37 protein-coding genes, 5 tRNA genes, 1 other RNA gene and 1 pseudogene are annotated in these 44,527 nt (G+C 43.4%); 39 read left to right on the top strand and 5 right to left on the bottom strand.

Going from position 1 to position 44,527, the window contains the following annotated elements:
* Positions 1-541 (bottom strand): LacI family DNA-binding transcriptional regulator (locus RYO92_RS07130; protein WP_315369934.1); only part of this gene is annotated, 541 nt, incomplete at its 3' end.
* 208 nt (positions 542-749) lie between these two features.
* Between RYO92_RS07130 and RYO92_RS07125 the strand changes: the two genes are divergently transcribed.
* The 5 genes from RYO92_RS07125 (at position 750) to RYO92_RS07105 (ending at position 6,689) form a co-directional block, all read left to right on the top strand.
* Entirely contained in the window at positions 750-2,198 is a 1,449-nt protein-coding gene (locus RYO92_RS07125) for a glycoside hydrolase family 32 protein (RefSeq protein WP_183684126.1), read from the top strand.
* Positions 2,199-2,210: 12 nt separating this feature from the next.
* Entirely contained in the window at positions 2,211-3,512 is a 1,302-nt protein-coding gene (locus RYO92_RS07120; protein ID WP_315369932.1) for an ABC transporter substrate-binding protein, read from the top strand.
* Positions 3,513-3,577: 65 nt separating this feature from the next.
* Positions 3,578-4,447 (top strand): carbohydrate ABC transporter permease, encoded by an 870-nt coding sequence (locus RYO92_RS07115; RefSeq protein WP_007156486.1) that lies wholly within the window; start codon positions 3,578-3,580, stop codon positions 4,445-4,447.
* A gap of 8 nt (positions 4,448-4,455) precedes the next feature.
* Entirely contained in the window at positions 4,456-5,283 is an 828-nt protein-coding gene (locus RYO92_RS07110) for a carbohydrate ABC transporter permease (protein WP_007156485.1), read from the top strand.
* Positions 5,280-6,689: a glycoside hydrolase family 32 protein gene (locus RYO92_RS07105; protein ID WP_315369931.1), complete on the top strand. Its 1,410-nt coding sequence runs from the start codon at positions 5,280-5,282 to the stop codon at positions 6,687-6,689. Before RYO92_RS07110 ends, RYO92_RS07105 begins: the two co-directional genes overlap by 4 nt.
* A 272-nt stretch (positions 6,690-6,961) precedes the next feature.
* Here RYO92_RS07105 and deoC read toward each other — a convergent pair whose 3' ends face one another.
* Together deoC and RYO92_RS07095 are read right to left on the bottom strand one after the other, a co-directional pair.
* Positions 6,962-7,597, bottom strand: coding sequence for a deoxyribose-phosphate aldolase (gene deoC / locus RYO92_RS07100; RefSeq protein ID WP_315369930.1), 636 nt, complete (start codon positions 7,595-7,597; stop codon positions 6,962-6,964).
* 301 nt (positions 7,598-7,898) lie between these two features.
* Positions 7,899-12,287 carry an acyl-CoA dehydratase activase-related protein gene (locus RYO92_RS07095; RefSeq protein WP_315369937.1) on the bottom strand — a complete coding sequence of 1,463 codons (4,389 nt, stop codon included), beginning with the start codon at positions 12,285-12,287 and terminating at the stop codon, positions 7,899-7,901.
* A gap of 313 nt (positions 12,288-12,600) precedes the next feature.
* Here RYO92_RS07095 and RYO92_RS07090 point away from each other — a divergent pair, with 313 nt between their 5' ends.
* From RYO92_RS07090 to RYO92_RS06930, 34 genes are all read left to right on the top strand, one after another.
* The gene (locus tag RYO92_RS07090) at positions 12,601-13,257 is read left to right on the top strand and encodes a hypothetical protein (protein WP_183684122.1); all 657 of its coding nucleotides are present in this window, start codon (positions 12,601-12,603) and stop codon (positions 13,255-13,257) included.
* Positions 13,258-13,343: 86 nt separating this feature from the next.
* Entirely contained in the window at positions 13,344-14,780 is a 1,437-nt protein-coding gene (pyk, locus tag RYO92_RS07085; RefSeq protein WP_315369928.1) for a pyruvate kinase, read from the top strand.
* Positions 14,781-15,009: 229 nt separating this feature from the next.
* Positions 15,010-16,287 (top strand): diaminopimelate decarboxylase, encoded by a 1,278-nt coding sequence (locus RYO92_RS07080; RefSeq protein WP_315369927.1) that lies wholly within the window; start codon positions 15,010-15,012, stop codon positions 16,285-16,287.
* Between the two features lie 5 nt (positions 16,288-16,292).
* Positions 16,293-17,555: a histidine--tRNA ligase gene (hisS, locus tag RYO92_RS07075; protein ID WP_314670236.1), complete on the top strand. Its 1,263-nt coding sequence runs from the start codon at positions 16,293-16,295 to the stop codon at positions 17,553-17,555.
* Positions 17,556-17,661: 106 nt separating this feature from the next.
* Entirely contained in the window at positions 17,662-19,455 is a 1,794-nt protein-coding gene (gene aspS, locus RYO92_RS07070) for an aspartate--tRNA ligase (RefSeq protein ID WP_315369926.1), read from the top strand.
* A gap of 119 nt (positions 19,456-19,574) precedes the next feature.
* The gene (locus RYO92_RS07065; protein ID WP_314833211.1) at positions 19,575-20,159 is read left to right on the top strand and encodes an HAAS signaling domain-containing protein; all 585 of its coding nucleotides are present in this window, start codon (positions 19,575-19,577) and stop codon (positions 20,157-20,159) included.
* 8 nt (positions 20,160-20,167) lie between these two features.
* Complete coding sequence (locus RYO92_RS07060; protein WP_007156473.1) at positions 20,168-21,331, top strand: THUMP domain-containing class I SAM-dependent RNA methyltransferase; 1,164 nt, start codon at positions 20,168-20,170, stop codon at positions 21,329-21,331.
* The gene (gene rdgB, locus RYO92_RS07055; RefSeq protein ID WP_315369925.1) at positions 21,331-22,641 is read left to right on the top strand and encodes an RdgB/HAM1 family non-canonical purine NTP pyrophosphatase; all 1,311 of its coding nucleotides are present in this window, start codon (positions 21,331-21,333) and stop codon (positions 22,639-22,641) included. The genes RYO92_RS07060 and rdgB overlap by 1 nt, the downstream gene beginning before the upstream one ends.
* A 12-nt stretch (positions 22,642-22,653) precedes the next feature.
* Positions 22,654-23,286, top strand: coding sequence for a bifunctional 4-hydroxy-2-oxoglutarate aldolase/2-dehydro-3-deoxy-phosphogluconate aldolase (locus RYO92_RS07050; RefSeq protein WP_007156471.1), 633 nt, complete (start codon positions 22,654-22,656; stop codon positions 23,284-23,286).
* A gap of 154 nt (positions 23,287-23,440) precedes the next feature.
* Positions 23,441-23,514, top strand: a tRNA-Arg gene (locus RYO92_RS07045).
* Between the two features lie 28 nt (positions 23,515-23,542).
* Positions 23,543-23,616: transfer RNA gene (locus RYO92_RS07040), tRNA-His, on the top strand.
* A 31-nt stretch (positions 23,617-23,647) separates the two neighbouring features.
* Positions 23,648-23,719: transfer RNA gene (locus tag RYO92_RS07035), tRNA-Gln, on the top strand.
* A 5-nt stretch (positions 23,720-23,724) separates the two neighbouring features.
* Positions 23,725-23,797: transfer RNA gene (locus RYO92_RS07030), tRNA-Lys, on the top strand.
* 18 nt (positions 23,798-23,815) lie between these two features.
* Positions 23,816-23,895 (top strand) — tRNA-Leu (locus RYO92_RS07025).
* A 142-nt stretch (positions 23,896-24,037) separates the two neighbouring features.
* Positions 24,038-24,496, top strand: a complete 459-nt coding sequence (locus tag RYO92_RS07020) for a cytidine deaminase (protein WP_315369936.1) — start codon at positions 24,038-24,040, stop codon at positions 24,494-24,496.
* Between the two features lie 155 nt (positions 24,497-24,651).
* Positions 24,652-25,353 (top strand): purine-nucleoside phosphorylase, encoded by a 702-nt coding sequence (deoD, locus tag RYO92_RS07015; RefSeq protein WP_315369924.1) that lies wholly within the window; start codon positions 24,652-24,654, stop codon positions 25,351-25,353.
* A 108-nt stretch (positions 25,354-25,461) separates the two neighbouring features.
* Positions 25,462-26,241 (top strand): uridine phosphorylase, encoded by a 780-nt coding sequence (udp, locus tag RYO92_RS07010; protein ID WP_315369923.1) that lies wholly within the window; start codon positions 25,462-25,464, stop codon positions 26,239-26,241.
* Positions 26,242-26,246: 5 nt separating this feature from the next.
* Positions 26,247-27,437 (top strand): phosphopentomutase, encoded by a 1,191-nt coding sequence (locus RYO92_RS07005; RefSeq protein WP_315369922.1) that lies wholly within the window; start codon positions 26,247-26,249, stop codon positions 27,435-27,437.
* A 6-nt stretch (positions 27,438-27,443) separates the two neighbouring features.
* The gene (locus RYO92_RS07000; RefSeq protein WP_314343802.1) at positions 27,444-27,968 is read left to right on the top strand and encodes a nucleoside deaminase; all 525 of its coding nucleotides are present in this window, start codon (positions 27,444-27,446) and stop codon (positions 27,966-27,968) included.
* Positions 27,969-28,070: 102 nt separating this feature from the next.
* On the top strand, positions 28,071-28,793 hold the full coding sequence (locus RYO92_RS06995; protein WP_315369921.1) for a thiamine diphosphokinase: 723 nt from the start codon (positions 28,071-28,073) through the stop codon (positions 28,791-28,793).
* Between the two features lie 49 nt (positions 28,794-28,842).
* Positions 28,843-29,027, top strand: a non-coding RNA gene (gene ssrS, locus RYO92_RS11230) — 6S RNA.
* A 145-nt stretch (positions 29,028-29,172) separates the two neighbouring features.
* Complete coding sequence (locus tag RYO92_RS06990) at positions 29,173-30,387, top strand: AI-2E family transporter (protein WP_315369920.1); 1,215 nt, start codon at positions 29,173-29,175, stop codon at positions 30,385-30,387.
* A 385-nt stretch (positions 30,388-30,772) separates the two neighbouring features.
* Positions 30,773-31,321 (top strand): SEC-C metal-binding domain-containing protein, encoded by a 549-nt coding sequence (locus tag RYO92_RS06985; RefSeq protein ID WP_315369919.1) that lies wholly within the window; start codon positions 30,773-30,775, stop codon positions 31,319-31,321.
* The gene (hslO, locus tag RYO92_RS06980) at positions 31,314-32,189 is read left to right on the top strand and encodes an Hsp33 family molecular chaperone HslO (RefSeq protein WP_315369918.1); all 876 of its coding nucleotides are present in this window, start codon (positions 31,314-31,316) and stop codon (positions 32,187-32,189) included. The genes RYO92_RS06985 and hslO overlap by 8 nt, the downstream gene beginning before the upstream one ends.
* Positions 32,190-32,366: 177 nt before the next feature.
* Complete coding sequence (locus tag RYO92_RS06975) at positions 32,367-32,564, top strand: cold-shock protein (protein WP_007156460.1); 198 nt, start codon at positions 32,367-32,369, stop codon at positions 32,562-32,564.
* Between the two features lie 224 nt (positions 32,565-32,788).
* Entirely contained in the window at positions 32,789-33,367 is a 579-nt protein-coding gene (locus tag RYO92_RS06970) for a Gx transporter family protein (protein WP_314670269.1), read from the top strand.
* A 257-nt stretch (positions 33,368-33,624) separates the two neighbouring features.
* Positions 33,625-34,455 (top strand): basic amino acid ABC transporter substrate-binding protein, encoded by an 831-nt coding sequence (locus tag RYO92_RS06965; RefSeq protein WP_315369917.1) that lies wholly within the window; start codon positions 33,625-33,627, stop codon positions 34,453-34,455.
* A 72-nt stretch (positions 34,456-34,527) separates the two neighbouring features.
* The gene (locus RYO92_RS06960) at positions 34,528-35,217 is read left to right on the top strand and encodes an amino acid ABC transporter permease (protein ID WP_315369916.1); all 690 of its coding nucleotides are present in this window, start codon (positions 34,528-34,530) and stop codon (positions 35,215-35,217) included.
* Between the two features lie 2 nt (positions 35,218-35,219).
* On the top strand, positions 35,220-35,951 hold the full coding sequence (locus RYO92_RS06955) for an amino acid ABC transporter ATP-binding protein (protein WP_315369915.1): 732 nt from the start codon (positions 35,220-35,222) through the stop codon (positions 35,949-35,951).
* A gap of 249 nt (positions 35,952-36,200) precedes the next feature.
* Positions 36,201-39,029: an excinuclease ABC subunit UvrA gene (gene uvrA / locus RYO92_RS06950; RefSeq protein ID WP_315369914.1), complete on the top strand. Its 2,829-nt coding sequence runs from the start codon at positions 36,201-36,203 to the stop codon at positions 39,027-39,029.
* 100 nt (positions 39,030-39,129) lie between these two features.
* On the top strand, positions 39,130-39,549 hold the full coding sequence (locus tag RYO92_RS06945) for an HIT family protein (protein WP_315369913.1): 420 nt from the start codon (positions 39,130-39,132) through the stop codon (positions 39,547-39,549).
* Positions 39,542-40,609 carry an undecaprenyldiphospho-muramoylpentapeptide beta-N-acetylglucosaminyltransferase gene (locus RYO92_RS06940; RefSeq protein WP_315369912.1) on the top strand — a complete coding sequence of 356 codons (1,068 nt, stop codon included), beginning with the start codon at positions 39,542-39,544 and terminating at the stop codon, positions 40,607-40,609. Before RYO92_RS06945 ends, RYO92_RS06940 begins: the two co-directional genes overlap by 8 nt.
* A gap of 96 nt (positions 40,610-40,705) precedes the next feature.
* Complete coding sequence (locus tag RYO92_RS06935; protein ID WP_315369911.1) at positions 40,706-41,389, top strand: 5'-methylthioadenosine/adenosylhomocysteine nucleosidase; 684 nt, start codon at positions 40,706-40,708, stop codon at positions 41,387-41,389.
* A 157-nt stretch (positions 41,390-41,546) separates the two neighbouring features.
* Complete coding sequence (locus RYO92_RS06930; RefSeq protein ID WP_314670284.1) at positions 41,547-42,884, top strand: glucose-6-phosphate isomerase; 1,338 nt, start codon at positions 41,547-41,549, stop codon at positions 42,882-42,884.
* 389 nt (positions 42,885-43,273) lie between these two features.
* Here the strand turns inward: RYO92_RS06930 and RYO92_RS06925 are convergent, their stop codons facing one another.
* A complete protein-coding gene (locus tag RYO92_RS06925) occupies positions 43,274-43,537 on the bottom strand; it encodes a hypothetical protein (protein WP_315001548.1) in 264 nt (87 codons plus the stop codon).
* A 318-nt stretch (positions 43,538-43,855) separates the two neighbouring features.
* Positions 43,856-44,224: pseudogene (locus tag RYO92_RS06920) on the bottom strand (transposase); the annotation flags it as partial.
* Positions 44,225-44,527: the final 303 nt, after the last annotated feature.

The raw sequence follows: 44,527 nt of genomic DNA, 5'->3' as shown, positions 1-44,527 counted from the left end.
TATGCCCCATATTGTAAAGAAAATGCACCATATCACAGATAGCCTGCTGATTATCCATATTTACAGAGCTTATTGGAATCTTTAAGCCAAAATCCGGGATATCCTGACAGACATAGATTACAGGCTTATTATTTCTATGTATCCAAAGCATATGTTCCTCAGGTATGTGGACATTTGCCATGATAATACCTTCTACTTGTTTGTTTTTTAAAACATCCAGAAAATGAATTTCTTTTTCAAGTTCTCCATTTGTTTCACATATAACCGTATTATATCCAAGAGGAGTTACAACACTGTTTACACCCTGCAAAATCCTGCCAAAAACATTATTTGATATATCAGGAAAGAGCACACCGATAAGTTTGTTTGATTTTTTATTATACTTTTTTGCGGAGATATTAGGAGTATATCCCAGTTCCCTTATTGCCTCCATAACCTTGTTTTTTGTAGCAAGTGATACGGAATTGCTTTGGTTTATAACTCTGGAGATGGTGGATATGGATACGCCTGCCGCTTTTGCCACTTCATTTATAGTAACCATATAAGCGCCTTTTATGAAAATAATAATGAAAATAAAAAATAATGCTTTGAAAATCTATGAAAACAATATCATATTTGCATGAAAAATGCAAGAAAATACATACTTGCATAATCATTTATAAAAACTTTGGAGCATTTGCGAATAGGATTTTTTATTAAATAGTATAGTATAAAAACATAATTCGATAGCGGATAGGAGATGAGCTTATATGAAAAATATTTTCTATAAACCCGGGGATGGCTGGGTAGGGGATACCATTCCTTTTGCGCATGACGGTAAGTTTTATATTTTCTACCTTCATGATGAGAGAAAGGGAAATACAGAGGATGAGTATGGATATCGTACAAGCTGGAATCTTTTAATCACAGAGGACGGAGTAAATATAAAGGACTGTAAAGTAGTGCTTCCGGTAGGAGGGTACGATGATGCTGATTATGCTTGCTATACAGGTTCGGTGATAGAGGGAAATGACTCTAAATTCCATATGTTTTATACAGCACAGAATAATTATAATCCTAAATATCACAGAAACGGAAGACCTCTACAATATGTTGCGCATGCAATAAGTGAGGACCTTATACATTGGGAAAAACTGTCGGAACTGACATTCGGAGCGGATGAGTTAATATATGAACCATTTGACTGGCGTGATCCATTTGTTTTTTACAATGAAGAAGAAGAATGCTTTGATATGCTTCTTGCCGCAAGATTACAAGGGGCAAGCGAGAAAAACGGAGGCTGTGTAGGACTTTGCAGATCATATGATTTGATTCATTGGAAGGCAATGCAGCCGTTTTACAATCCTCAATCATATATGACACATGAATGTCCGGATTTATTTAAAATGGGGGATAAATGGTATCTTATCTATTCCACCTTCTCTGAAAAATTTGTGACACATTACAGGATGGCGGATAAAATAAGCGGACCTTGGACAGCTCCTATAGAAGATACCTTTGATGCCAGAGCATTTTATGCGGCTAAAACAGCACAGGCAAAAGATGTAAGGATGGCATTTGCCTGGGTACCTACAAAGCGTGGTGACAGTGATTTCGGTCAATATGAATGGGGCGGAAATCTTATAGCACATGAAATAAAGCAGGACAAAGACGGCAAACTGAAGGTAAAACCTTCAAACGGTTTAATAAATATTTTTGAAAAAGAAATTACTGCAAATAATATTGAAGATGTTGAAATAAAAAATAATGAGGGAGAAAAGGTATATGTAATTGAAGGAATGAAAGAAACTTGTCTTATAGAGGCGACTATAGAGTTTTACGAAGGTAGCAGGGCATTTGGCATAGGCTTAAGGCAGGATAAGGACTTTGCAAACGGATATTATCTTAGATTTGAACCATTTTATAACAGAATAGTAGCTGATATGTGGCCAAGGCGTATAAGCGGAGTCAATCAATGGTATGTGGATGGGGATAAACCTTTTATGGTGGAACTTGAAAGACCTTTTGACTATAAAGCTTTGGAGGAAAATAAAGTAAATATAAAAGTTTTTGTGGAGGGCAGTATAATTTGTCTGTATGTAAATGATACCGTGGCATTGACAATGAGAGCTTATTCCACAGAAAGAAAATATTGGGGATTTTTTGTAAAAGACGGAAGTATCAGGGTTTGTAATATTCATATGTATGAAACAAAATAAAGGAGAGAGATTATGTATAAGAAAATAGTAACAGTATGCCTCATAGCAGGAATGGTATTGACAGGATGTGCAGGTAAATCAGGGAGTACAACAAATTCATCAGAGGCGAAAAGTAAGGATGGTAATGTAAGAGAGATACATTATTTTTCTTCAAGATCGGCATCGGATGATACCATGGTTACATTGCAGGAGATAACAGATAAGTATAATGAACAGGGTGGAAATATAAAGCTTGTTATCGACAGCAATGCCGACAGATCATCTTATGATCAAAAGCTTCGTACAATGATTGCAGGCGGTCAGATGCCGGATATGTTTGATTTGGATGCAACTCCTTATGCGAGTGAGCTTGGGGAGCAGAATATGCTTACAGATATGGATGCTTTTCTTGAGGAGATAGGTGAAAAAGACAGCTATATTCCACTGGCATTAAATTATGGAAGAACTGCCGAAGGAAAATTATATACTTTGCCTCTTGAATTTTCTACCGAGATGATTTGGTACAATGTTGATATGTTTAAGGATGCAGGTATTGAGGCACCAAAGACATTGGATGAACTTTTAGAGGCATGCAAGGTATTAAAGGAAAAAGGTTATACAGCATTTGGAATAGGTGGAGGAGACGGCTGGCCGCTACTTCGTCTGCTCGCAACATATCCCTTCAGACTGTCGGGAAATGAATATTTAAATCAGCTCTCATCAGGAGAGGCAAAGATGTCGGATGATGCGGGTATGAAGGCTGCAACATTTATGTCAGAGATAGGAAAATATTTTCAACCCGGATTTTCCACAACTGATGTAGCTACAGGATTAAATCTTTTCTTAAGCGGAAAGTGTGCAATGTATCCTACAGGTACATGGGAATTAAATTATTTCACAGATAAAAACAGACCTAAGGGCTTGAATGTAGACTATTTTTATATGCCTACAATAAAGGATGCAAAGACGGAGCCAAATGATTACTGGGCATTTGGCGGTATAGGTCTTTCGGTAAATCCTAAGGTTTTTGATGATGAGTATAAGGATTATCTGACATTTATAGTTAAAAACTACAGTCCTGCTTACTTTGCTCATGAGCATCTTGCACCGCAAAAGGTTGAAATGGGAGATAATAACAGCTTTGATCCTTTATTCTTAAAGGTAATGAAGGATACAAATAATATAGGTTCCACTGCCGCAAGACCTTGGGATGTGGTATTAAGTGAGGATGTAATAGCAACAATCAATGATAATCTTCCGGGGCTTTGCATGGGAGAGGAAACTCCTGATGAATTTGTAGAAGCTGTAGATGAATCTCTAAAAGCAAATAAATAAAAGTATATTTTAAGGGGCAAATATATTTTGCCCCAAATCGCATACATTGGAATATCGGTGATTTTATGAAGATTTTAAGAGATAAAAAAGCAATTGCCATATTTTTGCTACCTGCATTTATTGTTTATTCTATTATAGTTATGATACCTATACTGGTTTCGATTTACTATAGCGCTCTTGAATGGAACGGTATAGGCAAAAAAACTTTTGTAGGATTAAGTAATTATGTAAAGCTGCTTGGTGACGAAGTATTCAGGCAGGCATTTTGGAATAATATCATTTACATTATTATTGTAATGGTATTGCAGCTTGGCTTTGGTTTCATTATAGCTGTTTTGCTTACATATTTAAAAAAGGGAAGAGGGTTTATACAGACAGTATATTATATACCCTCCGTTATAACGGTTATTGCCATATCACAATTATTTACAGGATTTTATTCGTATGAGCCTCTTGGACTTTTTAATATATTCAGAAAATTATTGGGGATGGAACCTATTGCCTTTCTAAGCGAATATAAAACCGTTTTGCCTGCGGTTGCATCCGTAGAGGGATGGCAGTATATAGGTATTTATATGATTATTTTTTATTCCGCATTGGTTTCAGTATCTCCTGATATATTGGAGGCTGCAAGAATAGACGGGGCGAGTGAATTGCAGATTCTTGTAAAAATAAGAATACCTGCAATAGCAAATGTAATTATGCTCTCATGTATATTAAGCCTTGTAGGAGCTTTAAGAGGATTTGCTGCACCTATGAATATGACAAAGGGCGGACCGAATCACAGATCTGAAATACTTGCAACATATATGTATAAGAAGGCATTTACAAGCAGGGATTACGGATATGGCAGTGCAATTGCTGTGGTAATTGTAATACTGAGCATATTGGGAGTTTTATTAATCAGCAAATACATGGACAGTGAAAAAGAATAGGAGGATATATGAAAAGAAGTATTAGAAAAGTCATATATTGGTCCGTTATGATTTTATTTTTAATAATTCAGGGATATCCTATTATTTGGCTGATTATAGCGGGATTTAGACCTAATATTGAGCTTTTGACACAGCCTTTCGGTTTTCCAAAAAGCTTTACAATGGAAAACTTTATTAAAATATTTACCGAGAGCAATATTATTACCTATATGAAAAACAGTGCGATAATTTCTGTAATATCACTGGCATTTATAGTTTTAATAAGTTCAATGGCATCATTTGCCATTGCTAAAATGAACTTTATGGGAAGAAAAAATATATACAGATATTTTCTCATAGGTCTTACCATTCCTTATGCGGTTACATTGATTCCACTGTTTACAATGTTTGCAAGAGTGGGGCTTATAAACACAAGAATCAGCGTTATATTGCCACTTTTGGCATTTCAGCTTCCGGTATCAATAATGCTGTTTGTGAATTTTTATTCCTTTATTCCGGATGAGATTATAGAAGCGGCTGTTATAGACGGAGCAAATATTTACGGTATATATACAAAAATAATTATTCCACTGTCTTTAAATACTATAATGACAGTGCTTGCAATGAATTTTATTACAGTATGGAATGATTATACTTTCAGCCTTGTATTTATAAACAGTACGGAACTAAAAACAATATCAATAGGTCTTACAGATTTTATAGGACCGAGAGGTTTAAAAGACTGGGGCGCCACATATGCAGCCATATCAATGTCAGTATTCCCTACACTACTTATTTATTTTGGATTGAATAAAAAAATGACGGCAGGTATGACTTTGGGAGCGGTGAAATCATGAGTATAAAAGAATGTATTTTCAGACCTAAAAATCATTTTGCCCTAAAAAAAGGCTGGATAAACGATCCCAACGGTCTGGTATGGTTTCAGGGAAAATATCATTTATATTTTCAATGCAATCCATACAGTAATAATTGGGATAAAATGCATTGGGGGCATGCTACAAGCAATGATTTGATACATTGGGATGAATGTCCACCTGTTTTGATTCCTGATGAGGTATATGAAGATTATGATAAAGGAGGATGTTTTTCCGGTTCTGTAGTGGTTTCCGACAATAAAATATATGCTTTTTATACGGCTGTGGCATTGGTGGATGGTGTGGTTTTACAAAGGCAGTGCATGGCATATTCAAATGACGGCTATAATTTTACAAAGTATGAAAAAAATCCTGTTATTGAATCAATAGGTATTGATTTTCGTGATCCTAAGGTAATATTTTATGACGGATATTGGCAAATGGTTGTGGGAGGTTCGGACGGTGCGGCTTGTGATTTAAAAAGTCATGGAAGAATATATTTGTTTCATTCAAAAGACTTATTTAACTGGACATATAGCGGAATACTGTATGAGGCAAAAGACGGAGAGGGGACAATGTTTGAATGTCCGGATATTTTTGAAATAGACGGTAAATGGGTTATCACAGCTTCTCCTATGAATCGCACGGATTTTTTACCGACAATATATATGGTAGGAGATATAAATTTTAAAAACTGTATCTTTTATCATGATTGCACCAAAACACTGGATTTTGGGCCGCATTATTATGCATCACAGGTCTATAAAGATAAGTTTGACCGAGCAGTTTCAATGGCTTGGATAGGGGGATGGGAATGGATGCCCTGGATAAAGGATCACGGTCCTTCTGCGGAAAACGGATATCGTGGTATTATGTCGTACCCAAGGCTTATCAATATGGACGGTAATAATCTGAAAATGCAGCCATACAGGCAGGATTTAGAAGAGAAAAGCATTGAATACAGCCATAAAAGCAAAGTATCCGACAGAGTTATATGTAATCTTTTGGATGAAATGTGTGATTATATTTATATACAGGGAAATATAAAAAGAGATAAAAACAGCACGGAGCTTAATTTTATAATTTTTGACAGTGAAGAAAATAAAATCATTATAAAGCTTGATTTTTTATTTGGGAATATCATCACTGATTTCAGTGAGGCTGATGAGCATATAAAGAGCGGTATAAGAATATATAAGGCTGATATACAGGAAAATCTTGATATAAATTTTGATATTATTAAAGATGGAAATGTTTTGGAAGTTTATCTTTTTGAAGGGAAATATAATTTTACTTCTATGATATATCCCCGTGATGGAAAAATCGGCATAGGTATAAAAGCCAAGGATGCCCTTGTTACATATAAGTTTAATAATATTTCGGAGTAATAAAATCAGAGTGAACTATACAGTGATGTCCGGATACATAAGAAAATATAATGGTAAAAACGATACTCTGATCCTCTCTCTGATTCTTTTAAGAGAAGAATCAGAGTATCGTTTTTTGATTTTAGAAAATATTTTTTAAGGTTCTTTCTTAATTGTAATAAGTTCAAGCTGCGTTTCACTTGCTTTCACTAAGTACAAACGGGCTCAGATTGCCCTTATTTTAAGCCTACACTAATAAAGCTAAGCTTAAATTACTATGTTCCATTATTCGTTTAAAGAAGAATCATTCCGTTTCCGGCACCGATACGGTCTGCACCGGCTTCCAGTAATTCTTCCGCGAAGGCCTTGCTACGGATTCCGCCGCTGGCCTTAATTTGCATTTTGGAAGATACGGAGGCCTTCATCAACTGAATATCCTCCAAAGTGGCTCCTCCGGTGGAAAATCCCGTGGAGGTTTTCACAAAAGCTGCTCCTGCCTGCTCAGAAAGCTGGCAGGCTTTTTTGATTTCCTCTTTTGTCAATAAGCAGGTTTCAAGAATGACCTTTACAAGCGCAGGAGAGGAAGCCTCTACAACGGCACGGATATCCTCCTCTACTGCTTGAAAATCACCATCCTTTAAAGCTCCGATAGGAAGTACCATATCAATTTCATCTGCCCCGTCTTCTACAGCGCATTTAGCTTCAAAGGCTTTTGCTCTCTTGGACATGGCTCCAAGAGGAAATCCCACCACGGAGCAAACCTTAACATCACTTCCTTCTAAAGATTTTTTTACCAAAGGAACATAAACACTGTTCACGCAAACAGAGGCGAAGCCATGCTCTCTAGCCTCTTGACAATAGCGGACTACCACATCCTTCCCCGCCTCCGGCTTTAACACAGTATGATCAATCTTTTGTGCAATATCCATCGAATCCTCCTAAAACGAATTACTTACTTAGCTTCATAATAAACCATAACCATGATTATAACAAAAAATCAGGCAGAATAATCACTGCCTGATAAAAATATGTCTGTCTAAGAATATACACTATGCACTTTCCGCTCTAAGCAGTTTAAATGCAGGGGCAATCTGAGCCCGCGGGTACTTGCGAAAAACAAGAGAAACGCAGTTTTTCGCTTAGTATCCCCTGCCGGGCGAAGTTAGCGAGAGCGTGCCCCTAATTTAAACTGCTTAGAGAGGAAAGTAATATTATTATTGAAGGTAGGGATTATGCCTGCTCTCTGATTTTGTTCTGCGCCACCGTCAGCATCAGCTTGATTCTGTTCAGCTGATTTACCTCGGAAGCTCCTGCATCATAGTCCACCGCAATGATATTGGCACCGGGGTTATGACGCTTTAATTCCTTGATTACACCCTTACCTACGATGTGGTTGGGGAGGCAACCAAAGGGCTGGGTACAAACAATATTGTCCACACCCTCGTCAATCAGCTCCAGCATTTCTCCGGTTAAGAACCATCCTTCACCGGTCTGATTTCCTAAGGAAACATACTGTCTTGCCTTATCCGCCAGTTCTCGAATATCTCCGGGAGCAGTATAGTGCTTGGACTTTTCCAGTTCCTTTCTTGCTGTCTTTCGGAAGGATTCCAAAAGGCTAATCGCAATATTACAGAAGGTCTTTCCTTTCCAGGAAGCCCCCAGATTCTCATACTTAAAGTTCTGGTTATAGAAACAGTAGAGTAGGAAGTCCATAAGATCCGGCATTACCGCCTCAGCCCCTTCCTTTTCCAAAAGCTCTACAATATGGTTATTGGCAAGAGGAGAGAATTTTACCAGAATTTCTCCCACAATACCAACCTTTGGCTTCTTTGAATTTGTGTTCATGGGCAGGGAATCAAAATCTCTAATAATACCCTTTACGTTTTTTCCAAACTCCAGGAAAGGAATATTTTTCTTGGAAAGACTTTCTTGACAGATCTTCTTCCACTTTTGATGTAAAGCCTCTGCGGAACCCTCCTGCAACTCGTAGGGACGGGTGCTGTAAAGAAGACGCATAAAAAGGTCTCCGTAAACAATTCCTTGCATTGCCTTCGTGAGAAGAGGAATGGTCATGGTAAAGCCGGGGGTAGATTCCATTCCGTTGGCATTTAAGGAAATAACCGGAATCTGTCCCATGCCGGCCTTGTCCAAAGCTCTACGGATAAAGCCGATATAGTTGGAGGCACGACAGCCTCCTCCGGTCTGGGACATAATAACCGCTGTCTTTTCCAAATCGTACTTTCCGGAAAGTAGAGCCTCCATAACCTGTCCTACCACGATAATGGAGGGGTAGCAGGAGTCGTTGTTTACATACTGTAGTCCGGTATCGATGGCGGAACGGTTGTCATTGTCCAAAACCACCAGATTATAGCCCTCGGAACGAATGGCCGGCTCAATCAGCTCAAAGTGAAGAGGGGACATCTGAGGACAGAGGATGGTATAGCCCTCCTTCTTCATATCCTTGGTAAAGAGGGTTCTCTTATAGCTTTCGGAACGAAGGGTTCTCTTATAATTCTTTTCAGCTCTCACACGGATAGCCGCAAGGAGAGAACGAATACGGATTCTGGCTGCTCCCAGGTTATTTACCTCGTCAATCTTTAATACGGTGAAAATCTTATCGGAGCCGTTCAAAATATCCTTGGCCTGATCTACCGTCACCGCATCCAATCCGCAACCGAAGGAGTTTAACTGGATAAAGTCCAGATTTTCCTGGGTCTTGACAAAGGCTGCAGCCTTATAGAGACGGGAATGATACATCCACTGGTCCGTAACAATGATGGGACGCTTTACCTCGGCCAAATGGGAGATGGAGTCCTCCGTTAAAACCGCAAAGTTAAAGGAGGTAATCAGCTCAGGAATACCGTGATGAATTTCAGGATCGGCATGGTAGGGACGACCTGCCAGGACAATTCCTCGATTGCCGGTCTTTTCCATCCACATCAGGGTTTCTTCCCCTTTTTCCTCAATGTCCTTTCGGGACTGTAAAAGCTCTTCCCAAGCCAGATGAGCTGCTTCTCGGATTTCTTTCTCCGTAAAGTTCCATTCTTTAAACTTTTCTCCGATTTTTTCCAGAGTCCAGTCTCCGGCAGGCTTGATGGAGTCCTGAATATCCTTGGGATGAACAAAGACCTTGCAAAGCTGGTCTGTTAAAATCTTTTCATTGGTGAAAGCCAGGAAGGGCTTCATAAAGAGAATGCTCTTTTCTTCCAGATTTTCCACGTTGTTCTTGATATTTTCCGCATAGGAGGTGACCATGGGGCAGTTGTAATGATTTCCCGCATCCGGTGTTTCATTTCGCTCATAAGGAATGCAGGGATAGAAAATGAACTTCTGCTCCTTGGCGATTAACCATTCAATATGTCCGTGTACCAGCTTGGCAGGATAACATTCGGACTCGGAAGGAATGGATTCGATACCCATTTCGTAAAGCTTTTTGTTGGAAGAGGGAGAGAGTACGGTTCTAAATCCCAGTTCCTTAAAGAAAATAGCCCAGAAGGGGTAATTTTCATACATATTCAGGACACGGGGGATGCCCACTTCTCCACGCTTAGCTTCTTCGATACTTAATGGCTCATAACCGAAGATTCTCTTAATCTTGTACTTAAAGAGGTTTGGCACTTCGGACTTTGCCTTGGGCTTTCCCGCACCTCTTTCACAACGGTTTCCGGAGATAAAGCTTCTTCCCCCGCCGAAGTTGCTGATGGTCAGTACGCACTTATTGCTGCAAAGCTGGCAACGGCCCATGGTGGTTTCGTATTCCAGGTTCACAATCTTTTCCAGAGGAAGCATAGTGGTCTTTTTATAACCGCTGGCATCCAGAAACTCCTTATCCGCTTCTCCGGCCAGAATTTCATTTTCCAGCTTGTCGGTTTCAATGCTGTAACGCTCTCTGGCAATCAGGGCTGCACCGAAGGCACCCATGATACCGGCAATGTCCGGACGGGTTACATTTTGTCCCAGAATCTGCTCTAAGGCTCTGAGAACGGCATTATTATAGAAGGTTCCACCCTGTACTACGATATGCTTACCAAGCTCCTTGGGATTGGTAACCTTAATAACCTTGTATAAAGCATTCTTTACTACGGAGTAGGCAAGACCTGCGGAAATATCCGCTACGGTAGCGCCTTCCTTCTGGGCCTGCTTTACGTTGGAATTCATAAATACGGTACAACGGGATCCTAAATCTGTAGGCGTCTTCGCGAACAAAGCCTCCTGAGAGAAGTCAATGACGTTATAGCCTAAGGATTTTGCAAAGGTCTCCAGGAAAGAACCGCAACCGGAGGAGCAGGCTTCATTTAACTGCACATTATCCACGGTGCCGTCCTTAATATGAATACACTTCATATCCTGTCCGCCGATATCCAAGATACAGTCTACGTCAGGCTCAAAGAAGGATGCGGCATAGTAGTGGGCAATGGTTTCCACCTCTCCCTCGTCCAGCTGGAAGGCGGACTTTAAGAGAGCTTCTCCGTAACCGGTAGAGCAAGAGTAGCTGATTTCCGCACCCTCCGGAAGTTTTTCTTGAATTTCCTTCATGGCTCTGATGGCAGTGGCAATGGGAGAGCCTTCATTTCCGGAATAAAAAGTATAAAGCAGTTCACCCTCTTCGGAAATCAAGGCCACCTTGGTTGTAGTGGAACCTGCATCAATTCCCAAGAAGATTTTTCCCTTATAGGAAGATAAGTCTCCGGTAGGCACCTTGGCTTTATTGTGACGAGCAATGAAGCTTTGGTAATCCTCTTCTTTTTCGAAGAGACAGTCCATACGCTTGATTTCACTGTCCATTTCAATGCCGGCACGAAGACTCTTGACCAGGCTTGCCAAGGGAACTTCTTTTGCGTTTTCTTCTATACTTAAGGCAGAACCCATGGCGGCAAAGAGGTGAGAATTATCCGGATTGATAATGGCATCTCCCTCCAGCTTTAGAGTACGAATAAAACTGTTTCTTAATTCCGACATAAAGTGGAGTGGGCCTCCTAAGAAGGCAACATTTCCACGGATAGGTTTCCCCTGAGCCAAACCGGAAATAGTCTGATTACATACGGCCTGGAAAATGGAGGCAGCCAAATCTTCTCTGGCAGCGCCTTCATTGATTAGAGGCTGAATATCCGTCTTCGCAAAAACACCGCAGCGGGCTGCGATGGGATAGATCATCTGGAAATTCTTGGCCAATTCATTCAGACCGGAAGCATCCGTATCCAAAAGAGAAGCCATCTGATCGATAAAGGAACCGGTACCTCCGGCACAGATTCCGTTCATTCTTTGGTCAATACCACCCTTGAAGTAGATGATTTTGGCATCCTCTCCTCCAAGCTCGATGGCAACATCTGTTTGGGGATAGAATTCCTTTAAAGAATTTGCTACAGCTACAACCTCCTGACAGAAGGGCTGTCCCATATGCTTGGCCAGACTCAGTCCTCCGGAACCGGTGACCATACAAGAAAGGGTACAATCCCCCAGTTTTTCCTTTGCTTCCTCCAGTAAATCTGCCAATGTTTCCTGTATATTGGCAAAGTGTCTTCGATAGTCTGAAAAGAGAAGGTTCTTCTCTTGATCCATAATGGCGACTTTCACCGTTGTAGAACCGATATCTATTCCCAGTCTATAAGTTCCTGTCATAAATTCACCCATTTCTATACTTTCTAAGCAAGTGTGTAAAAAGCTGCCTTTCTCCCATAGGAAAAAGTTCAAGGACTTACTCTAACACAAAGGAAGGGGGGCAACAATAAAGCCTTTCTAAAAAAATAATAAAAAGAGCTGTGCTTAATAGAATTTTAATAAAAACCATAAGACAATCCTAATTTCATCTTGAAAAAGCCAGGGGAGACAAGTATACTCATGCGGTGCAAGAAGATAGCAAAAGACAACAGTGGGAGAGCGGGGGAAAAGAAATTTACTCAGCTTGAAAGCGAATCAAAGAAAGGTAGTGAGAATGAATATCTTGGACCGTTTAAATAGAAAGTTCGGACGCTTCGCCATTCCGAATTTAATGCAGTATATTTGTGTGATTTACGGAATAGGTTTTATGATTCAGGTGGTGGCACCGGAAATTTACTATTATTATATGGATTTGGATCCGGAAGCAATTCTCCATGGACATATCTGGCGGATTTTTACATTTTTGTTTTACTTTCCGGCAGGGGGAGGATTTTCCGGCGTGTTTTGGGCCATTATCGGTATTATGGTGTATTATAATATCGGAAAAACCTTGGAATTTCTATGGGGAAGCTTCCGCTACACGTTTTTTATTGCCTCCGGTATCATTCTTTATAATGTGGTAGGTATTCTGATTTATCTGTTTACCGGCGTGTCTTTACAGTTAAATCCTACCTACATGAGCTTCAGTATTTTTTTGGCCTATGCTTTAAGTTTGCCGGATACTATGTTTTACATTTACTTCCTTTTTCCGATTAAGGCCAAGTACCTGGCGGGAATAGAAACGGCGTTGTATTTCTTTTTCTTTTTGACCAGTCCAAATATGGGAGAGAGGGTTTCTATTCTCCTGTCTTTTGCCAATGTTTTGTTGTTCTTCCTCTTGCAGAATCAGGGAAACAATAAAAATATCTTTCACATTAATCGTTATCGATAGGCTTACGTTTTTTGCAAAACTTGTCGATGTGATAGAGTAGAGTCTGAAAATGAGTGGAAAATAGTGAGTGAGTAAAGGAGAAAAAAATGAGAAGAACGAAGATTGTATGTACCATGGGACCCAATGAAAATGATTATGAGCTGTTGCTTAAGCTGGCAAAGACCATGGATGTGGCTCGTTTTAACTTTTCCCATGGAAACCATGAGGAGCATTTGAGCAGATTGGAAATGCTTCGGAAGGCCAGAAAAGAAGTGGGAAGACCTATTGCCGCTCTTTTGGATACCAAGGGACCGGAAATCCGTACCGGTGTTTTGGAGGGAGGCAATAAGATTACCCTTCAAGAGGGAGATGAGATTACCCTGACCACCGAGGAAGTCGTTGGCACAAAGCAGAAAATTTATATCAACTACGAGCACCTTCATGAAGATGTAAAGCCCGGAAATGTGATTTTGATCGATGATGGTTTAATCGGGTTAGAGGTACTTTCCGTTAACGGACAGGAAATTCATTGTAAGGTAACCAACGGAGGAGAGCTTGGGGAAAGAAAGGGTGTGAATGTACCTAATGTTCCGATTCAGCTTCCTTCCATCACGGAGAAGGACATCGAGGATATTCGCTTTGGTATTTCCGAAGAGTTTGATTTCATTGCCGCTTCCTTTGTACGTTCCGCAGATGCCATTCGGCAGATTCGTGCATTGCTGGATGAAGCAGGATCTCAGATGAAGATTATCGCTAAGATTGAGTCCCAGGAGGGATTGGATAATCTGGATTCCATCATTGATGAGGCAGACGGAATCATGGTGGCAAGAGGAGACTTGGGCGTAGAAGTGGAAGCTCGCCGTCTTCCTCATTTGCAGAAGGAGATTATCGAAAAATGTAATTTCCATGGAAAGCTGGTTATTACGGCAACCCAGATGCTGGATTCCATGATCAGAAATCCAAGACCTACCAGAGCGGAGGTTACCGACGTAGCCAATGCGGTAAACAACGGTACGGATGCTGTAATGCTCTCCGGAGAAACCGCTAACGGTAAGTACCCTGTAGAGGCTGCGGAGACCATGGCTTCCATCGTGGAATATTCCGAGCAGTTCTTGGATTACAAGCAGTTTAAAACAAGACTTGTGGAAAGAACCGTATATGAAAGCATCGGAAATGCGGTTTGTGCGGCTTCCGTAACCACCGCTCACGAGCTTCATGCCAAGGCTATTGTGGCGCCTACACTTACCGGTATTACCGCTTCCATGATTGCAAAATATCGTCCCAGAACCCATATTTTTGCCCTTTCTCCCAGTCAGGTAACCACCAGACAGATGATGCTGTACTGGGGAGTAACACCGATTTGGGCAAGACGGGCAGAGACCACCGATGAGCTTTTTGAAAGCTCTATTGAAGAATTAAAGAGCATGGGCCATGTAGAGTCCGGAGACATCTGCATTATTACCGCAGGAGTGTTAAACCGTCTGCAAAAGCAGCATGTGGCCAACAGCACCAATATTATGCGTGTTATGGAAGTACCAAAATAGAAGATTTCACAGGATTCTCACTTGAAAAGTCCTTTCCTTATGTTTAAGATAGGAAGGGACTTTTTTTATTCTTAACAAGTGGCGCAGGCGAAGCCAGAGACATCTTGTTTTAAATGAGTATCGCCCCGGAAGAGTGTGATCTACAATTCTTAACGAGTATCCCTCGCGCAGTGTGGGGGATCTCATTTTTCGATATTGGTAAAGTAGGATGTATGGAGTAGGAGATAAGATGAAGAATGCGTATGTGAGTAAGAAACAGGTGGAAGCGATTGCAAGGGAATATCCCAGTCCTTTTTACTTATATGATGAAAAGGGAATCCGGGAAACCGCCAGAAAACTCTATAAAGCCTTTTCCTGGAATCCCGGCTTTAGAGAGTACTTTGCTATTAAAGCAACGCCTAACCCGACGATTTTACGGATTTTAAAGGAAGAGGGCTGCGGAGTGGACTGCTCCTCCAAGGTGGAATTAAGTATGGCGGAGGCCTGCGGTTTTACCGGACAGGAGATTATGTTCTCCTCCAACGACACCCCTGAAGAGGAATATATTTTTGCAAGAGACTTGGGAGGCATCATCAATCTGGATGATTTTTCCAATATAGCGGAAGTGGAAGAAACCCTGGGAACCCTTCCCAAGACCATGAGTCTGCGTTTTAACCCGGGAGGCTATTTTAAAATTGCCAACACCATTATGGATAATCCGGAAGAAGCCAAGTTCGGCATGACGGAAGCCCAGATTCTGGAAGGATATAGAATCTTAAAGGAAAAGGGTGTGGAGCATTTCGGTATTCATGCCTTTCTGGCTTCCAATACGGTAAGCAATGAGTATTACCCGGTTTTGGCAAGACAGCTTTTTCAGCTGGTGGTACGGATTAAGAAGGAGCTGGGGATTTCTCTGGATTTTGTCAATCTTTCCGGAGGAATCGGAATTCCTTATCGTCCGGAGCAGGAGCCCAATGACATTCTCCTGATTGGACAGGGGGTTAAGGAAGTTTATGAAGAAATTTTAGTACCGAACGGTCTTGGGAATATCCGCCTTTGCACGGAGCTTGGTCGTTTCATGCTGGCACCCTACGGAGCTTTGATTACCAAGGTAATTCATTTTAAGGAGACCTACAGACACTATGCAGGGGTGGATGCCTGTGCGGCTAATCTGATGCGTCCCGCCATGTATGATGCCTACCACCACATTACGGTGCTGGGAAAAGAAGATGCAAAAGAGACGAAGACCTATGATGTAGTCGGTTCTCTTTGTGAAAATAATGATAAGTTTGCGAAGAATAGAGAGCTTCCGGTATTGGAAAAGGGAGACTATCTTTTCTTCCATGATGCGGGAGCCCACGGTTTTGCCATGGGATACAATTACAACGGAAAGCTCTGGTGTGCAGAGCTTCTCTTAAAAGAAGACGGCACGGTAAAGTGTATCAGAAGAGCCCAGAGGGATACGGATTATTTTGCTACCCTGGATATTGATGAGGATTTTCAGAAGTATTTGCAGAACAGAAAGTAGGAATTATGGCATTGAAGAAAAAAGCTGTAACAGGAATGAAGGATATTTTACCGGAGGAGATGGCTATCCGGCAGAGAATTCTTTCCGCAATCAGACGGGTTTACGGACGCTTCGGCTTTACGGAGATTGAAACGCCCATCGTAGAGCATTTGGAAAATCTTCTCAGTAAGCAGGGAGGAGATAATGAAAAGCTGATTTTTAAGGTGGAGAAGCGAGGAGAAAAGCTGAAGGAGGCCATTGAAAAGGGGGATTTTGAGGCCCTTTCCGATGCCGGACTTCGTTATGATTTGACTCTGCCTCTTTCCCGTTTTTATGCGGAAAATCAGGCGAAGCTCCCCAATCCCTTTAAGGCCTTACAGATTGGACCGGTATTTCGGGCTGACCGTCCCCAAAAGGGAAGATTCCGGGAGTTTTGGCAGTGTGATATCGATATTTTCGGAGATGCCTCCTTCCTTTCGGAGATAGATTTGCTTTTGGCTATGGGAACCCTCCTACAGGAAATCGGCTTTGGAGAACAGTACCCCTTCTATATCGTGGTAAATGACAGAGAGATTCTGAAAGCGATGCAGCGCTATGCGGGATTTCCGGAGGGGGATTTTGAACAGATTTCCATTATCCTGGATAAGGAAGACAAGATCGGAAGAGACGGGGTAAAGGGAGAACTGGCAGGCCTTGGCTATTCTGAGGAGCAGATTTCCCGTTATACTGAACTTCTGGATCAGGTTTCCGGAAAGAAAGAAGATCTCCTTTCCTTAGGAGAGAAGCTAAAGGATGTTTTAGAGGAAGGCGTTTGCCAAAATCTTTATAAGATTATGGATTTGGTGGAGATTTCCGGTAAGGGAAAGATTCCCCTTCGCTTTGATCCCAGTCTTGTGCGAGGCATGGGCTATTATACCGGACCGATTTTCGAAGTGCGTTCCACACTGTTCTCCGGCTCTATCGGCGGAGGCGGTCGTTACGACAAGATGGTAGGAAAGTTTACCGGCATCGATACCCCTGCGGTGGGATTTTCCATCGGTTTTGAACGAATCATTACCATTCTTATGGAAGGACCGGCTTCGGAAGTTATGGCAGAGAAGAAGGCGATTCTTCTGGAAAAGGATTTGCAGGAAGAGGAATTGAAGAAGGCCTTACTGGATGCTATGGAGAGAAGAGCGAAGGGAGAGGTGGTACTGCTTTCCCAAATGAATAAAAACAAGAAATTCCAGAAGGAGCAGCTGAGCAAGGAAGGCTACAGCGAGTTTATAGAATATTTTTCAAAAGCTTAAAATAGGGAGCCGGAACAAAAAGTCTCCCGGAGATAGGATGTTTTCAGAAACATTTTCGGCAGAGAATCCGGCAGCTGATGCAAGAAAAGATTGAGAGGGTAAAGTTATGGCTGAGTCAATGAGAGGTTTACATAGAACCGCAAGATGCGGAGAATTGGGAGAGGAGTATATCGGAAAAACGGTCTGCATGATGGGCTGGGTACAGAAGTCCAGAAATAAGGGAGGTCTTATTTTTACAGACCTTAGAGACCGTTCCGGAATCCTACAGATTCTTTTTGAGGAAAATGAATGCGGTGCAGAGGTTTTTGAAAAGGCCTCCAAGCTAAGGGCGGAGTTTGTTATTGCGGTAGAAGGAGAGCTTCGAAGCAGAGGAAAGGATGCCAATGCCAGCCTTGCTACAGGAGCTGTGGAGCTGGTAGCAAAAAGCTTGAGAATCCTGGCAGAGGCGGAGACTCCTCCCTTCCCCATTGAAGAAGACAGCAAGACCAAGGAAGACTTACGCTTAAAGTACCGTTATCTGGATTTGAGAAGACCGGATTTGGCGAAGAGAATTATGACAAGAGCCAGACTTTCCCAGCTGATTCGTGCCTTTTTATCTCAGGAAGGATTTTTGGAGATTGAAACACCTACATTGATTAAGTCCACTCCTGAGGGAGCCAGAGACTTCCTGGTACCATCTCGCCTGCATCAGGGTTCCTTCTATGCCCTGCCCCAGTCGCCTCAGCTTTTAAAGCAGCTCTTAATGGTTTCCGGTATGGATCGTTATTTCCAGCTGGCAAGATGCTATCGTGATGAGGATTTAAGAGCGGACCGTCAGCCTGAGTTTACCCAGGTGGATATGGAGCTGTCTTTCGTGGATATGGAAGACGTGTTGGAAGTGAACGAGAGACTTTTACAGTATATTTTCAAGGAAATCTGTCAGGTGGACATTTCTCTTCCTTTACAGAGAATGACCTGGATTGATGCTATGGAAAATTACGGTTCCGATAAGCCGGATCTTCGTTTTGACCTGCCTTTACTGGAGTGTACCGAGGCGGTACGGGGTTGCGGCTTCTCCGTATTCAGCCAGTGCGTGGAAAATGGCGGTAAGGTCAAGGGTATTCTTTTAAAGGGACAGGCCTCCATGCCCAGAAAGAAGATTGACAGTTATGTGGAGCTGGTAAAGGGCTATCAGGCAAAGGGCTTGGCCTGGTTCGGCTACGGGGAAGACGGCTCCGTAAAGTCTTCCTTTGCCAAGTTTATGTCCGAGGAGGATATAAAGAGATTAACAGAGGCTACAGGCTTAGAGCAGGGAGATTTTCTCTTCTTGGTATCCGATGAGAAGAAGCAGGTGGTATGGAACAGCCTTGGAGCTTTACGTCTTGCTTTAGGAAAGGATTTGGACTTGATTCAGAAGGGACAGTGGAAGTTCCTCTGGGTTACCGAGTTCCCCATGTTTGAATATTCCGAGGAATTGGGAAGATATCAGGCCATGCATCACCCCTTCACCATGCCTATGGAAGAAGACCTTCCCTTGGTGGATGAAGAGGATTTGTCCAAGGTTAGAGCCAAGGCCTACGATATTGTTTTGAACGGAACGGAGCTGGGTGGCGGTTCTGTCAGAATTCACCAGTCTCATGTTCAGGAGAAAATGTTGGAAAAGCTGGGCTTTACGAAGGAAAGAGCCACTGAGCAGTTTGGTTTCTTATTGGAAGCCTTTCAGTACGGTGTACCTCCCCATGCAGGTCTTGCCTACGGCTTAGACCGTTTGGCGATGTGGATGGTGGGCGCGGAGAGTATCCGCGATGTCATTGCTTTTCCGAAGGGGAAGGACGGTTCCGATGCTATGATGGATGCACCGGCAGAGGTATTTGATCCCCAGCAGCTAAAGGATTTGCACATTGCCATTACAGAAGAGTAAGTGCAGCTTATAGCTTTACAAATATTTCCGTGTCTTTTGGACTTTAAAAAGGAAAATAAGTTAAGCGAAAAAGAAAGATATGCTCAGCCCGGGATTTGGCTGAGTTTTAGGAGGAATAGGTGAGGAAAGAGGAATTTATTCGGGAACTGGTTTTAGAATTAAAGCAAAATGTTTCGGAACAAGTTATTCTGGAGCAACAACGTTTTTATGAAGAGTATATCCTGACGGAAGTTCGGGGTGGAAAAACCGAGGAAGAAGTTATTGCTTCCCTTTCTGAGCCAAGGCTTTTGGCAAAAAGCATTATTGATGCTGCAGAGGCGGGAGGAGATCATGTAGCCAGAAGCACTCCTTTCCGTTATGCGGAAAGTGAGATTAACTATGCCTCCGACGAAGAGGATTTACAATATAAGGGAGCGGAAGAAGATAGCAGACAGTCTCAATCCTTTAGGGAAAAGACAGGCTATACCCAATATGAAGAAGAGGACATCCGGCAGGATAGACAGTCGGCCTTTGGAAATGCAGGAGGACCCCGTATCATTCCTGTCAGTCCCTTAGGCTGTTTGATTTCTCTCGTGATTTTCTTCCTGATTATCGGGGGAATTATCGCGGTTTTTGCGGGAATCATTTCCGCTTTGGCACCGATTTTACTCCCTGTACTTGCGGTAGCGGTAATCCTTTGGATTTTGGCATACCTTTTTCGATAGGAGGGAAGATGCAAAGAATGGAACTGGTGGTACCCTGCCACTTTGGACTGGAAGCAGTCTGTAAAAAAGAAATTCAGGATTTGGGTTATGATGTGCATACCGTTAGCGACGGAAAGGTGCATTTTATCGGAGATGCGGAGGCTATCGTCCGTGCCAACATTTTCCTGAGAACAGGGGAAAGAGTTTTATTAAAGCTGGGCTCCTTCCATGCGGAATCCTACGAGGATTTGTTTCAGGGTACCAAGGCCCTTCCGTTGGAAGAGTATCTGCCAAAGGATGCCTCCTTCTGGGTGACCAAGGCCAGCTCCGTGAAATCCAAGCTGTTTTCGCCCAGAGATATTCAGTCCGTAATGAAGAAAGCCATGGTTGACAGGATGGCATCCTACTATCATCAGAGTTTTTTTGAGGAGCACGGAGCCAAGTACCCCTTCCGTGTTTCTCTGTATAAGGATGAGGTTTTACTCTGTTTGGACACCAGTGGAGACTCTCTGCATAAAAGAGGGTATCGTTTAAAAATGGGAAAGGCGCCCATTAAGGAAACCTTGGCTGCCTCCCTGATTCTCCTTAGCAAATGGAGAGAGGATGCCCCCTTTGTGGATCCCATGTGCGGTGCAGGAACCTTTCCCATAGAGGCGGCTATGATTGCGGCAAAGATTGCTCCCGGAATGCATAGACATTTTACGGCGGAAGCCTGGGAAAACCTGATTCCTAAAAAGGAATGGGACTATGCTTTGGAGGAGGCAGGGGATGAAATTGACCGTAGCCTATTAGAAACTAAGAAGAATTCCTATGGAAAAATGGTGGATATTCAGGGCTATGATATAGATCCTGCCATGATTCCGGTTTGCCGTGAAAATGCGGAGCGGGCAGGGGTTGGAAAGCTCATCCATTTTCAGGAAAGAGAAGTGGGGAAGATGTCCCACAGTAAGCGAGGGGGCTTGATTTTAACCAATCCTCCCTACGGAGAGCGAATCGAAGATAAGAGAAACCTGCCTCTATTGTATACGGAGCTTAGAGAGGCTTATGAAGATCTGGATGATTGGCGACTTTGCTTAATCACCGCTTATGAGCAGGCGGAGAAATACCTTGGGAAGGCGGATAAAAATAGAAAGCTTTACAACGGTATGATGAAAACCTATTTTTACCAGTACAACGGTAAAGGGAGAAAATAATGCGAATTTTATTTGCCACCCATAATCAACACAAGTTAAGAGAAATTCAGGAGATTCTGTGTAATTTTCCCGGAACCATTCTCTGTGCCAAAGATTTAGGCATGGATCAGGAGGTAGAGGAAAACGGGACAAGTTTTCTGGAAAATGCGGAAATCAAGGCCAGAGCCCTATATAACTTTGCCAAAGCACAGGGACTTTTAGAGGAAGATGACCTGGTTATGGCGGATGATTCCGGCCTGTCCATTGAAGCCCTGTCCTTTGGTCCCGGAATATATTCAGCCCGATTTTTGGGAGTGGATACACCCTATCCCGAAAAGAATCGTCGTATCCTGGCTATGATGGAAGAAAGCAGCAGTAAAAGCAGAATGGCCTACTTTAGCTGCGCCATTGTTGCGATTTTTGCGGATGGAAAGCTTTTGCAAACGGAAGCCAGATGCACGGGAGAAATTGCAAAAGAGCCCGGTGGAGAAGAGGGCTTCGGCTATGACCCCATTTTCTACCTTCCGGAATACAGAAAAACCGCTGCTGAGCTTTCCAGAGAAGAGAAAAACAAGGTTTCCCATAGGGGAAAGGCTCTTCGAAAGATGGAAAGAATGATTCAGGAAGAGCAGGAAAAAAGAGATTCTGCCCGCTTTTCGAAAGCAGGGCAGGAGCAGTCGGGAAAAGGCAAGGAAGCAAAGGCGGAACACAAGGCGGAGAAAGAATCCGGGGAAAAGCCGGAAAAAGAGGAGGATGCCGAAAAGGGACAGAAAGTTGTCGAAAAGGGACAGGAAGCTGCTCGGGAAGCGAAGACTAAGATAGCCGGCAGAATCGATCCTTCTTCAGAGGAAAAGATTTTGGTACTTTCCGATAACCATAGAAGACTGGACTATGTGGAAAAGGTTCTTCGTCTGCATCCGGATATATCCATGTGTATTCATCTGGGGGATTCGGAGGGAGAAGGAGAGGTACAGGCGCTTTTGCCTAAGGGCTGTGAGTCCTATTTTGTACAGGGAAACAATGACTTTTTTTCCTATTTGCCCAAGGACGTGGAAGTTCGTATCGGAAAAGAGCGATGCTTTTTGACCCACGGCCATCTCTATGGGGTAAACTTCGGTTTGGAGCGTCTTTCGGAAGAGGCAAGAGACAGAAATTGCAGTATGGTATTCTTCGGACATACCCATAAGCCCTGTAACAAAGTGGTGAACGGGGTGCATTGTATCAATCCGGGATCCATCAGCTTTCCCAGACAAGAGGATAGAAGACCATGCTATAGCCTGCTGTTTTTGGACCAAAAAGGAAATCTTAGAGTGGAAATGCATAAAATTTAGGAGGATAAAATAATGTACATGGCAGAATTTGTGGAGAGAATGAAGGGAATTCGGATTTGTCCGGTTTTGGTAATTGAGGATAAAAATGACGCCATTCCTCTGGGAAAGGCTTTATTGGAGGGAAAACTGCCGGTGGCGGAGGTCACCTTCCGTACGGCGGCAGCCAAGGAATCCATCGCGCTAATGGTAAAGGAATATCCGGATTTATATGTGGGTGCGGGAACGGTGATTACCCTGCAGCAGTGTAAAGATGCTGTGGAAGCCGGTGCCAAGTTTATTGTAAGTCCTTCCTTTTCCCATGAAGTGGCAGCTTTTTGCAGAGAGAGAGAAATTCCCTATTGTCCCGGCGTTTTGACTCCTACGGAAATCAGCATGGCCATGTCTTATGATATTCCTGTGGTGAAGTTCTTCCCGGCAGGACAGTTTGGCGGCGTACAGACCATCAAGAGCTATGCGGCAGTGTTCCAGAACCTGTATTTTATGCCCACCGGCGGAGTGAACCTTCAGAACATCGGAGAATATCTTTCCTTCTCCAAGGTGCTCTGTGTGGGAGGAACCTGGCTGTGTAAAAAAGAATTTTTGGAGACCAAGGATTTTGCTTTGATTACAAAGAACTGCTTAGAAGCCTATGAATTAAGTCACTAAAGCTTTGCTGTTTTGTAAAGAAAGGAAAGAGGCTATTTTTACGGCCCCTTTTTTGAAATTCAAGCAGAGAATAAGCCTTTGTAAACAGCAAAATTTTTTCTTGACAAAGTATTGGGGATTCGCTAATATATGAGAGTCGCACAAAATGCGAAATGATTCAGTAGCTCAGCTGGATAGAGCAACGGCCTTCTAAGCCGTGGGTCGGGGGTTCGAATCCCTTCTGGATCACTTGCGAGACGGTCCTATCCGTAACATGGTGGCCATAGCGTAGTTGGTTATCGCGCCAGATTGTGGTTCTGGAGGTCCCGGGTTCGACTCCCGGTGGCCACCCTATTTTTCTCGCACGAGGTTCTTATCTCATAGGGCCATCGCCAAGCGGTAAGGCACAGGCCTTTGACGCCTGCAGTCGTTGGTTCGAATCCAACTGGCCCTGCTTATGAGACACTAGCTCAGTCGGTAGAGCACTTGACTTTTAATCAAGTTGTCGCGGGTTCGATTCCCGCGTGTCTCATTCCTGAAAGGGAGATATGCGGATGTGGCGGAATTGGCAGACGCGCCAGATTTAGGTTCTGGTGGGCGACCGTGCAGGTTCAAGTCCTGTCATCCGCAGGCTGAAAACAAGGTTTTCGTGAGGATTGTGATAGAGGAAGTATCCTTTATCACTTTTTTTGTATCCGGAAAGACTGGTCTTTTTTGCAGAAAAGCCTTATGCTATAGAAAATCTATAGACGAAGGAAAGGAAGAGAATCGTTTGGGAACAGAGGATACAAGTACAAAAGAAATTGTAAGTGAAAATATTGCCAAGGCTTTGATTCGGAAGGCGCTTCAGGCCAGAAGAAAAGCCTATAGTCCCTACTCTCATTTTCAGGTGGGCGTAGCGTTGGAAACAGATTCGGGAGAAATATTTTTAGGCTGTAATGTGGAAAATGCTTCCTATGGAGCCAGCAACTGTGGAGAAAGAACCGCTGTGTTTAAGGCGGTCAGTGAGGGCTATAAGCATTTTCAGAGAATCGCCATAGTAGGAGGCATGAAGGATAGTGAGGAGCTTCCCTACTGTATGCCCTGTGGCATTTGTCGTCAGGTGATGGCGGAGTTTGTGGATTTACAAAGCTTTCAGGTTATTTTGGCAAAAAATGAAGAGGAGTATAAGATTTATACGCTTGCTGAGCTCCTTCCCCATGCCTTTTTGCCGGAGGCTCTGGAGGACTAAGCAGTTGCGTTGGGAACAGTCCTTTATCATGGGGATGATTTTTTTCAGTTACAAGATAGAAAAGATTATAAGGATTGAAAAAAGTAGTATGGGAAGCGGTAAATAACGCTTCTTTCAAAGATAATATGATTTAGTCGACAATCAAGGAGGATAGTATGGGAACAGCACACAATGAAGCAGAGTTAGGGCAGATTGCCAAGACTGTTTTAATGCCGGGGGATCCCCTTCGGGCAAAGTTTATTGCAGAGACCTTTTTGACGGATGTCAAGTGTTTTAATACAGTCAGAAATATGTTGGGCTTTACCGGAAAATACAACGGGAAGGAAGTTTCCGTGATGGGAGCGGGAATGGGTATGCCCTCCATCGGTATTTATTCTTACGAGCTTTTTAATCACTACGATGTGGATGCCATTATTCGTATCGGTTCCGCAGGGGCTTTACACGAGGATATTGCGCTAAAGGATGTGGTTATGGCTATGGGAGCCTGCACGGATTCCCGCTACAGCTACCAGTATGAACTGCCGGGAGACTTTGCGCCTATTGCAGACTATTCCTTACTGGAGAAGGCAGTAGGAACAGCCAGAGAATTAAAGATTCCTGTTAAGGTGGGAAATGTGGTTTCCTCCGATGTTTTTTATAACGGCTTTACCAAGGCCAATGAAAAGTGGGCGAGCATGGGTGCCCTTTGCGTGGAAATGGAGGCTGCAGCCCTCTATATGAATGCGGCGAAGGCAGGGAAGAAGGCCTTGGCGATTCTTTCCATTTCCGACCATATCTTAAAGGGAACAGAGCTTTCTCCGGAAGAGAGAAAGGTGGGCTTTAAGGATATGATGGAGATTGCTTTACGTTTGGCATAAAGATTTTGCGTTATGTTTGGCATAAAGATTTTGTGTTATGCTTGACATAAGTATTTGCATAACATTTAGCACAAGGCATTTGCATTGGCTTTAGCATAAGGAGTTTCCATGATTAATTATTCAGAAGATGAACGCTGTTATCATATCGGGGTAAAAAAAGGAGATTTAGGAAAATATGTTCTCCTCCCCGGAGATCCGAAACGCTGTGAAAAGATTGCAAAATATTTTGACAATCCGGAATTGGTGGCGGACAGAAGAGAGTATGTGACCTATACCGGAACCCTTTTGGGAGAAAAGGTCAGTGTCTGCTCCACCGGTATCGGCGGCCCTTCCGCTTCTATTGCTTTGGAAGAGCTTAGTACCTGTGGAGGAGAGGTTTTTATCCGTGTAGGTACAGCGGGAGGAATGGACCTTTCGGTAGAAGCAGGAGATTTGGTGATTGCCCAGTCTGCAATCCGTATGGAGGGAACATCCAAGGAATATGCCCCTATCGAGTGGCCAGCCACAGCGGACTTCGAGCTGACTAAGGTGCTGGAAGAGGCGGGAAAAAAGCTTTCCGCAAAAACCCATGTGGGGGTAGTACAATGTAAGGATGCCTTTTATGGACAGCATAAGCCGGAGGACTTGCCGGTCTCCAAGGAATTGTTGGAGAAGTGGGATGCCTGGTGCAAATTAGGTTGTAAGGCTTCCGAAATGGAAAGTGCCGCTTTATTTACTGTCGGAGCATATCTTAAAAAACAGGTAGGCACCGTTTTATTTGTAGTCTCCAATCAGGAGAGAGTGAAGGCGGGACTTTCCAATGAAATCTTACATGATACGGATTTAGCGATTCGGACTGCCATTGAGGCCGTAAAGCTCCTGATTCAAAGGGAGAAAGAGAGAAAGTAGGGAAGATGAAATTTAAAAGAGTATTTTTAATCGTTTTAGATTCTTTGGGCATCGGAAACGCAAGGGATGCGGCAAAGTTTGGAGATGAAGGAACGGATACCTTCCTCCATATTACGGAAAAGATGCCTTCCTTTTCCATTCCCAACTTGGAAAAGCTGGGCATGGGAAATTTAAAGCATTTAAAAGGGGTATCTCCGGTAGAAAAGCCTTTGGCGAAGTACTATGCCTTAAATGAAGCCAGCAACGGTAAGGACACCATGACCGGACACTGGGAGATGATGGGCATTAAGACGGAAAAGCCCTTTATTACCTTTACCGATACCGGCTTTCCGCCGGAATTTATTCAGGAATTAGAGGAAAAGACCGGAAGAAAGGTGATTGGAAACAAGGCAGCCTCCGGTACGGAAATTATTGAGGAGCTGGGAGAGGAGCAATTAAGGACCGGAAGTATGATTGTTTATACCTCTGCGGACTCCGTTTTGCAGATTGCGGCTCCGGAAGATCCCAAGTATTTTGGCTTGGAGGAACTGTACAAGGACTGTGAAATCGCCAGAGAAATCACCATGAAGGATGAGTGGAGAGTCGGAAGAGTCATTGCCAGACCCTATGTAGGGGAGAGAAGGGGAGAGTTTAAGAGAACCTCCAACCGCCATGATTTGGCTTTAAAGCCACCTACAAAAACCGTGCTGAATTATTTGGAAGAGGCGGGACTTTCCGTGATTTCTATTGGAAAGATTAATGATATTTTCGTGGGAGAGGGAATCAATAAGGCCATCCACTCCCGTTCCTCTGTGGAAGGGATGGAACAGTGTATTGCCGTGGCAAAGGACGAGGATTTTAAAGGACTTTGCTTTGTGAATCTGGTGGACTTTGATGCCCTTTACGGCCACAGAAGAGATCCCATCGGCTACGGAGAAGAAATTCAGCGCTTTGATGAGAAGCTGGGAGAATTGTTGTCCGTATTGAAGGAGGACGATCTTTTGATGCTGACTGCGGACCATGGAAATGATCCTACATTTTCCGGAACGGACCATACCAGAGAACAGGTGCCTCTCCTGGTTTATCATAAGGGAATTGCAGGAGGTCAAGGGGAGGAGCAGGACAGCTTCGGTGTAATCGGTGCCAGTGTTGCGGACAATTTTTCCGTTTCCCTTCCCTCTGAGCTGATTGGAAAGTCTCTCTACAAGGAGTTTTAAAAAGAAATGAAAACAGAGAAAGACTATATGAAGATGGCTCTTTCCCTGGCGAAAAAAGCAGCGTCCCGGGGGGATGTTCCCATCGGGGCGCTGATTGTTTATGACGGGACGAAGCCGGACTCGCCCATGGGAAGACTTTGCCAAGAAAAGGGAATTCTTCCGGGAACGATTTTGGGCAGGGGCTATAACCAGAGAAACCGAAAGAACAATGCCCTTTACCATGGAGAAATTTTAGCCATTGAGAAGGCTTGTAAGAAAATAGGAGACTGGCGATTGGAGGATTGCACCCTCTATGTGAATTTGGAACCCTGTCCCATGTGCGCAGGCGCTATTTTGCAGGCCAGAATCCCCCGTCTGGTCTTTTCTCTTCGGAATCCCAAAGCCGGCTTCTGCGGTTCTCTATTAAATGTTTTGCAGATGAAGGAATTAAATCACCGGGTAACGATTCGGGAAAATGTGCTGGAGGGGGAGGCAAGGGACATGCTTTCCTATTTTTTTAGCGCTATGAGAGAGAAGAAAAAAGAAAGTTGATAAAAAAAGCGGGAATGTATTTCCGGAAAAAGTAGTGCTTTATACAAAGACTTAGGATAGAAAAATCTAAAAAGGGAATTATGCAATGAGACAGGAGAAAGTATGGGAAGAAGAGGAATATTAATCTGTGCCGGATATTTTTATGGAATTCCTTTTCCCTTGGAACGAGAGGATCTGATTATTGCGGTGGATGGAGGCTTCCGATACTGTCAAGAGGAAGGTATTAGCCCCTCTTTGATTTTGGGAGATTTGGATTCTTTGAGAGGGAGCTCCTTAGAAAATCCGCCTTCTGCATCCTATAATATCTTTTCTGAAAATCCGAAGGAAAAGGCGGAATTTCTTTCCGAATCTTCCTTTCAGGGGATTCCCCTGAAGCAACTCCCTGTAGTGAAAAATGATACGGATCTTCTGGCGGCCATTAAGCTTTGTCTGGAAGAAGGAATCAGGGAAATCCATATCTTTGGGGCTTTAGAGGGAAGGCGCTTTGACCATAGTCTTGCCGCATTACAAAGTCTGGCCTATCTTACCGAACAAGGGGTTAGGGGATATTTGTACGGAAAAGAAGAGGTCATTACGGCGATACAGGATGGAAGTCTGCATTTTCCGAAAGGAATGGAAGGGGCTTGTTCCGTATTTTCCTATTCCAAGGAGGCTAGAGGAGTAGAGGAAAAGGGGCTCCTCTATCAGGTGCATAAAGGCTGCTTAAAGAATAGTTTTCCTATAGGAGTGAGCAATGCCTTTACGGGAGAAGAGGCGGAGATTTCCGTGGAAAAGGGAATGCTTTTTGTAAGCTATGGAATAGAAAATCTGAAAGCTATGGAATAGAAATTCTTACTTGCAAGCCCAGGTGCCCTTTGCTATAATTTTTTTACAGACTTGGCTGGGGCGTTCGAGTCCACACAATTTGAACCTACAAATATGACATACGGGATTCCGATATTTGCGATTAGGATAGCAAGCCTTCCGTCCTGCGGTTAAGGATCCTTGAGAAATCCGTGAGGTAACCCACCTGGCTTAATGCTAGGAGTCAAACGTGTGGTACGGCGCTTTGGTGAGTCTGATTTTTGTGTTAAGTAAGAAATAAACTGTCCCTGCCGTATTTGTAAAGCATAGAGTCACAGGGAAAGGTGACCGTTTTACAGAAGAAAATGGCAGATGTACAGGGCGATGTATAGATGAACTGTTCTTTTAGGAGTGTAGAGCAATGAAAAGGGAAAACTGGACAGAACAAATCAAGTGGGGAATTACCGCATTTTTGGTATTGGCGGCGACTTCCCTGCTTTTTATTATAGTGAGCCATTTAGAGACCATTAACAAAAACTTTAATCTCTTTATTCAGATTCTGATGCCCATTATTTATGGAGCGGTTTTAGCTTATTTAATGAGCCCGGTATATAACTTTGTGGTAAAGATGACGGATATTCTTTTGGCAAAGCTATTTCGCAAAAAAAGCAAAAAGCAGAGTACCGCAAGCAGTTTTCTGGCCACCATTTGCAGCCTGTTGTTTCTGGTATTTATCGGAGGAAGTCTGGTATCTCTTTTGATTCCGGAGCTGACAAAGTCCATTTATAACCTATATATGACCTTGCCGGATGCCCTTAATCGCTCCTACGAAAGAATCCAAACTCTGCTGACCAATTATCCCGAAGCCAGAGAGTATGTAGAAGATTTATACACGGAAATCAGTGCCTTTTTCAGCAGTAAACCGGAGAGTGCCCAGACGATTTTGGGACATTTGCAAAATATTGCCGCATTTTTCCGTGACGGTATATGGAATACCTTTACGGTGGTCAAGAATATCTTAATCGGCCTGATTGTGATGGTTTACCTTTTAAATCTGAAAAAGACCTTGAAGCTACAGTTCCGAAAGCTCCTGTTTGCCATCTTTTCCAAGGAAAAGGCGAAAGGGATTATTGAAGAGCTGCAATATGTTCACAAGATGTTCGGCGGTTTTATTCTGGGAAAAATCATCGACAGTGTGATTATCGGAATTTTAACCTTCTTTGTTTTAAGCATTATGAAGATGCCCTACACCTTATTGGTTTCCGTAATCATCGGCGTGACCAATGTGGTGCCCTTCTTCGGCCCCTTTGTGGGCGCCATTCCCTGTATCATCTTGATTATGTTAAGCAGTCCTCTCCAGGCTCTGTACTTTGCCATTGCCATTTTGGCTATCCAGCAGCTGGACGGAAATGTCATCGGACCGAAGATTTTGGGAGACTCCACCGGACTTTCCAGCTTCTGGGTACTGTTCTCCATCATTCTATTCGGCGGACTTTTCGGCTTTGTGGGAATGATTATCGCTGTTCCGTTATGGGCTGTTATCCTAAATGGTATCCGCCGTTATGCCAATAAACGCTTGGAAAAGAAACAAATTCCGAATCAAGCGGAGCACTTTGAGGATTTAGGGAAAATTTAGACAGCTAAGAAGGAGATAAATATACGGGCTAAGCAGGTTTTTCTGCATATAGTGCTGAAGAAGGGGCAATCTGAGCCCGCCGGTACTTGCTGAAAGCAAGCGAAGCGAAGCTTGAAGTTAGTACCGCTGCGAAGGCGAGGTTAGCGGGAGCGTGCCCCTGTTCTGCACTATACGCAGAAAAACCGATTTAAGAACTGATGTATTCCTTCTTAGCTGTCAAAATTTATCTGTATATTCTGCGAGGATTTGCACCATATCCTTTGGTTGTAAAAGTTGGGATTTTTGATATAATCATAAAGTTATTGGGGAAATATCCCTAAGAGGAAAGCACTTTGTGAGATTTGCTCGCTTTAAGTCTAAAGAAAAATAAAGAATGGAGATAGTTATGGCAACTTTGTTAGAAAATTGGAGAAATACCGCCTACGGAAACGGAATGAATAAGCAGGAGCAGGAGGCTCTTTGGCAGAAGTATTTTGCTTTGGAGAAGGGATTTTATGAGGAAATCCTGAAGGATCCGAAGAAGGGTTATGAGGGAAGTGTAAAGGAGTTGGCAGAGAAGTTCTCCATCGACCCCTTCATTTTCGTGGGAATTCTGGACGGAATCGATGAGTCTTTAGCAGGCTATCATAATCCTATCGATACTATGGAAGAGGATACTGTTGTTAAGATTCAGATTGATCCGGAAAAGCTGTACTACAACATGGTGGAGGCTAAGGCTTCCTGGCTCTATGAGCTTCCGGCTTGGGATTCCATTTTGACAGAGGAAAAGAGAAAAGAGCTCTATAAGGAGCAGAAGAAGTCCGGAACAGTGAAGAGAGAGAGCAAGAAGATTTATCCCAATGATGCTTGTCCCTGCGGCTCCGGAAAGAAATACAAAAAGTGTTGCATGAGAAAAGACGAAGAAAAAGAGAGAGAATTATTACAAAATGGCTAATACGGACTATTTGGTAAGAGGAACTGCGGCGGAAGGGCAGATTCGCGCCTTTGCCTGCAGCACCAGAAATACGGCAGAGGAGCAAAGACGAATTCATAATACTTCCCCCATTGCCACTGCGGCTATGGGCAGATTGATGAGTGCGGCTCTGATGATGGGAGTGGAGTTAAAGGGAGAGAAAGACCTGATTACCCTATCCATCAAGGGAGACGGCCCGATGAAGAGTCTTGTGGCTACGGCAGACTCCCATGGCAATGTAAAGGGCGTTTGCGGGAATCCCTATGTGATTCTTCCCGCAAGGGAGGATGGTCACTTAAATGTAGGTGGCGCCGTGGGGAACGGTTTCCTTTCCGTAATCCGGGACAATGGCTTGGGAGAGCCCTATGTGGGACAGACTGCCTTAATCAGCGGAGAAATTGCCGAAGATATCAATGCTTACTACAGTATCAGTGAGCAGATACCTTCTTCAGTAGGCCTTGGCGTCCTGATGAATAAGGAAAATACCGTGGCTGAGTCCGGAGGCTTTATTATTCAGCTTCTTCCCTTTGCAGAGGAAAGTCTTCTGGATAAGCTGGAGGAGAAGTTGTCCAAGGTTCATTCCGTTACGGATTTACTGGCAAAGCATACACCGGAGGAGCTGCTGGAGTATTTATTGGGAGATTTCGGACTGGAAATCCATGAGAAGCGGGAGCTTCGCTATCACTGCAACTGCAGCAGAGAAAGGGTGGAGAAAGCTTTGATTTCTTTGGGAAAGAAAGAGATTGAATCTTTACTTTCTGACCATAAGTCCCAGGAAGTCCGTTGTGATTTCTGCAATAAGAAGTATATCTTTTCAGAGAATGATTTAGAAGAATTGCTCAACAGATAATTTTTTCACAAGGCTTCTTTTTTTCGAGTTTTCTAAAAAAGAGGGATAAAATCATTCAGAAAAAAACCAAAATGCTGGGATTCTTCTAAAAATGCAGTTGACGAAGTGCAGGGGATATGGTATTCTTCCATTGTTGTAATCAATTTCGGTTGCAATTGTTTTTTGGAGGATATAGTAATGAAAGGTACAGTAAAGTGGTTTAACAACCAGAAGGGTTATGGATTTATCTCTGATGAGACAGGAAAGGATGTATTCGTACATTATTCCGGATTGTCCGGAGACGGATTCAAGTCTTTGGAAGAAGGTCAGGCCGTTGAGTTCGAAGTAGTTGACGGAGCTAAGGGACCTCAGGCTACTAACGTAGTAAAGCTTTAATTTTTCTCTTCGGGTTTGAATCATTTTGTAATATAGACGACTTCTCGGGACAGACGGTTAAGTAAGACAGCATGAGAAGAAGGACAGCATTGCAGAAGTATCAAGATGAAAGAAAAGCAAAAGCAGGACGGCGCGTGCGCCGTCCTTTTTCATGTTATAAAAGACGGTATAGCATAATAGAAAAGCATAGTTTTTATTAGCATAGAATAGGAGTAAGGAGAATCATGCAGGATAGGGAAAAAAAGAAAAGCTCCCGGGAAAATGAAATTTCCGGGAAAGTTCCCCAAGGAGCAAGGCGTAGAAGCAGCATTCATCTTAGTATTTATGCCATGTTTTTAGCCATTTCCATGATTTTGGGATATGTGGAGGCTCAGCTTCCTACGCCTATTCCCATTCCGGGAGTAAAACTGGGGCTGGCAAATTTAGTGAATATTTTAATGCTGTTTTCCGTAGGTCCAATCCCTACGGCGGTAATCGGCTTTTTAAGAATCATTCTCTTATCCCTTTTATTTGGAAACGCTTTGACCCTTAGTTATTCTTTGAGTGGATTTTTATGCAGTTTTTTGATGATGCTTCTATTTAAAAATCTGCTTCATTTTTCCACAGTCAGTGTCAGTTTGATCGGAGGAATCTTTCATAATATCGGTCAGGTGTTTATGGCGGCTTATCTTCTGAAAAACACGGCGCTATGGTATTATCTCCCGTATTTACTGATTGCAGGTTCTGTTGCAGGTGTTCTAATAGGGATTTTAGGGGGCGTCTTAATGAAACGCCTGAAGCCTTTCTTTCGGCAATATTTCTAGTGGGGGAAGCTCTTTAAAGCAGTAATAGAATTTCTACTTATGCAAATAGAAAAGAAAATATGCAAAAATATTCAAAAAAGTCCTTGACATAACCGAGAATAAAAGTATAATTATGCACATAACAGCTTTGCTTTATACATTGTTCGCCATTTGACAGGACAGTAAGGGGCTGGCTTTAACAGGTTGAACGGTTTTTGAACGGGAAGCTTGTCTGGAAACAGGATGATGAAGATTAGCGTATTGAAGGAGGAGAGAATATGAAAAAGTATTTATTGATTGCGGCATTGGCAGGATTGTCTTTGGTAGCTTGTAGCGGTTCCAAAGGAAGTACAGATGGAACAGCTAAGGGGAGTGAAGCGGGAACAGAACAGGGAAGTCAGGCAGGGACCGATAAGGGGACTGATTCGGCTAAGGCGGAAGCAAAGGGTGGCACCTTGATTATGGCGACCAATGCGGAATTTCCTCCCTATGAGTACCACGAGGGAAAAGATATTGTAGGTATTGATGTGGACATTGCGGAAGCCATTGCGGAAGAGATGGGAATGAAGCTGGAAATTTCCGACCTGGCTTTTGATGCTATTATCCCTGCAGTGCAGTCCGGAAAGGCGGATTTCGGTGCAGCCGGCATGACGGTTAATGAGGATCGTTTAAAGAATGTGGATTTCTCCGATTCTTATGCCACTTCCGTACAGAGCGTAATCGTGACAGAGGATTCCACCATCAGCAGCATTGAGGATTTAAAGGGAAAGAAGGTGGGCGTACAGCAGGGAACCACCGGAGACCTGTATTCTACAGACGATTTAGGCGAAAAAAGCGTAGAGCGTTTTCCGAAGGGAGCAGATGCGGTTCAGGCCTTACAGGCAGGCAAGGTTGATGCGGTGATTATTGACAAGAATCCGGCAGAGGTATTTGTTTCTCAGAATAAGGGCTTAAAGCTTTTGGACAGTGCCTATGCGGAAGAGGATTATGCTATATGTGTCAAGAAGGGAAATACGGAGCTGGTAGAAAAGATTAATGCGGCTTTAAAGAAGCTGAAGGATAACGGTAAGCTGGAGGAAATCACAGCTAAGTATATTCAGGCAAAATAATCACTTGCTTTGTAATCATTTCCGGTGTCCTGCCTAAGTGGCGGGACATCTCGCTGTAGAGGGGAGTAAAATATGTCATTACAGGAACATCTGTATATGAACCTGGTGCAGGATAAGCGCTATCTCTATTTTCTGGAAGGACTGAAAAACACCTTGATTATCACGTTTTTTGCCCTTTTAATCGGTGTGGCTTTAGGCTTTGTCATCGGTGTGATTAGAAGTACTTACGACAGAACAGGAAAAGGAAAGATAGCCAACGGAATTTGTCAGTTTTATTTAACCATTATGCGAGGAACTCCGGCGGTGATTCAGCTGATGATTTTTTATTACTGTATCTTTACTTCCCGTATTTTCTCCGGTGTTTTTGTGGGAATTATTGCTTTCGGCCTAAACTCCGCAGCCTATGTGGCGGAAATCATTCGTTCCGGTATCATGTCCATTCCCAAGGGACAAATGGAGGCAGGCCGTTCTCTCGGCTTTAGCTATGGGGAGACTATGCGCTATATCATTATGCCTCAGGCGGTTCGTAATGTGCTTCCGGCCATCTTCAACGAGTTCATTGTCCTGATTAAGGAAACTGCGGTGGCAGGTTATGTGGCAGTACAGGATTTGACCAAGGCGGGAGACATTGTCCGTTCCAGAACCTATGATGCCTGGACACCATTGCTTACGGTGGCTTTGATTTATCTGATTTTGACCATGTTCTTCTCCTTCCTGGAGAAAAAGATGGAAGAGGCATTCCAAAGGAAAGAAAGGGGATAAAGATGGCAGAGGTCTTGATTAAGGTAGAACATCTCCATAAGCAATTTAAAAATCAAGAGGTTTTACATGATATCTCCGTGGAAATCCATAAGGGAGACGTGATTAGTATTATCGGACCCTCCGGTTCCGGAAAGTCCACCTTTCTTCGCTGCTTAAATGCTTTGGAAAGCCCTACAAAGGGAGATATTTTCTTTGAAGGGCAAAGCGTATTGCATAGCAAGAATGTGGATGCTTTACGGCAGAAGATGGGGATGGTATTTCAGCAGTTTAACCTTTTTCCCCACATGAGTATTTTGGACAATCTGACTCTTGGTCCAAGAAAGCTTCTAAAGAAGTCTAAAGAGGAGGCGGAGGAAAAGGCTATGGCTCTTTTAAAAAGAGTAGGCCTTGAGGATAAGGCCGGGCAATTTCCCCTACAGCTTTCCGGCGGACAGCAGCAGAGAGTGGCCATTGTACGAGCTCTTGCAATGGAGCCGGATGTGATGCTCTTTGACGAACCCACATCGGCCTTGGATCCGGAAATGGTGGGAGAGGTGCTTCAGGTTATGCGGGATTTGGCAGAGGAGAAGATGACCATGGTGGTGGTGACCCATGAAATGGGCTTTGCCAGAGAGGTTTCCAACCGGGTGCTTTTCTTGGAGGATGGATATTTTATTACAGAAGCGGCTCCGGAAGACTTTTTCTATCATTGTGAAAATGAGCGTGTGCAGAGCTTTTTATCCAAGGTGCTTTAAAGCTTGGAAAGGCATTTTCTCTTATAGTGCTAAGGCCTTAAAAAGTCCCGTTATAAGACCATGAGAATAAGCCCTTGAAAAGCCCCTATAGAGGTGTTAAGCTTAGTCGGCAAACAAATGTTTGCCGGCTATTTTTGCTTTATGCGCCTGGGTATTGGCAAGTGAAAAAGTCTGAAAGAAAGATTGCGAAAGAAAAACTGCAAGAGCGACTATAACAGCCGGAATGTAGAGAGAGGTTTGGGAAATACATTGGAAAAGAAGTGGATAAAAATTCGTGGTGCAAATGAGCATAATTTAAAGCATGTGGATCTGGATATCCCCAGAGATTCTTTGGTGGTTCTTACAGGATTATCCGGATCGGGAAAGTCTTCCCTGGCCTTTGATACCATTTATGCCGAAGGGCAAAGAAGATATATGGAGTCCCTGTCCTCCTATGCCAGACAATTCCTGGGACAGATGGAAAAACCGGATGTGGAGCTGATAGAAGGCCTTTCTCCGGCAATTTCCATTGACCAAAAATCCACCAACAGAAATCCCCGTTCCACAGTAGGAACGGTAACGGAAATTTATGATTATCTTAGACTTCTCTATGCCAGAGTGGGAATCCCCCATTGTCCGGAATGTGGAAGAGAAATCAAAAAGCAAACCGTGGATGAGATGGTGGACCTTCTGATGAAGCGGGAAGAGGGCACTAAAATGCAGCTCTTTGCTCCGGTGGTAAGAGGAAAGAAGGGTAAACACGAAAAGCTTTTGGAAAGTATTCGCCGTTCCGGCTTTGTTCGAGCAAGAATTGACGGCAATATGTACGAGCTGGAAGAGGAGATTGATTTAGAGAAAAACAATCGGCATACCATTGAAGTATTGGTAGACCGTCTTGTGGTTCGTAAGGGCATTGAAAAGCGTCTTACCGATTCCATAGAGCAGGTGCTATCTTTAAGCAACGGCCTTTTGCTTGTGGACTTTTTAAATGGAGAGGAGCTACGGCTTTCCACCAGCTTTTCCTGTCCGGTGGACGGCAGCAGTATAGAGGAAATCGAGCCCAGAAGCTTCTCTTTTAATAATCCTTTTGGAGCCTGCCCGACCTGCTTTGGAATAGGCTATAAGATGGAATTTGATGCGGAGCTGATGATTCCGGATGAAAGTCTGTCTTTAAACCAGGGGGCCATTTCCGTAATGGGCTGGATGAATTCCAAGGATGAAGGAAGCTTCACCCATGCCATGCTAGTGGCTTTGAGCGAAAAGTACGGCTTTTCTTTGGACACTCCATTTTGTGAGCTTCCGGAGAAGATTCGGAAGATTATCCTCCACGGTACCGGTACGGAAAGCATAACGGTACGCTATGCCTCCCAGTTTGGAAAGGGAAATGTGCACCGTGTGGTATTTGAAGGATTGCTCAACAATGTGGAAAGACGATATAAGGAGTGTTTTTCCGAGAAAATGAAGCAGGAGTACGAGCAGTTCATGCGAATTACTCCCTGTCCCAGCTGTCACGGAGCCAGACTGAAGCCCGGTTCCCTTTCCGTAACGGTGGGAGAAAAGAATATTTACGAGTCCTGTACCCTGCCCTTAGATCAGTTCCATGACTGGATTTCCACGGTGACTTTAACTGCCATGGAAGAGAAAATTGCGGATCAGATTATCCGGGAAATTAAGGCCAGAAGCAAGTTTATGCTGGATGTGGGGCTAAATTACCTAAGCCTTGCCCGTTCTGCCGGAACTCTCTCCGGAGGAGAGGCCCAAAGAATCCGTCTGGCTACCCAGATCGGTTCCGGTTTGGTGGGAGTAGCCTATATTTTGGATGAGCCCAGTATCGGCCTTCATCAAAGGGACAACGACAAGCTGATTGCCACCTTAAAGCGTCTTCGGGATTTGGGAAATTCCGTTATTGTGGTGGAGCATGACGAGGACACCATGCGAGAGGCGGATCTGATTGTGGATATTGGTCCGGGAGCCGGAGAACACGGCGGGCAGGTGGTGGCCGTAGGTACTGCCAAGGAAATTATGAAAAATAAGGACTCCATAACCGGTCAGTATTTAAGCGGAAAGAAAAAGATTCCTTTGCCAAAGCAAAGAAGGACTTTTACAAAAACCTTGGACGTGTACGGTGCCCAGGAAAATAATTTAAAAAATGTGGATGTAAAGATTCCTCTATCCGTATTCACCTGTGTTACCGGCGTTTCCGGCTCGGGAAAGTCCTCTCTCGTCAATGAAATCGTCCATAAGCACTGTGCCAAGGTTTTGAACAAGGCCAAAATGATTCCCGGAAAATTCAGAAAGATGGAGGGCTTGGAGGTCTTGGATAAGGTCATAGACATTGACCAAAGCCCCATCGGAAGAACTCCCCGCTCCAATCCGGCCACCTATACCGGCGTCTTCGACCTGATTCGTGACCTCTTTGCCAGTTCCAAGGATGCCAAGGAAAGAGGCTATACCAAGGGACGTTTCTCCTTCAATGTGAAAGGAGGACGATGTGAAGCCTGCTCCGGAGACGGTATTGTAAAGATTGAGATGCATTTTCTGCCGGATGTCTATGTGCCTTGTGAGGTTTGTAACGGAAAGCGTTATAACAGGGAAACTCTGGAGGTTCGCTACAAGGGAAAGAATATCTATGACGTCTTGAATATGACGGTGGAGGAAGCCTACGAGTTCTTTGCCCATATCCCCAGTATTCAGCGAAAAATGCAGACTCTCATGGATGTGGGGCTTTCCTACATTCGCCTGGGACAGCCCAGTACGGAGCTTTCCGGAGGAGAAGCCCAGCGAATCAAGCTGGCAACAGAGCTAAGCCGAAGAGGAACCGGAAGAACCCTGTATATTTTGGATGAGCCTACCACAGGCTTACATTTTGAGGATGTACGGAAGCTGGTGGAAATGTTACAAAGACTGGCAGACGGCGGCAATACGGTTCTTGTGATTGAGCATAATCTGGATGTTATCAAGTGTGCCGATTACCTGATTGATATGGGGCCGGAAGGAGGAAGCGGCGGAGGAACGGTGCTTTGTACCGGCACTCCGGAAGAGGTAGCGGAAAATCCAATATCCTATACCGGAAAATATTTAAAGCGGTATTTAAATTAGCAAAATTTAGCTAATGCGATATAATAGAGAAAACAATTATTTCAGATAGAGAAAATGATTATTTAAGCAGGAGATTAGCAGAGAAAGAGAGGACAGAACAATGAGTGCAGATTGTATTTTTTGTAAGATTGCCAATGGAGAGATTCCTTCCGGAACGGTGTATGAAGATGGGGATTTTCGGGTGATTCTGGATATTTCTCCGGCAGCAAAGGGACACTGTCTGATTCTGCCAAAGCAACACGGAAAGAATCTTTTGGAGATGGATGATGCAGTTCTGGCCAAGGTTTTTCCTTTGGCGAAAAAAATCGGACAAGCCATGGTGAAGGCTACCGGTGCCAAGGGCTTTAATGTGGTGCAAAACAACGGAGAAGCGGCAGGCCAGACGGTGGAGCATTTTCATGTGCACATTATTCCCCGCTTTGATGCAAAGGACAGCATGGTTTTATGGACTCCTCTTTCTTATGAGGATGGAGAGCTGGAGAAAGTGAAGGAAAGCATTGTAAAGGAGATTCATGGCTAAGATTGTATTAACAGGGGGAGGCACAGCGGGACACGTTACCGCAAATCTTGCCCTGATTCCCGGTTTACTGGAAAGAAAGTATCAGCTCTTTTATATCGGTTCAGAAAAGGGAATAGAAAAAGAATTGGCGGAAAAGGCAGGACTTCCCTACTACGGGATTGCCACAGGAAAGTTTCGGAGATACTTTTCTTTACAGAACTTTACCGACCCCTTTAAGGTCATCGCAGGATTTTTTCAGGCCAGAAAATTCCTAAAAAAGGAAAAAATCAATCTGGTTTTTTCCAAAGGAGGATTTGTGGCGGTACCGGTGGTCTACGCTGCGGCAAGCCTTGGGATTCCCGTGATTTGCCATGAGTCGGATATGACACCGGGGCTGGCCAATAAGCTTACCATTCCCTTTGCTAAAAAAATCTGTTGTAATTTTCCGGAAACCCTAAACTATTTACCGAAGAAAAAGGCGGTATTTACCGGTGCTCCCATTCGAGAGGAGCTTTTGCAGGGGAGTCGGGAAAAGGGGCTGGAAAGAGCCGGATTTTCCGGAGAGAAAGAGGTTTTACTGATTATCGGCGGTAGCATGGGCTCACAGGCGGTGAATCAAGTGATTCGAAAGAACCTGGACCAGCTCTTGGAAGACTGGGATATCCTCCATGTTTGCGGTAAGGGAAATGCGGAGGAGAGCCTTAAGAATAGAGTAGGCTATCAGCAATATGAATATGTACATGAGGAGCTTGCGGATTATTATCAGGCAGCAGACTGCGTCATATCCAGAGCCGGAGCCAATGTAATCTGTGAGCTTTTGGCTTTGGAAAAGCCCAACCTTTTGATTCCCTTACCCAAGGGAGCTTCCAGAGGAGACCAGATTTTAAATGCGGGGTCCTTCCAAAAGCAGGGCTATTCTCTGGTACTTTCTCAGGAAGAGGCGGAGGCGGATTTTTCCAAGCTTTATGCTTTATTAAAGGAACTGAAGGAAAATAAGGCAAAATTTCAGGAAGCTATGAGAAACAGTAAGGAAAAGAACGGAAGAGAAAATGTATTACAACTCATCGAATCTTTTTTGTGATTTTTCTTTTGGGAAAAATCGATGCAGTAAAATTTTTCAAAGCATTCAATTTATACCTAATGCCAAAATACTTATGCCATAAAAAGGAGGGGGAAGATGATAGGGATTATCGGAGCCATGGAAGAGGAAGTGGCAGAGCTGCAGGAGCTCTGTGAGGACAGGGAAGAAATCCAAAAGGGTCCATACTTCTTTGTAAAGGGAAAGCTTTCCGGAAAGGAAGTAGTACTATGTAAAGCCGGAATCGGAAAGGTTAATGCAGCAGCTTGTACCCAGGCTTTAATCGATACTTTTTCTCCAAGTCAAATCCTAAATACCGGCGTGGCAGGAGCCATTGCGGAGGAAATCCATGTTTTGGATCTTTTGGTTTCCAAGGATGCAGTGCAATATGATATGGACGCTACGGAATTCGGATATCCCCGGGGACAGATTCCCAGAGAAGAGGATTTGGCCTTTCCGGCAGAGGAAAAAATGATTGAGAAGGCATTAGCAGTGGGGAAGACCATGCAGGGCTTCCATACTTTTCTGGGTAGAGTAGCTACCGGAGACTGCTTTGTTTCCTCTCAGGAGAAAAAGGAATTTTTACGGAAGGAGTTCCAAGCATCCTGTTGTGAGATGGAAGGGGCAGCCATTGCTCAGATTGCAAGGAAAAATGGGGTTCCTTTCTTGATTTTGCGCTTTATTTCTGATGAAGCAAATACCAAAGCACCTATGACTTATACAGAATTTGAGAGAAAAGCTATTGCACAAAGTGTAGACTTTGTCTTAGAATTCTTAAAGTAAGTTTTTCTTACAAAATAAGAAATAAAATTAGAGTTAACGGTGTATTTTTTTAGGATACACTGTAGGGGCTAAGAAGAGACGGTTTCACGATATTTTGTAAATCATCTCGGAAGAACTACCCCCTAAAGGAATAGGGGGAAAAGGAGAAGGAGGCTATATGCTACAATTTGATTTATCCAAGGCAAGAAAATTCATCAGTGAAGAGGAGATGGAGAACTTTAAAAGCCAGACCCTTGCGGCAAGAGATACGCTTTTGTCCGGAAAGGGCGCAGGAAATGATTTCTTAGGGTGGATTTCCCTGCCGGCGGATTATGATAAGGGAGAGTTTCAGAGGATTCAGAAGGCGGCGAAGAAGATTCAGGAGGATTCCGATGTTCTTTTGGTAATCGGTATCGGAGGCTCTTATCTGGGAGCTCGGGCAGCCAACGAATTTTTAAATCACAGCTTCTACAATGAGTTAAAGAAAGAAGACAGAAAGACTCCGGAAATTTACTATGTGGGAAATAACATTTCTTCCAAGTATATTCTGCATTTGCAGGATGTGTTGAAGGGAAAGGATTTCTCCATCAATATCATTTCCAAGTCCGGAACCACTACAGAGCCTGCCATTGCCTTTAGAGTATTTAAGGGATTGCTGGAAGAGAAGTATGGAAAGGATGAGGCTGCAAAGCGTATCTATGCCACCACAGACCGTGCAAAGGGCGCGTTGAAGAACCTGGCTGACGAAATGCACTATGAGGAGTTTGTAGTACCGGATGATATCGGCGGACGTTTTTCCGTACTGACTGCTGTAGGTTTGCTTCCTATTGCCGTAACCGGGGTGGATATTCAGGAGCTTATGGATGGCGCCAATGCTATGCGGGAAAGACTGCTTTCCGCTGATTACAAGGAGAACCCTGCTTTACAGTATGCGGCAGCCAGAAATATTATGCTTCGAAAGAATAAGAAGATTGAGATTTTGGTAAACTATGAGCCATCCTGCCACTACCTTTCCGAGTGGTGGAAGCAGCTGATGGGAGAATCCGAGGGTAAGGATCACAGAGGTTTGTTCCCCTCTTCCGTAGACTTTACGACAGATTTACACTCCTTAGGACAGTTTATTCAGGAAGGAAGTCCTCTGCACTTTGAAACCGTACTGGAAATTGAGAAATCCAAGGAAGAGATTGTGCTGGAGAAGGAAGCCATCGATACAGACGGAATGAACTATCTGGCAGGAAAAACCGTAGACTTTGTGAATAAGGCAGCCATGAAGGGAACCATCTTGGCTCACAGTGATGGAGATGTACCGAACTTTATCGTGAAGATTGACGAGCAGAGTGCCAGAACCCTGGGAGAGGTATTCTACTTCTTTGAGTTTGCCTGCGGTGTTTCCGCTTATTTAAACGGCGTAAACCCCTTCAACCAGCCGGGAGTAGAGAGCTACAAGAGAAATATGTTTGCCCTCTTAGGAAAGCCGGGATATGAAGAACTGGCGAAGGAATTGGCAAACAAGTAATAGTTATGTGGCTGTAAAAAATCAAAATAGTTTTCTAAGCAATATAGGTCTAAATTGGGGGCACGCTCTCGCTAGCTTCGCCCTACGCAGTGAAGGACTGCACTATTTATAAGAAAACGCTCTAATGCAGTGTGGGTCTATAATCGGGGCACGCTCCCGCTAACCTCGCCTTCGTAACAGTACTAACTTCAAGCTTCGCTTTGCTCGCTTTCAGTAAGTACTGACGGGCTCAGATTGCCCCTTTTATAGACACACACTGCATCATTCGCTTCAATTATTGATTTTACAGTCCTTCACTTCGCTGGTCTTTCACAAGTATCGAGCTCTGTATCTCCCCCTCATTTAGACCTATATTGCCGAAAATCTATTTATTTTGATTTTTACAGTCCTTATTCTTCGATAATCTGGATGCTGAAGCTGTCGAAGGGGATTTCTTCCATAAAGGAATCCTCCAGAAAAACAGTCTTGCTTCTTTGCTTAAATTCTTCAATTCTGGCAGGGAGCCAGATGGGAACCGCAAGATCCAGATGCTGACAAATTTCTTCCAAGGCTCTTAAGACCTTCTCCGTTCTACTGCCGGGACCTTCCTGCCGGGAAACACAGGAAGCCAATATTTGATTATCCTTCCTCAGGGTACCGCTCATACGAAACATAAAAACTCCTTTAAACATTCTTTTTCTATACGGAAACAGAAAAATAAACAAGTCTTTTGACTATAGCTTTTCAAATGAGATAAAGCAATCCCCCAACATATATTTCCATAAAGCAAAAAATATAAATTCCTATAAATCGATATTTCTGAAAGAAGAGTGAAGTGATATTTCTGAAAGAAGAGGGAAGAGTCTTTACGGAAGCTATCTTTTTTGTTAGAAAACCCGTCTTTGACAGTTACGAAAGAGTCAAGAGCCCATAAACGGTGTAATTACGCCATTTATGAGCTCTTATTTTCTTTTTGAATTCTAGCAATATTTCTACTTTCTCGTTGTGGTTAAAATCTTTTTTATTTCTCTTTGAGATACAATCTCGTAATCCGTTCTAAAACCAAATGTGTCGTGGAGTTTGTCTGTAAGGTCGGTTCGTGTATACTCAGGGATATATCCTTCACCGGGAGCTATCAGCATGTTCATTTCTTTCAGTGTTCTTATAATGCTTTCAGTGGTATAACTCTCACCTAACTTCTTCTCCAGAATGCGATAAAGAATCAGGGCGGTGAAGCAGGTAATGAAATGTGCCGTGATTCGATCTTTCCTACTGAGATATACCGGTCTGGCCTGAAATTCACTCTTCATAATCCGGAAACATTCTTCAATCTGCCATCGTTTTTGATTAATACTTATAATACCATCTATCTAAACTGATTTACTCAGGTAATAGATGGTCTGATTTTTCCATTTTGATACAGATACTTTCATGACGCAGCCCCTCCATGCGCCCGTTATACCACACATAGCTGAATATAGCCGGTGTATATTTGATAAAATTTGACAAAAAAATACAGGCTTTTCAAGGCCTGATGAGATTTTGGAACGATTTAACTGTCAAACTACCGAGTAGTTTCTTTTAGAGATTAATCGAAGATAGATTAGGGAAAATAAGCAAGAAAATCATAAAGGATTTTTCAATTACAAAAAGATGAATATACC

Origin of the sequence: Oribacterium sinus, assembly GCF_963553175.1 — a bacterium.
GTDB lineage: Bacteria > Bacillota > Clostridia > Lachnospirales > Lachnospiraceae > Oribacterium > Oribacterium sinus_B.
The sequence above is the reverse complement of the archived record's forward strand: the minus strand, read 5'-3'. Positions and strand labels throughout refer to the sequence as shown.

What these genes read in the sequence shown, in the direction of transcription:
- rdgB (WP_315369925.1), top strand. Translation starts at nt 21,331, where the DNA reads ATGCGAATTTTATTTGCCACCCATAATCAACACAAGTTAAGAGAAATT.
- RYO92_RS07110 (WP_007156485.1), top strand. Translation starts at nt 4,456, where the DNA reads ATGAAAAGAAGTATTAGAAAAGTCATATATTGGTCCGTTATGATTTTA.
- deoD (WP_315369924.1), top strand. Translation starts at nt 24,652, where the DNA reads ATGGGAACAGCACACAATGAAGCAGAGTTAGGGCAGATTGCCAAGACT.
- hisS (WP_314670236.1), top strand. Translation starts at nt 16,293, where the DNA reads ATGGCATTGAAGAAAAAAGCTGTAACAGGAATGAAGGATATTTTACCG.
- RYO92_RS06935 (WP_315369911.1), top strand. Translation starts at nt 40,706, where the DNA reads ATGATAGGGATTATCGGAGCCATGGAAGAGGAAGTGGCAGAGCTGCAG.
- RYO92_RS06955 (WP_315369915.1), top strand. Translation starts at nt 35,220, where the DNA reads ATGGCAGAGGTCTTGATTAAGGTAGAACATCTCCATAAGCAATTTAAA.
- RYO92_RS06970 (WP_314670269.1), top strand. Translation starts at nt 32,789, where the DNA reads ATGCAGGATAGGGAAAAAAAGAAAAGCTCCCGGGAAAATGAAATTTCC.
- deoC (WP_315369930.1), bottom strand. Translation starts at nt 7,597, where the DNA reads ATGGATATTGCACAAAAGATTGATCATACTGTGTTAAAGCCGGAGGCG.
- RYO92_RS06990 (WP_315369920.1), top strand. Translation starts at nt 29,173, where the DNA reads ATGAAAAGGGAAAACTGGACAGAACAAATCAAGTGGGGAATTACCGCA.
- hslO (WP_315369918.1), top strand. Translation starts at nt 31,314, where the DNA reads ATGGCTAATACGGACTATTTGGTAAGAGGAACTGCGGCGGAAGGGCAG.
- RYO92_RS07095 (WP_315369937.1), bottom strand. Translation starts at nt 12,287, where the DNA reads ATGACAGGAACTTATAGACTGGGAATAGATATCGGTTCTACAACGGTG.
- RYO92_RS07080 (WP_315369927.1), top strand. Translation starts at nt 15,010, where the DNA reads ATGAAGAATGCGTATGTGAGTAAGAAACAGGTGGAAGCGATTGCAAGG.
- RYO92_RS06945 (WP_315369913.1), top strand. Translation starts at nt 39,130, where the DNA reads ATGAGTGCAGATTGTATTTTTTGTAAGATTGCCAATGGAGAGATTCCT.
- RYO92_RS06985 (WP_315369919.1), top strand. Translation starts at nt 30,773, where the DNA reads ATGGCAACTTTGTTAGAAAATTGGAGAAATACCGCCTACGGAAACGGA.
- RYO92_RS07060 (WP_007156473.1), top strand. Translation starts at nt 20,168, where the DNA reads ATGCAAAGAATGGAACTGGTGGTACCCTGCCACTTTGGACTGGAAGCA.
- udp (WP_315369923.1), top strand. Translation starts at nt 25,462, where the DNA reads ATGATTAATTATTCAGAAGATGAACGCTGTTATCATATCGGGGTAAAA.
- RYO92_RS06925 (WP_315001548.1), bottom strand. Translation starts at nt 43,537, where the DNA reads ATGTTTCGTATGAGCGGTACCCTGAGGAAGGATAATCAAATATTGGCT.
- aspS (WP_315369926.1), top strand. Translation starts at nt 17,662, where the DNA reads ATGGCTGAGTCAATGAGAGGTTTACATAGAACCGCAAGATGCGGAGAA.
- RYO92_RS06930 (WP_314670284.1), top strand. Translation starts at nt 41,547, where the DNA reads ATGCTACAATTTGATTTATCCAAGGCAAGAAAATTCATCAGTGAAGAG.
- RYO92_RS06960 (WP_315369916.1), top strand. Translation starts at nt 34,528, where the DNA reads ATGTCATTACAGGAACATCTGTATATGAACCTGGTGCAGGATAAGCGC.
- RYO92_RS07120 (WP_315369932.1), top strand. Translation starts at nt 2,211, where the DNA reads ATGTATAAGAAAATAGTAACAGTATGCCTCATAGCAGGAATGGTATTG.
- RYO92_RS06965 (WP_315369917.1), top strand. Translation starts at nt 33,625, where the DNA reads ATGAAAAAGTATTTATTGATTGCGGCATTGGCAGGATTGTCTTTGGTA.
- RYO92_RS07090 (WP_183684122.1), top strand. Translation starts at nt 12,601, where the DNA reads ATGAATATCTTGGACCGTTTAAATAGAAAGTTCGGACGCTTCGCCATT.
- RYO92_RS07000 (WP_314343802.1), top strand. Translation starts at nt 27,444, where the DNA reads ATGAAAACAGAGAAAGACTATATGAAGATGGCTCTTTCCCTGGCGAAA.
- RYO92_RS07005 (WP_315369922.1), top strand. Translation starts at nt 26,247, where the DNA reads ATGAAATTTAAAAGAGTATTTTTAATCGTTTTAGATTCTTTGGGCATC.
- RYO92_RS07050 (WP_007156471.1), top strand. Translation starts at nt 22,654, where the DNA reads ATGTACATGGCAGAATTTGTGGAGAGAATGAAGGGAATTCGGATTTGT.
- pyk (WP_315369928.1), top strand. Translation starts at nt 13,344, where the DNA reads ATGAGAAGAACGAAGATTGTATGTACCATGGGACCCAATGAAAATGAT.
- RYO92_RS06995 (WP_315369921.1), top strand. Translation starts at nt 28,071, where the DNA reads ATGGGAAGAAGAGGAATATTAATCTGTGCCGGATATTTTTATGGAATT.
- RYO92_RS06940 (WP_315369912.1), top strand. Translation starts at nt 39,542, where the DNA reads ATGGCTAAGATTGTATTAACAGGGGGAGGCACAGCGGGACACGTTACC.
- RYO92_RS07105 (WP_315369931.1), top strand. Translation starts at nt 5,280, where the DNA reads ATGAGTATAAAAGAATGTATTTTCAGACCTAAAAATCATTTTGCCCTA.
- RYO92_RS07115 (WP_007156486.1), top strand. Translation starts at nt 3,578, where the DNA reads ATGAAGATTTTAAGAGATAAAAAAGCAATTGCCATATTTTTGCTACCT.
- RYO92_RS06975 (WP_007156460.1), top strand. Translation starts at nt 32,367, where the DNA reads ATGAAAGGTACAGTAAAGTGGTTTAACAACCAGAAGGGTTATGGATTT.
- RYO92_RS07125 (WP_183684126.1), top strand. Translation starts at nt 750, where the DNA reads ATGAAAAATATTTTCTATAAACCCGGGGATGGCTGGGTAGGGGATACC.